This is a genomic window from Sphingobium lignivorans (assembly GCF_014203955.1).
Lineage (GTDB): Bacteria > Pseudomonadota > Alphaproteobacteria > Sphingomonadales > Sphingomonadaceae > Sphingobium > Sphingobium lignivorans.
In genome coordinates, this window is sequence record NZ_JACHKA010000001.1 from 3,880,001 (window position 1) to 3,937,671 (window position 57,671).

A 57,671-nucleotide genomic window follows, 5' to 3' on the forward strand; every position below is an offset into this window, starting at 1 on the left:
TCTCTTACCACCGAGGGAATGGCGTCCTGCTATGTTGGCGACCAAGCGAGGCGAGAACCGAAGGTCCGCACCGCGTCGGTGAAGGGGCATATATGGGCGGCTCTCCGACCCGTCAAACCCTTTTTGCAATTTTATTTCAGATAATGTTCGTTCCTTCCCGCTAGGGCCTCGAGGCATGACACAGGATCCCACCAGCAGAACTGCGCAGAACCCAGCGTTTCAGGATGCCGAGGCTACGCATGATGGTTTTGGGGACCGGGTCCGCAGCGCCCTCTTCTGGCGCTCGGGAGGACAGATCGTCACCCAGATCCTGAGCTGGACATCCACGCTGGCGGTGATCCGCATCCTCAATCCCGCCGATTACGGGCTCTTCGCCATGACGCAGGTCATGCTGAACTTCATGATGTTCCTCAATGGATACGGGCTGATCAGCGCGCTCGTGCAGTCCGAATCGGTCGATACCCGTAAGCTGCGGCAGGCTTTCGGGCTGATGATTCTCATGAATGGCGGGCTCGCCGCGGCACAGCTGCTCCTCGCCCCGCTCGCCGCCAGCTATTATCGCCAGCCCATGGTCGCGGACCTGCTGCGCGCCCAGGCCCTGATCTACCTCTCCACGCCGTTCATCTCCCTCCCCGAAGTGCTGATGGGCCGGAGCCTGGACTTCAAGCGCCCGGCCTTCGTCAACCTCATCGCCGGACTCATCGCGGCGGGCGTCGCCATCGGCGGCGCTCTGGCCGGATGGGGCGTGTGGACACTGGTCTGGGCGCCGATCGCGGGTTTCTGGTCCAAGGCGATCGGCTATCTCATCGCGACTCGCTTCTTCGTGCTGCCGATCTTCGACTTCCGGGGCACCGGGCCGCTGATCCTCTACGCACTCTCCCTGCTGGGTTCGCAGCTCTTCTTCCTGATCCAGAGCCAGGCGGACGTGTTCATTGGCGGGCGCGTACTCGATCCGCACGCCCTTGGCCTTTATGCCGAGGCGCTGTTCCTCACCCAGATCTTCGTCTCGAAGTTCATCCCGCCGCTCAACGACGTCGCCTTTCCGGCCTTCGCGCGGATGCAGGCCGACCGGCAGCGCGTGGCGCGCTCGTTCCGACAGGCGATCCGGCTGCTCATGCTGATTGCCTGTCCGCTCTATCTCGGCATGGCCGTGACGGCCGAGCCGCTGGTCGCGACCCTGTTCGGGCATAAATGGCTCGGCATGGTGCCCTTCGTGCAGGTGCTGGCCCTCGCGATGCCCTTCTATGCGCTGCAGGTCATGTTCCCGCCGGTGTGCAATGCCATGGGCCGCCCGGGACTCTCCGCCCGAATCGCCATGATCGGGGCGGTCATCATGCCGGTCGCCTTCCTGATCGGCATCCGGTTCGGGGCACTGGGGCTCGCCATGGCCTGGCTCTGCGCCTTCCCGTTGTTCGCGCTCGTCACCGCGCGGGTGGCCGGGCGGCTGATCGGCCTGTCATTCGCCGAGGTGGGCCGAGCAGTGGCGCCCGGCTTCATCTCGGCCGCCGCGATGGCCCTCATCGTTCTTGGCACCGACAGCCTGCTGCCCGGAATGGCGGCGCCGATCCGGCTGCTGGTGCTGGTCGCGATCGGCGCGGGCAGCTTCGTCGCGCTGCTGGCCCTGGTGTCACGCGAGACGATCGACGACCTCGCCGCGCTACTCCTTCGGCGCAGGCCGCCCACAACCTGAAGCCATCAGGCGCGCCTCCGAACGCCGGAGGGTGCGACTGGCCGGCAGCTCAGGCGCTCTGGATATAGCTGCGCATGGCCTCGACTTCCGATTCGATCCGGTCGATGCGCGACTTCACCAGATCGCCGATGCTCACAAAGCCGATCATCCGCCCGTCCCTGACGATGGGCAGATGGCGAATGCGGCGCCGCGTCATCAGGGACAGGGCAGACAGGATAGGGGTATCGGCGTCTATGGTGACCGGGGGCGTGGTCATGACCGCCTCCACCGGCTTGTCGAGCAGCGCCGCGCCCTCGCGCGCCAGGCCGTAAACGACATCCCGCTCCGAGAAGATGCCGAGCACGCGTCCGTCCTCGACAATGGGCACGCAGCCGATTCGCCGTTCCGCCAGAAGCGCGACGACCCGCGCCACGCTGTCAGTCCTGTTCACCTGGATGATCGTGTCCGGCGACTCGCCGACAAATGCGCTGACTGTCATCCTCACCTCTCCGGTTCGCCTGCGGACCGGCCCGGCCGACATCAACCATGGACCGGTCTGCGGTCGCTTCCATGACCCGGACTATGCGCTTCCCGGCGCGAGGCGTCAAAGGCGCTGTTGATCGCGCCGCCGCCTGACCTTAAGGGATGCGCCCATGACAAACCGGCCCGGCCTTGATGACCATCGCCAGGCGCAATTCGCCTGGGCACGCTTTCGCAGGATCATGTGGTGGATGGCGGCCTTCGGCCTTGCCGTCGGGCTCGTGGTGGCCGGATTGCTCTGGGTCTTCCGCGGGCCGCTTCCCCTGCTCTTCCTGGGCATGACAATAGCCGGAGTGTGGTCCACCATCATGATGGCTGCCCTGCTCATGGGCCTCATGTTCCTTTCGAGCGGAACCGGCCATGACGATCAGGTGGACGACCGCATCAGCCCCGAGATCCTCGACGAGGACTGAGGCCGCCGGACACGAAGACGGGCGCCCCAGCGATGCTGGCGCGCCCGTAAAAAGCATATCGCTTGAATGATTACTCGGCGGCTTCCGGCTGACGCGGGCGGCGGCCACGGCGGGGCTTGCGCACTTCCTCCTGCGCCTCGGCAGGAGCCTCGGCCTCCGCGTCTTCGCTCACCTCGACCCGCGCGATCGACGGGGGCAGACCCGGCAAGCCGATCTCGGCCTCCGCTTCGCCATCGCTTGCATCGTCATTCGCGACGCGGCGCGGCTTGCGCTCCTGGCTGCGCTCGCGCTGACGCTCCGGGGCACGCTCGCGATCCGGAGCGCGCTCGCGGCGCGGACGCTGCTCCTGCTGCGGAGGCGCGAATTCATCGCTCTCATCGCCGCCGGCATCGATCAGCTCGTCGCTCTCGTCGCCATTGTCCTGGTCGGACTCGTCATGACGGCGGAACCGCTGCTGCTGCTCTTCCTGTCGCGCGCGATTGTCGGCGAGAACCCGGAAATAATGGTCGGCGAACTGGAAATAATATTCCGCGTTGACCCGGTCCCCCGCCATCTGCGCATCCCGCGCGAGATTGCGGTACTTCTCGAGAAGCTGCGCCGCATTGCCGCGGGCGCGGCTGTCGATGCGGTTGCCGGAGTCACCATTGCCGCGATTGCCGCCGCCACTCTGGCGCGGATTGTTCCGGCCGCGACGACGACCGGCCTGACGATTGTTGATCAAAGGTTCGTCCCTATGTTCTCGACCAAAACTCCGGCGTTTCCGAACGCGTACCGAAGCGCTGTGCATCACATCGAAGGCGGAGCGGCATTTCAACCACTCGCGCCCCGCGCTTCGGCCAACGGCTCCACTCTAGAACGCCGCCAAAACTGTGGGAGCAGGCCGCTTGCCCAGACGCCGCGCGTGTGAGCGAGAGCAACCCTGTGACCGCCAGATAGACGGTCTGGCTCACCAAACCAAGAGAAATTCGCATGTAGTCGTTAAAAAGGAACTTTCAACGCTGGCTGGCCCGATCGGCCTTCACGACGAGCGCGCGGGTGTGGCCGGAAAGGTCGCGCACTGGCGCAACGGCGAAGCCGGCGGCGAGGAACAGGGCGGCCGCACTCTCCGCCTGATCGAAGCCGATCTCGAAGATCGCAACGCCACCGGGCGCGAGCAGCGAACCGAGCTGGTCGGCCAGCAGGCGATAGGCATCCAGCCCGTCGACCCCGGCGAACAGCGCGCCGGCCGGCTCATGCGCGTGCACTTCCCGGGGCAGGAGGGCATCCTGTGCGATATAGGGCGGATTGCACAGGATAAGATCGAAGCGGGCCGCAAGCCCTCCCCCCCAGTTGCCGAGCCGAAACTCCGCCCGGTCGGCCATGCCGCAGCGCGCGGCGTTCTCGCGCGCGACGTCGACGGCGGCAGGCGAGACATCGATGCCCAGCCCCCGCGCCTGCGGCCAGGCGTCCAGCGCCGCAAGCAGCAGCGCGCCCGAGCCGGTGCCGAGATCGAGAATCTGTTGCGGCGCCTCGGGCCCCTCGAACCGGGCAATCGCCGCCTCGATCAGCGTCTCGCTGTCCGGACGCGGCACCAGCACGTCGGGCGTCACGCGCAGGGACAAGGTCCAGAAGTCGCGCGTCCCGGTGATGTAGGCAATCGGTTCATGGTCGAGCCGCCGGGCAAGCAGCGCCTCGCCCTCCGGCGGTGCAACAAGGCGCGGCAAGGCAAGAAGCATCGCTTCGCGGCTCATCGCCAGCGCATGGGCGGCCAGCAGTTCGGCATCGAGACGCGGCGTGTCGCTCACCGGTGCGAGCCGCGCTGTCGCCATGCGCAGCCAGTCGGCGAGCTTCACCGGCTCGTCCGGCTCGACGGAACCAGCCATGCCGCCCCCCGCCGGTCAGGCTGCCGTGTCGAGCTGGGCGAGCCGCGCGGCTTCGTCCTGCGCGATCAGCGCGCTGATCATCTCGTCCAGTCCCGGCCCTTCGAGGATCTCGGGCAAGCGATGCAGCGTCAGGTTGATGCGGTGATCGGTGACGCGCCCTTGCGGGAAATTATAGGTGCGGATGCGCTCGGACCGGTCTCCCGATCCGACCATCGCCTTGCGCGCGCCGGCCTGCTCGCTCTGCGTGCGCTCCCGCTCGGCTTCATAGAGCCGCGCCCGCAGCACCTTCAGCGCCTTCGCCTTGTTCTTGTGCTGCGATTTCTCGTCCTGCTGCGTCACCACGATGCCGGTGGGCAGATGCGTGATGCGCACGGCCGAATCGGTGGTGTTCACATGCTGGCCGCCAGCGCCCGAAGACCGGTAGACATCGATGCGCAGGTCCGTCGCCTCGTTGATCTGCACGTCCACTTCCTCCGCCTCGGGAAGCACCGCGACTGTTGCCGCGCTGGTGTGGATGCGCCCGCCACTTTCCGTCACTGGCACGCGCTGCACGCGATGCACGCCGCTCTCGAACTTGAGGCGCGCGAATACGCCTGCGCCGCTGACACTGGCGATCACTTCCTTGAAGCCGCCCGCCTCGGAGGCGCTGGCCGAGATGATCTCTACCCGCCAGCCGCGGCTCTCCGCATAACGCTGGTACATGCGTAGCAAGTCGCCCGCGAACAGCGCAGCCTCATCCCCGCCAGTGCCGGCGCGGATCTCCAGCATGGCCGCGCGCTCGTCCGCCGCATCCCTGGGCAGCAGCGCGATGGCAAGGGCATGTTCGGCCTCGGGCAGGCGCCCACGGACCGCCTCGATCTCCTCCTGCGCCATCGCCTTCATTTCCGGATCGGCGAGCATCGCCTCCAGCTCGCTCTGCTCGGTGCGCAGTTGCGCCACTTCGCGCGCCGCCGTCACCACCGGCTCCAGCTCGGCATAATCCTTGGACAGGCGCACGAACTCCGCCGGATCAAGATCGGGCCGGGCCATCTGCGCCTGCACTTCCTCCTGCCGCCGGAGGATCGCGGCGATGCGATCGGGGGAGACGGTGGTCATGCCTGCCCCCTGAATGCGTCATGCTGAACTTGTTTCAGCATCCATGGCGCGGCAGTGATTTCCCCATGCAGCGCCGGAACCCGTGCACCTACATCCTCGCCAGCCAGAAACGCGGGACGCTGTATGTCGGCGTCACGTCCGAGCTCCCCGCGCGAATCTGGCAACATCGCTCCGGCGAAGTGCCGGGCTTTACCTCGCGCTATCGGGTTTACCGCCTCGTGCACGCCGAATTCTTCGGAGACATGGAGAGCGCCATCACTCGCGAGAAACAGCTGAAGCGCTGGCATCGGGCGTGGAAGATCAACCTGATCGAGGAGTCCAATCCGGACTGGACCGATTTTGCGGTGACCTGGGGGCTGGCGGCGCCGCTGCACCGTGGACCCTGAAACAAGTTCAGGGTGACGAGGGAATAGGAGCGAGGCAATGGCCATCAGTCGCTCACGGATACCCGGCCGCCCAGACCACCCAAGAGAAGGCCGTACGTCGCCGAATGGCCAACGCGCGGATCCTCGATCTCGCTGGTCTTGCGTTTCGCCTGTTCGCCGGTCTTGAGATCGCGCACGACGATCTCGCCGAGGGCCAGCTCATCGTCACCGACGATGATGGCGGCTTCGGCGCCGGAGGCATCGGCCCGTTGCAGCCGCTTCTTGAGGTTGCCGCGATAGGCCATGTCACAGGGAATGCCCTTGCGACGCAGCGACGCCATGAGCCCCGTGCAATATCGCTCGGCCTGTTCACCCATGGGTGCAAGAACGAAAGCCAGATGACCGCTAGAGGGCGCATCCAGCAGCATCCCCAGCCGCTCGATGCCTGCCGCCCAGCCGACGGCCGGCGTGCTCGGTCCGCCGAGCGTCTCGATCAGCCCGTCATAGCGTCCGCCGCCGAGCACCGTGCCCTGCGCGCCCAGCCGGTCGGTGACGAACTCGAACGCTGTGTGGCGATAATAATCCAGCCCGCGCACCAGCCGGGCATTGCGCGTCCAGGCGACGCCTGCGGCCTTCAGCCCGTCCGTCACTTTCCCGAAGAAGGCCTGCGCCTCATCGGTCAGATAGGCATCGATGTCCGGCGCGCCGGCCACGATCGCCTGATCGCCCGGATCCTTGCTGTCGAGAATGCGCAGCGGATTGCGATGCAGCCGGTCCTTGCTCTCCTCGCTGAGCTGATCGCGATGCCCCTCGAAATAGGCGACGAGCGCGCTGCGCCAGGCCTCGCGGCTCTGATAGTCGCCCAGCGTGTTGAGCGTGAGCGTCACGCCCTCGACGATGCCCAGTTCCTTGAGAAGCTGATCGGCAAAGACCAGCAGTTCCGCATCTGCCAGCGGCTCGGACGCGCCGATGATCTCGGCGTCGAGCTGGTGGAACTGGCGATAGCGGCCCTTCTGGGGGCGCTCGTAGCGGAACAGGGGCCCGTGCGTCGCGACCTTGAGCGGCGCATATTGCTGCCAGCCCTCGGTGACATAAGCGCGCGCGATGCCCGCCGTGAATTCCGGCCGCAGCGTCACCGAATCCCCGCCACGGTCCTCGAAGGTGTACATCTCCTTGGAGACCACGTCGGTCGTCTCGCCCAGCGAGCGGGAGAAGACCGCCGTCGCCTCGAACACCGGCACCTCGACGCGCCTGAAGCCGTAAAGCTTGCGGACGCGCTCGAACGTCTCGACGACATGCATGAAGCGGTCGGCGCTTTCGCCGAGCATGTCCTGGGTGCCGCGGATCGGCCGTGGTGTTGGGATCTTCGCCATGGGCAGCGCCTCTAGCCGGATTTGGCGAGCACTGGAATAGCGCGCTGGTTTGACCGGCATCAAACGCATCAGCGCCACATTCATGCAGACAGGCTGTTGTTGATATCTCAACATAGGAGAGCGATATGGCCCATTTCCCCGACACCCCCGGCATGACCGGCGTGCTGCGCCCCCTCCGGATCGAGGGCGACATTCTGGATCTGGAAGTCGAAGGGGAAATCCCTGCGCAACTGAACGGGACCTTCCACCGGGTGCATCCCGATGCGCAATTCCCGCCCCGGTTCGAGGATGACCAGTTCTTCAACGGGGACGGCATGGTGAGCCTGTTCCGCTTTCACGACGGCAAGATCGATTTCCGCCAGCGTTATGCGCAGACGGACAAGTGGAAAATGGAGCGCAAGGCCGGCAAGTCGCTGTTCGGCGCCTATCGCAATCCGCTGACGGACGATGCGAGTGTCCAGGGCATGATCCGGGGCACCGCCAACACCAATGTGATGGTCCATGCCGGCAAGCTCTACGCCATGAAGGAGGACAGCCCGTGCCTCATCATGGACCCGCTGACGCTGGAGACCGAAGGTTACACCAATTTCGACGGCAAGCTGAAGAACCAGACCTTCTCGGCCCATGCCAAGATCGACCCCGTCACCGGCAACTTCTGCAATTTCGGCTATGCGGCGACAGGCCTGCTCACCACCGATTGCAGCTATTTCGAGATCGATCCCGCCGGCAACCTGCTGTTCGAGACCGAGTTCCAGGTGCCTTATTACTGCATGATGCACGATTATGGCCTCACCGAGCATTATGCGATCTTCCACATCGTGCCGTGCACGTCGAACTGGGACCGGCTGAAGGCGGGTCTGCCGCATTTCGGCTTCGACACGACGCTCCCCGTCTGGCTCGGCGTGGTGCCGCGCGGACCGGGCGTCACCAACAAGGACGTGCGCTGGTTCAAGGCGCCAAAGACCATCTTCGCGAGCCATGTGATGAACGCCTTCGAGGAAGGGTCGAAGATCCACTTCGACACGCCGCAGGCAGAGAATAATGCCTTCCCCTTCTTCCCGGACATTCACGGCGCCCCGTTCGATCCGGTGGCGGCGCGGCCCTATCTGCATCGCTGGACGGTCGATCTCGGATCGAACAGCCAGGATTTCGCCGAAGTACGCCAGCTCACCAACTTGATCGACGAATTCCCCCGGCTGGACGAGCGCTATGTCGGCCAGCCCTATCGCCACGGCTGGGGTCTGGTCATGGACCCGGAGATGGAGATGGAATTCGCGCGCGGCCGGGCGTCCGGCTTCAAGATGAACCGCATCGGCCACTGGGATCACGCGACCGGCAAGGAGGACAGCTGGTGGTGCGGCCCGCAGTCGATCATCCAGGAGCCCTGCTTCGTGCCCCGCACGGCCGACTCCGCGGAAGGTGACGGCTACATCATCGCGCTCGTCGACAATCTCATCACCAATTACAGCGACCTGGTGGTGCTGGATGCCCTGAATCTCAAGGGCGGCCCGATCGGCCGCGCGAAACTGCCGATCCGCCTGCGCTCCGGCCTCCATGGTAACTGGGCGGACGCCAGCAAACTGCCCATCGCCGCCTGAGCCGGTGGTGACATCGCGTGATGCCCGCCTCACCGGGGCAGGCATCACGCCACGGGGCGACCCCTATTCGGCAGCCGCCATGAAGCGATCGTCGATCGACGCCTGCGCCGTCCAGCTCTTGACCTCGGGCAGCACCTTCTGCGCGAAGAGGAGGATGTTCTTGCGCGCCTCTTCCTGCGGCATGCCGCCGAAGTGAACATGCGGGAAGAAACCCTGCGGCTCGTAGATCTCCTTCAGCTCCCACATGCGATCGAGAATCATCTGTGGCGTGCCGGTCACCACCGACCGGCTGAAATTCTCGACATAAGGCTCGATCTCGTCTGGCTGGAGCGTCATCTTCTCGTAGCTCTCATAGCCCTTCATGGTCGCGAAGGTGCCGGGCTTGTCGAGACTGTAATTGCGGATCGCGGCGCGCATCGTGTTGGCCAGATAATGACGCCCCTGCACCTCCGCATAGTCGGCGCTTTCGTCGATATAATAATTGCCGCTCACCATCGGCGGGGGCGGTAGGGTGCCGGGACGCTCCTGCGCCCAGATTTCCGCATACATGTCCGGCGGCGCTTCCTTGCCGCGCTGGGGCAGCATCAGCACCATGTTGCCAAAACCGAGCCGGGCGGCGGTGTGCATGGAGGTTCCTGAAAGCGACCCGCAGAACTTGCGTCCCTCGAAGCTCCGGAGGGGCGCTGGCCGCAGCTCGCGACGCGGCTGGTCGATATGCTTGCCCTTGCCCTCGATGATGCCGGTCTCGATCGCCGGGATCACGAGATCGAGGATCTCCCTGTAGAGCTCGCGTGACTTGGTCTGGTCGACGCGCAGCCCTTCGAATTCGTGCGGCGCGAGGCCGTTGCCGAAGCCGAGCAGCGCCCGGCCGCGCGAGAGGATGTCGAGATTGATGATCTTCTCGGCAAGGCGCACCGGATCATGCCAGGGAACAATGATGACCTGCGTGCCCAGCTTCACCCGCTTCGTGCGCCCGGCAATATAAGTGAGGAGCTGGAGCGGATCGTTGGACATCGAATAATCCGAGAAATGATGCTCGGTGATCCATACCGAATCAAAACCCAGCTCTTCCGCGAGGACGAGATTCTCCACCTCCTCCTGAACGAACTGCTGGTCGGGATAGTCCCTGCCGCGCTGGTGCGCGAAGCCACTGGCCAGACCGATATGCATGTCCCAAGCCTCTCCTTATTCTCCTTCGCGGCCGCCGGCAGCACTCTTGCGGGCTTTTCCGTGCGGACCCGCGAGGATGTATCGCGTCCGGCCACCCCATGCGAGGCCTCCCGGGCATGCGTGGCGCTGCGCGAAATCGACGGGCCGCGCAGCGATTCGCCGGACGCCGCTCTCTCGCTGCCCGCCGCCGGCACTGGACGAGCGCCGGTTGTGCCGCCATGCTTGAGGAAATGCCCTCTCCGGAGTGACTTGATGCGCCGCCTTGCCCTTTCCCTGATCCTTCCCCTTGCCATGACCACCTCGCCCGGCCGGGCGCAGACTGCGCCCGAGACGGCGCGCAGTGCCCCGATGGCCCTGCCGAGCCCGCGCACCGTTCCGCAGGCGCGCGACATCGCGTGGACCGGCGGCACGATGCGGCTCGACGTGGACGCCAGCGACACGACGCAGCGAATCATCCGCGTGAAGCAGACGATCCCGATCGGCGCCGCCGGCCCGCTGACCTTGCTCTTCCCGCAATGGCTGCCGGGCAACCACGCACCGCGCGGGCAGATCGAGAAGCTCGCCGGCCTCACCTTCGAGGCGGACGGAACGGCGATCGACTGGGAGCGCGACCCGCTGGACGTCTATGCCTTCCATCTGTCGGTGCCCCCGGGCACGAAGGCCGTGACCGCCACGTTCCAGTTCCTCGCGCCCACCGCAGGCAATCAGGGCCGGATCGTGCTGACCGACCGGCTGATGAATCTCCAGTGGCAAAGCGTTTCGCTCTACCCGGCGGGCTTCTATACGCGCCGCCTGCCCATCCAGGCGAATGTCACGCTGCCGGACGGCTGGACCGCCGCGGGCGCGCTGAAAGGCACGCAGAGCGGCAATGTCGTTTCCTATGAGGAGACCGACTACGACACGCTCATCGACTCGCCCCTCTTCGCGGGCCAGCATGCACGTCGTGTCGAGCTGGGGCACGCCGTCGCCCTGAACATCTTCGCCGACAACCCGGATGAATTGCAGGCGAGCCCGACGCAGCTCGACCTGCATCGCAAACTGGTCGACGAAGCGGTGGCGCTGTTCGGCGCGCGCCACTTCGACCGTTACGAGTTCCTCTTCGCCATCTCCGATTCGCTCGGCGGCATTGGCCTCGAACACCACCGCTCCAGCGAGAACGGAGTGGGCCGCGGCTATTTCACCAAATGGACTGAGGCCCTGGGCAATCGCGACCTGCTGGCGCACGAGTTCGTTCATAGCTGGAACGGCAAGTTCCGCCGCCCCGAACTGCTCTGGACGCCCGACTTCGCCACGCCGATGCAGGACAATCTGCTGTGGCTGTACGAAGGGCAGACGCAGTTCTGGGGCTATGTCCTCTCGGCACGCGCCGGCCTGCTCAGCAAGGCCGAAACACTCGACGCGCTGGCTGCGATCGCCGCGCGGCTCGACAATGTGAAAGGCCGGCAGTGGCGCCCGCTGGAGGACACCACCCATGATCCCATCATCGCTGCCCGCCGACCCAAGGCATGGCCGAGCTGGCAGCGATCGGAGGAGTACTACAATGAAGGCCTGCTGATCTGGCTCGAAGCCGACGGCATCATCCGCAGCCAGACCAATGGCACCAGCGGCCTCGACGACTTCGCCAGCACCTTCTTCGGCATGAAGGACGGGGACTGGGGCGTGCTGACCTATGGGCGGCAGGATATCGTCACTGCCCTGGAGAGCATCGTCAGCCATGACTGGGACGGCTTCCTGCGCGAGCGGGTCGACCGCACCAGCAAGGAAGCGCCCAAGGGCGGCTTCGCCCTCGGCGGCTATCGCCTCGTTTATGGCCCGACGCCGAACAGCTCGATCCGTACTGCGGAAACCAAATCCAAATATGTGGACCAGAGCTATGGCCCGGGGCTGATCGCCACGGCGGACGGCAACGTCACGGCGGTGATCTGGGACAGCCCGGCATTCAAGGCCGGCATGGCCGTCGGCAACCGCATCATCGCGATCAATGGCGAGGAGTTTTCGACGGACCTGCTCCGCTCCGCGATCGGCGCCACGGCAGAAAAACGCACGCCCCTTTCATTCATTGTGAAGCAGGACCGACAATATCGCACGATCACGCTCGATTATTCGGGCGGTCTCCGCTATCCGCGCCTGGAAAAAACCGGAGAGGGTAAAACCAGTCTGGACCGGTTACTTGAATCAAGAACCGGCACGGCACCCGTCAGCTAACTCTTTTCAGCGAGTCCTGCATGAACATCGATCTCATTCCCGTCGGCGAAAATCCGCCCGAAAGCCTCAATGTCATCATCGAAGTGCCGACCGGCGGCGAACCGGTGAAATATGAGTTCGACAAGGCATCGGGCGCGCTGGTCGTCGACCGCATCCTCCACACGCCGATGCGCTATCCCGCCAATTACGGTTTCGTGCCCCACACGCTTTCGCCCGATGGCGATCCGCTGGACGCGCTCGTGGTCGCCCGGTCCCCCTTCATTCCCGGCTGCGTGGTGCGCGCGCGCGCGATCGCGGTGCTGAACCTCGAGGACGAGCATGGCGGCGACGAGAAGCTGCTCTGCGTTCCCGACGACAAGACCTTCCCCTATTATTCGAACGTGACCGAGAAGGAGCATCTGCCGGACATCGTGTTCAAGCAGATCGAGCACTTCTTCACACACTACAAGGATCTCGAGGCGGAGAAATGGGTCCGCGTCGGCACCTGGGGCGACGCGGCCGACGCGCGCCGGATCGTGGTCGAGGCGATCGAACGCTACCAGGAAAGCAAGAAGCCCCGCACCGCGGCCTGATCTGCCGGCCGGCGCGCCGCTCTTCCGGGCGCCGGCCCCGCAGCACGCCCGACCAGGCCGCTGAGCGGCCTGGCGTGGCCGCCGCTTCCGGGGGCGCATTTCGCTTCCGTTCCCCGTGCCCACTTCCTATATGCTCTTTATGACGGACCAGACGAGCAATCCCCCCAAGAGCAATGAATATGGCGCCGACAGCATCAAGGTGCTGAAGGGCCTGGATGCCGTGCGCAAGCGGCCGGGCATGTATATCGGCGACACCGATGACGGGTCGGGCCTGCACCACATGGTGTTTGAGGTCAGCGACAATGCCATCGACGAAGCGCTGGCGGGGCATTGCGACCTGGTGCTGATCGAGCTCAACGCGGACGGCAGCGTGTCCGTGGAGGATAATGGCCGCGGCATTCCCACCGACATCCATCGGGAAGAAGGAATTTCGGCCGCTGAAGTCATCATGACCCAACTCCACGCCGGCGGCAAATTCGAGAACACATCCGACGACAATGCCTACAAGGTCTCGGGCGGTCTCCACGGCGTGGGCGTATCGGTCGTGAATGCCCTTTCAGAATGGCTGGAACTGACCATCTGGCGCGACGGCAAGGAACACTGGATGCGCTTTCGCCACGGCGATGCCGAGGCGCCATTGATCGTGCGCGGCGACGCGCCGGTGGTGGGCGGCAAGGCCAAGAAAGGCACGCGCGTCACGTTCATGGCGTCCACGGAGACGTTCAAGAATGTCACCGAATATGATTTCGACAAGCTGGAGCATCGCTATCGCGAGCTCGCTTTCCTGAACTCGGGCGTCCGCATCCTGCTGCGCGACAAGCGCCACGCCGAGTTCAAGGAGCATGATCTCTATTATGAAGGCGGCATCGCCGCTTTCGTGAAATGGCTGGACCGCAACAAGCAATCGCTCATGCCCGAACCGATCGCCATTTCGGCCGATCGCGACGGGATCGGGATCGACGTGTCGCTGGAGTGGAACGACAGCTATTACGAGAACGTCCTGTGCTTCACGAACAACATCCCCCAGCGTGACGGCGGCACGCATCTCGCGGCCTTCCGCGCGGCGCTCACCCGCACGCTCAACAGCTATGGCGACAAGTCCGGCCTGCTCAAGAAGGAGAAGGTCAGCCTGACAGGCGAGGACATGCGCGAAGGGCTGACGGCCATCGTCTCGGTCAAGCTGCCCGATCCCAAATTCAGCAGCCAGACCAAGGATAAGCTGGTCTCCTCCGAAGTGCGCCAGCCGCTCGAAAGCCTGATGGCGGACAAGATGCAGGAATGGCTCGAGGAGAATCCGGGCCACGCCAAGTCGATCATCCAGAAGGTCGTCGATGCCGCAGCCGCGCGCGAAGCCGCCAAGCGCGCCCGCGAACTGACCCGCCGCAAGGGGGTAATGGACATCGCTTCCCTGCCCGGCAAGCTGGCCGACTGCCAGGAGCGCGATCCTTCCAAGTCCGAACTGTTCCTCGTCGAGGGTGACTCGGCCGGCGGCTCCGCCAAGCAGGGACGCGATCGTCATTTCCAGGCGATCCTGCCGTTGCGCGGCAAGATCCTGAACGTCGAGCGCGCTCGGTTCGACCGCATGCTGGGATCGAAGGAAATCGGTACCCTCATCCAGGCGATGGGCACCGGCATCCGCGACGACTTCAATCTCGAAAAGCTGCGCTACCACAAGATCGTCATCATGACGGACGCCGACGTGGACGGGGCGCATATCCGCACCCTGCTACTCACCTTCTTCTACCGGCAGATGCCGCAGATCATCGAGGCGGGCCACCTCTACATCGCCCAGCCGCCGCTCTACAAGGCGTCGCGCGGGCGGTCCGAGGTCTACCTCAAGGACGAAGCGGCGCTGGACCAGTATCTCGTGGACAATGGCGTCGACACGATGGTGCTTGAGACCAGCTCGGGGCAGCGCTCCGGCAAGGACCTGCGCGATCTTATCGATCATGCCCGGCGCATGCGGTCGCTGATGCGCTATGTGCCGCGGCGGTACGACAGCGCGATCATCGAAGCGCTGGCGCTCGCCGGCGCCCTTGCGCCATCCCTGGGGGCGGAGGACCGCACCGGCGCCGTCGCCCTCGCCGCCTCCTGGCTGGATGACGCGGATCCGGAAGGCAGCTGGATCGGCCGCTTGTCCGCGGAAGGCGGCTATCATCTCGAACGGCTGGTGCGCGGCGTCACCGATCATCACATCATCGAGGCCGCATTCCTGACCTCGGCGGAAGCGCGCAAGCTCGATACGCTCGCGCGCGAGCAGGCCGCGCTCTACGCGACAGCGAGCCGGCTGCTGACGGCCCGCTCGGCCGCGCAGCAGACCGACGCCGCGAGCGAGGACGAGGATGGCGAAGCGCAACCAGCCGTCGCTGCGCCCCTCACGTCCGGACGTGGCGTACTGGTCACGCGCCCTTCGGAACTGCTCGATGCCGTGCTGGCCTCGGGGCGCAAGGGCCTCTCGATCCAGCGATACAAGGGTCTTGGCGAAATGAACGCCGATCAGCTCTGGGAAACCACGCTGGACCCGAACAATCGCTCTATGCTGCGGGTCGAGATCGAACAGGCCGATATCGCCGACGAGATCTTCACGCGCCTGATGGGCGATGTCGTGGAGCCGCGCCGCGAGTTCATCCAGGACAATGCGCTGAACGTCGCCAATCTCGACGTTTGATGCGAGATCGGTAGCCGGCGGGCCGGTCCTGCTCAGTCGATCAGTACGGCGCCCGTGGACATCGGCTGCACGTCCCGCTGATAGATGCCGAGATAGCCTTCCGCTTTCTTCGGCCCCTTCGCTTCGGCGGCGCGGGCAGCCAGTGTCGCGGCATCCACCAGCAGGTCGATGCTGCGGGTAGCGACGTCGATGCGGATGCGATCGCCATCATGGACAAGGCCGATCGGCCCGCCCACCGCGGCCTCGGGCGCGACTTCGGCCACCGTCAGCCCCTTGAGGCACAGGCCGGAGAGTTGGCCATCCGTGATGAACGCGGTGTCCCGGGCGATGCCTGCGGCATCGATGGCGAACAGCACGATCGAGCCGCCGCCGCCCATGGCCGGGCCGCCCTTGAGACCCTGGCCGCGCAGGATGAGCACGTCGCCGGCGTTGATCTCCTTGTTCTCGATGGCATCGAGCGCGAGCGCCGTGCTGTCGAACACCCGGGCGGGCCCCTCGAAATATTCGGGACGCGCGCCATCGCGAATCCCGAGCTTCACCACCGCGCTCTCGGGCGCAAGCGACCCCTTCAGGATGGCGATGGACGGGCCTTCCGAAATCGGCCGGTCGAGCGGGCGGATGATCTCCGGCCCGATCACCTCGAAGGCCTCCAGATTTTCCGCCAATGTGCGGCCGGTGCAGGTCAGCGCGCCGGTATCGATGAGCGGCGCAAGCTGCTTGAGGATCGCTGCTGCGCCGCCAGCATCCTCGAATTCCTCGATGCGCACTTCCCCGTTGGGCCGGACGGCCGAGAGGACGGGCACCTTGCGGCCGACCTCGTCCCACATGGCAAAGATATCGACATCCACCTGCGCTTCCACCGCCACCGCCTGCAAATGCTTGATCGCATTGATCGAACCGGAGACGGCCAGAACCGTCGCGACGGCATTGCGAAAGGCGGCGGGTGTGAGGATCTGCCGGGGCGTGAGCCCTTCATTGACCATCTCGACGATGCGCGCGCCGGAGCGGCGAGCGGCATCCTGCATCTTCTCGCTGTTGGCCCGGACAGGCGCAGAGCCGGGCAGGGAAAGGCCCAGCGCTTCCACCACGCAATGCATGGTGTTCGCCGTGGCCATGCCCGCGCACACGCCGGGACCGCGCACGGCCTGCCGGATCATTTCCTGCTCGTCATGCGGGAAAGGCTTGCCGAAGCGCGTCGCGATGGAGCCTGACCAGAGATCCTCCAGATCGACATGCTCGTTCCCGATCATGCCGGAAGCCTGATAGCCGCCGATGACGAGGATGGTGGGAATGTTGAGCCGGCCCGCCGCCATCATGTGGCCCGGCGGCGTCTTGTCGCAGCTGGTAAGGCAGACCATGCCATCGAGCATGGCCGCCTCGACCTGCGCCTCGATGTCGTTGGTGACGAGATCCCGCGCCGAGAGAATGTAGCTGCCCTGCTTGCCCGCGCCCGTGATGAAATCCGAGGGTGCCGTCGTGCGCACCTCGAAAGGAACGCCGCCCGCAGCGCGTACGGCCTCCTTCACGATCTTCGCGATGCCATCCAGATGCGCATAGCAGACCGCCAGCTCGGAGGAGCTGTTCACCACCGCGATCTTGGGCTTGAGCATGTCCTCCTCGGACAGGCCGAGCGCATACCAATGGGAACGGCGCGAAGGCGAATCGGCGGCAAGACTGCGCAACTGGACCATCAGACAACTCCTCTCCTTGAAGCTGGACGATCATTAGCATGGTAGTTATTACAATTGTAGCGAATAACGCGGGTCTTGTTCCCACCTGATCGGCGGGGCAGACGGACGGAAGAGGAGAGCCTGACATGGACTATCGCTATCTCGGCCGAAGCGCCCTCAAGGTCTCGCCCTTGTGCCTGGGGACGATGATGTTCGGCGGCGCGACCGACGAACCGACATCGAGCAGGATCATCGACAAGGCCCGGGGACAGGGCGTCAACTTCATCGACACGGCCGACGGCTATAATGGCGGCGCCTCGGAAGAAGTCGTAGGCCGGGCGATCCGCAGCCATCGGCATCACTGGGTCCTCGCCACCAAGTTCGGCCATGTCTTCGGCACGGGACCCAACGAGGGCGGGCAATCGCGCAAGTGGATCGTTCAGGATGTCGAGGCAAGCCTGCGGCGCCTCGGCACGGACTATATCGACCTGCTCTACTTCCATAAGGCGGATGTGAACGCGCCGTTCGAGGAAGGGCTGCGCGCGATCGAGGATCTCATCGCGGCGGGCAAGCTGCGTTACTACGGCATCTCCAATTTCAAGGGCTGGCGCATCGCCGAGATCTGCCGCGCGGCGGACGCGCTGAACATGGACCGGCCCGTCGCCAGCCAGCCGCTCTACAACATGGTCGACCGGCTGAGCGAAGTGGAGCAACTCCCCGCAGCCGGCCACTACGGCGTCGGCGTGGTGCCTTACAGCCCGCTCGCGCGGGGCGTGCTGAGCGGCAAATATGCCAAGGACGCGCCGCCGCCCGCCGACTCCCGTGTCGCTCGTGGCGATCCGCGGATCAGGCAGACCGAATGGCGCCCCGAATCTCTCGACATCGCGCAGGCCGTGGCAGAGCGCGCGGCGGCGAAGGGAATCAGCACGATCAGCTTCGCGATCGCCTGGGTCCTGCGCAATCGCTTCGTCAGTTCCGCCATCGTCGGCCCCCGCACCGAAGCCCAGTGGGACAGCTATATCGACGCGCTCGCGGCGCAGATCGACGCGGATGACGAAGCCTTCGTCGATGCGCTCGTGCCGCCGGGCCATGCCTCGACACCGGGCTATACGGACCCTGCCTATCCGATCGAGGGCCGGCAGCTGCGCTGAGGATACGAAGCGCGCGGTCAGCCCCTCGCGCGGCAAGCATGTCCATTTTCATTTCCATCTGCGCAAATTAGCGTCTGCCTCCATCGCGACGCCATGAGGCGCGCGGAGGGAGAGGATGGACATGCTCAAGAGACTTGCGACCGCTGCCGCCCTGTGTGCGCTATCCATGGCAAGTGCGGGCGCTGCCAACGCGCAGACGCTCGAACAGCGCGTGCAGCGCATGGAGGACGAGTCCGCCATCCGCCGCATTCTCGTGCAATATGGCACGTATCTCGATGCCCGGGATTTCGCCGGATATGCAGGGCTCTTCGCGCCGGAGGGCGAGTGGATCGGCGGGCTGGGGCGCGCAAGGGGTCCAAAAGCGATCCAGGCCATGCTGGAGGAAAGACTGGGCAAGGCCGAGCCGGGCTGGATCAACAAGACCAGCTATCATCTCCTGTCCAACGCGCTGATCGAGATCGAAGGCGACAAGGCCCATGTCGTCTCCAAATATCTGTTCCTGACCAAGGCGCAGGATGCCGACCGGCCTGCCCCTCTGCTCGCCGGCCGCTATGAGGACGACCTCGTGCGCCTGAACGGGACGTGGAAGATCATGAAGCGCGTCACGAACGGCATCATTCCCTATCGCGACGGCAATGCGCCGCCCCCGCCTCCGCCGGCCGGCCTTGAAGACAAGGCCAGAACACGATGATCGTCCGCGTCTCGGCACTGGCGATCCTGCTCGCCACGCTCGGCATGCCGGCGGTCGCGCTGGCGGGCGATGCCCCCCGCACGGTGGAGGCGCGGTTGCAGCGGATAGAGGACGAACTCGCGATCCGGCGCGTGCTCGTCGACTATTCCGCAACGCAGGATGCGCGCGACTATGCCGGCTATGCCGCCCTGTTTGCGCGGGAAGGCGAGTGGGTGAACGGCAAGACAGTCCACAAGGGCCGCGAAGCGATCCACAAGATGCTGATCGACCTCTATGGCGCCCCGCCACCCGGCTACGTGAACACCGAAAGCTATCACATCTCCTCCAATCCGCAGATCGACATCGAGGGGGACCGGGCGCGCGCCCGCTCCCGCCACCTGCTCGTCCTGCGCGGGCCGGATGGTGCACCAACGCCAGCACTGGCCGGGATCTATGAAGACGAGTTCATCCGCGAGGACGGGGCATGGAAGATCCTGCGCCGCGTCGACACCCCCGTCATGCCGACGCCCGCCGAATGGATGGAATTCATCCGCAAGCGTCGACCGGCACAATGAGGGCGCTGCGCCTTCTTCTCGCCGCGATGCTGCTGATCGGCAGCGCGCTGCCAGCCGCGGCGCAACGCGACGAGACCGCCGATCGCGCTGCCATCCACGCCCTGCTCGTCGCTTATGGCCGCACGCTCGATGCCCGGGATTTCGAGGGGTTCGGCAAGCTGTTCGGCAAGGCTGGCGTCTATGTCGCCGGGAACGGCCGACAAGCCACCGGGCCCGAAGCCGCCGGGATGATGCGCAAGATCTTTGCCGCCAATGCGATGGGATTTCGGGAGCCGGCCTTTCACCTCTTCTTCAATGAAGTGGTGGTGTTTCAGGGGCCTGACCATGCCCGCGCCACATCCATGTCGCTCTACATGGTGCCCGACGACGCGGGCAGGCCCTCGGCCGCTCTCGCCGCGCGCTACGAAGACGAACTGGCGCGTGAGGACGGGCAATGGGTTTTCGCGCGACGCGTCGTCCAGGGCCTCCAGACCGGCACGGCAGCGCCGAATTAGCCCTACCGGAATTGCTCGCCCAAGCGGCTGCTCCGCGTGCGGGAGGGCCGGCTTCGTCGCATCCAAGACCCGGTTCCCCGTCCCGAAGCAAAAGTTTCTCACTCACTATTGTCAACTAAACTGGTTTTGTTATGTTTGCACCTCCGCATGATCATCGACCGTGCAACAGGAGGAACCATGCCGCACTCCCCACCCGAGGCTGAAGAACGACCCGAGCGGACGGACCAGCTTTCCGCCGGAATAGCGCTTGTCCGCCAGGCGCTCGACCGGCTCAAATTCGGTGCCGTCCATCTGACGGTGCACGAAGGCCGACTGGTCCAGATTGAGGTCACCGAGAAGACCCGGCTGAGCACCTGAGCTTATCGGGCCTGTCCTGGCCCTGCCCGTCCGCATGGGCTCGCCATCATCAAAATCGCTGAAATCATAGATGCCGACCGGACCACCGGAGGTGTCCCTTCATCAGACAAGGGGAACACCAATGGTCCACCGCTTCCTTCTCACCGCCAGTACGCTTGCCACGGCGCTCCTGGCCGGCACCGCTGCCCTGGCGCAGGACTCCACGCCACCTCAGGACGATCCGACGGTACCACAGGCCGAGAGCCGCTCCGGCGAGATCGTCGTCACCGCGCGGCGGCGCAGCGAGAACGTGCAGGATGTTCCCATCGCCATCTCGGTGCTGGCAGGCGAGGCCCTCGATGCCCAGGGGGCCTACAATATCAACCGCCTCACCCAGTTGCAGCCCACCTTGCAGTTCTTCTCCACCAATCCGCGCAACACCTTCATCAACATTCGCGGCATCGGCGCGCCATTCGGCCTCACGAACGACGGTTTCGAGCAGGGCGTCGGCATCTACATCGACCAGGTCTATTACAACCGCATCGCCGCGGCGACGCTGGACTTTGTCGACGTCGAGCAGATCGAGGTGCTGCGCGGCCCGCAAGGCACGCTCTACGGAAAGAACACGACCGCCGGCGCCATCAACATCACAACGCGCCCGCCCAGCTTCGATTTCGAAGGCAAGGCCGAGATCTCCGTAGGCAATCTCGGCTTCAAGCAAGCCAAGGCTTCGGTGTCCGGCCCGTTCAGCGATACGCTGGCGGCGCGCCTCAGCATCTCGAGCACGGATCGCCGGGGCACGATCTACAATGTGACGACCGACACATGGATCAACTCGCAGGATAATATCGGCATCCGGGGCGCGCTGCTGTGGAAACCGGGCGCGGACGTGCGCCTCACCCTGTCGGGCGACTGGAATCTTCAGGATCCGATCTGCTGCGGCCAGATCTATGCCCGTGTCGGCACGACACAGCGCGCGCTCAATCGGCAATATACCGCCCTGACCGCCCTGTTCCCGGGCTATCAGGTGCCGAGCACCAACCCCTTCGACCGCCTGACCGATCTCGACGCCGATCTTTCGGCGCGCAACGAGCATGGCGGCCTGTCGGCCCGGTTGGAATGGGATCTCGGACCCGGCACGCTGACGTCGGTCACCGCCTGGCGCTACTGGGACTGGGGGCCGAAGAATGACCGCGATTTCACGGGTCTCCCCGTCTATACGAAGGTCAACAACCCGACCAAGCAGAACCAGTACACGCAGGAACTGCGTTATGCCTACGCGGCGGACAAGCTGGACTTCGTGGTCGGCGCCTTCGCATTTTATCAGGAAATCCGCACCAGCGGCATCCAGGAGACCGGACCCGCGGCGAGTGCATGGCTGCTCGCACCGAGCAATGCCCTGTCGCGCAATCCGGCAGTGCTCAACGGCATCGTCGCGGAGAATGACATTCGCCTCGACAATCTCAGCCTCGCGACATTCGGCAAGGTCAACTGGAAGGTCACGGACCGCCTGACCATTTCTCCCGGTGTGCGCGTGAATTACGACCGGAAGGATGGCGTCTATGATTCGGTCGTGACCGGTACCGCGTCCGACGGCACGCGCCAGCTCATCACCAACGATACGACGCATCCTTATTACAACGATCCGTGGACGGCGGCGCAGCGCGGAACGCAGGCTTCGCAATTCTTCGAGCCGCGCTTCAGCGACTGGAACCTCTCCTACGACCTCAACCTGTCATATGAGCTGGCGCACGACGTGATGGCCTATGCCACCTATGCGCGATCGTTCAAGACGGGCGGCATCAACCTCAACGGCGTGCCGAGCCGGGGCGATGGCACGCCGGCGCTCGAGGTCGCCCAGATCAAGCCCGAGAAAGTCGATCATTTCGAGGCGGGCATCAAGACGCAGTTCTGGAACCGTCGCGGCACTTTCAACATCACTGGCTTCTGGACGGAGATCAAGGACTTCCAGGCCAGCGTCATCAGCAATGTGAGCGGCAGCAATGTGCTGCGCGGCTATCTTGCCAATGCCGAGAAGGTCCGCGTGCGCGGCATCGAGGCGGACTTCTCGGTCCGCCCGTCCGATCGCCTCAACGCCTATCTGAGCGGGGCCTTCACCGATCACGAGTTCAGGAAGTTCGTCGATGCGCCCTGCCCGCCCGAGCTGGCGGGCGGCGCGACCGGTACGCCGCCCGGACCGCCCGCAACCCCGGGCGCCAACAGCCCCGCCAATTGCGATGTCTCTGGGCAGTGGCTGCCCGGCATCTCCAAATGGGCATTCTCCTGGGGCGCCGAATACAACATCCCCGCCACTGTCCTCGGCCGCCAAGGCCAGGCCTATCTTGGCTATGACGCGAGCTATCGCTCCAAATTCTCGTCCAACGCCTCCCGGTCGATCTACACGGATATCGACGGCTATTCGGTGCACAATTTCCGCCTCGGATTCCGCACGGACGGCTTCGATCTCTTCGGCTGGGTGCGCAATGCATTCGACGAGGACTACTTTGAATCGCTGGCGGTCACGCCCGGCAACACCGGCCTGATCTCCGCGCAGCTTGCCGACCCGCGCACCTGGGGCGGCACGATACGCTTCTCGTTCTGACCAGATGAGCTCCGGATCATGCGGCAGCGACGCAGGTCGAAAGGTTGCGCATGCCGCGGAGTCATATTGAAAATCGGAGCCGCGCCGGGACTGGGCCGGCGCGGCTCCGTGCGACCCGTCAGCGCTGGACTCTCATGTGCGTCTTGACGAGAAACCGATCGACGACCGGCACCGAGCCAAGGATCGCGGACGGCCCCACCCCCTGGGCCGCCACCCGACCGCCATCCCCCCGGCAGCCAGACTTCGCGTTTGGCTCGACAGCCTCATTCCGCAGCATCATTTTCGCCTTTCCGGCAGGTTCCGCGCCCCCTCGCTTCACCTGGGAATATAAGGCAGGCCTTTTGTTGACAAAGCAACTCATTAATGACTTATTAATCCCATAAGCCATTCCTTATCAGGGAGGGTTGGTAAGCGGCAATGCGACGACAGGCTGGGGACTTCACCCTGCGTCAGCTCGACATCTTCGTGTCCGTCGCACGATCGGGCAGCTTTGCGCTCGCCGCCGACCAGCTCGGCATTTCCCAACCCGCCGTCAGCGATCATATGAGCACGCTCGAAAGGCATCTGGGCTACAAGCTGTTCGACCGGCGGCGCGGGACCACGCCGGTCCTGACCCGCGAGGGCTTCGAGATGCTGCAGCGGGCCGAAACATTGCTCTCCGCCAGCCAGCCCCTGCGCGGCAAGGCCGCGCCCCGCGACGCCGAGGAAAAGACGACGATCCGCCTCTCCCTCGGCGATCGCTCCCGTGATCTCTTTCTCCGGTCCCTGATGGCCCGCATTTATACGGAGCTCCCGAACATCGAGGTCCAGATCGTCCCCGCCGTGGCGCCGGGGCAGATCGCCGCGGCGCTGGAGAAACGGGACATCGACCTGCTTCTGTACACGATCGGCCGCCCGCCGCTGCGCCTGCCAAACATCCATGTGCTGGGCGACGTGCCCATCCTGCTGGTCGGCGCGCCCGAGACGCTCCATCTGCTGGAGACGGGGAGGCTGGCCGTGGAGGATCTTCAGTTCATCCTCCCCGATTTCGGCGGCGCGGCCGAACACTGGCTGGAGCGGCAACTCAATGCCGCCGGCATCCGCCCCCGCCGCGCGGTGCGCTATCTGGATTTTCCGGACGTCATCCAGACCATCGTCGAGGAGGGCCTGGGCGTCTCGATCCTCACGGAAGAACAGGTCGCGCCCGCCCTCGCGGAAGGTCGGCTTGTGCGCTTTGGCCCCGAGCTGGAGCCGATGCGGCGGATCATTGCACGGTCGCCGCGTGCGCCACGCGCGGTCGATGCGCTGGAACAGCTTCTGATTACCGAGATCAGTCGCCAGCTGCGCCACCGCTGACATGCGCCGGACGCGCAGCCGGCTCGGGATCGGCAGATGTTTCCATCCGCCGGAAAAATACTCTAGGCAGAGCATCCATGACAATCGGGCGCTGGCAGTTCTGGGTGGATCGCGGGGGCACTTTCACCGATGTGATCGCGCGCGCGCCGGATGGGCGCATCGTCACGGCCAAGCTGCTTTCCGAAAATCCGGAACACTATCGCGATGCTGCCGTCGCTGCGATGCGGCGGATCATGGGCGTGGCGCACGGACCGCTGCCGGCGGCCGACATCCGCGTGGGCACCACCGTCGCCACCAACGCGCTGCTGGAGCGTAAGGGCGAACCGACCGCGCTGGTCATCACGCGCGGTTTCGGCGATGCGCTCCGCATCGGCTACCAGGAGCGGCCCGAACTGTTCGCGCGGCATATCGTGCGGCCGGAGCCGGTCCATGCCGCCGTCATCGAAGTGACCGAGCGGGTGAGCGCGGCCGGCGAGGTGCTTCTCCCGCTCGACGAGGCAAAGGCGCGCGCGGACCTGCAGCGCGCTTATGACACGGGCCTGCGCGCCGTCGCCATCGTGCTGATGCACGGCTATCGCTACACGGCGCATGAAGCGAGGCTGGCGCGCATCGCGCGCGACATCGGCTTCACGCAGGTTTCGGTGAGCCATGACGTCGCGCCTCTCATCCGGCTGGTCGGGCGAGGCGACACGACACTGGTGGATGCCTATCTCTCCCCCGTGCTGCGCCGCTATGTCGAGGTGCTTCAGGGCGAGGCGGGCCCGGCCGTCGATGCGCTGTTCATGCAGTCCAATGGCGGCCTGACGGCGGCGAACGCCTTTCACGGCAAGGATGCGATCCTCTCGGGCCCCGCGGGCGGTATCGTCGGCATGGCCCGCACCGCGCGGGCGGCGGGGATCGATCACGTAATCGGCTTCGACATGGGCGGCACCTCCACCGACGTCTCCCACTTCGCGGGCCAGTATGAGCGGGACAGCGAGACGATGATCGCGGGCGCGCGCATCCGGGCGCCGATCATGCGCATCCATACCGTCGCGGCGGGCGGCGGATCGATCTGCGGGTTCGACGGCACGCGCTTCTTCGTGGGGCCGGAATCGGCCGGCGCGGTGCCCGGCCCGGCCTGCTACCGGCGCGGCGGCCCGCTGACCGTGACCGACTGCAATGTGATGCTCGGCAAGATCGTGCCGCATCATTTCCCGAGCGTGTTCGGCCCGTCGGGCGACCAACCGCTCGACGCCGCCGTGGTGCGCGACATGTTCGGCGCCCTCGTCGAGGAAGTGCACAGTGCGACCGGCCGCGTGCTCAGCCCGGAACAGGCCGCGGAGGGGTTCATCGCCATCGCCGTCGCGAACATGGCGAACGCGATCAAGGCCATCTCCGTCCAGCGCGGCCATGACGTGACGCGCTACACGCTCGCCTGCTTCGGCGGCGCGGGTGGGCAGCATGCCTGCCTCGTGGCCGATGCGCTCGGTATGGACCGGGTGATGATCCATCCGCTCGCGGGCGTGCTCTCGGCATATGGCATGGGGCTGGCCGACCGGCGCGAGGTGCGCGAGCGCACGGTGAGCCTTTCGCTGGACCGCACCACCGGCCCGGCGGATCTGGCCGCGTCCATCGCCGCGCTCGGCCATGCCGCGGAAGCAGCGCTGCGCGCGCAGGGTGTCGAGGGGCCCTTGCATCGAGAAGCGGCCGTGATGCTCCGTCTCGAGGGCACCGACAGCCTTATCGAAGTTCCGCACGGCCCGCTCGCGGACATGAAGGCAGCATTCGAGGCGGCCTATCGCGAGCGCTTCGGCTTCGTCGGTTCGGCACCGCTGGTTGCCGAGATGATCCGCGTTGAGGCGGTGCTCCCGGGCGACGCCGCAAGCACGCTCGACCTGCCGATGCCGGCGCAGTCCGCGCCGCCGCTCGAGACGGTGCGCACGTTCATGGCCGGCACGACGCATGATGCGCCGCTCTATGACCGGGCCCAGCTCGCCATCGGATTCAGGGTGGAGGGGCCCGCGATCATCATCGATACGGTCTCCACCACCATCGTCGAGCCGGGCTGGCGCGCGCAGGTCCATGACGAGGGATCATTGCTGCTTACCCGCTATCTGCCGCGCGTGCAGGAGAAGGCGGACGACAGGCAGGCCGACCCGGTGCGCCTGGAAATCATGGGCGGGCTGTTCATGGCGATTGCCGAGGAAATGGGCGCGGCCCTCCAGCACAGTGCCTCATCCGTCAACATTCGCGAGCGACTGGATTTTTCCTGCGCGCTGTTCGATGCGCAGGGCAATCTCGTCGCCAACGCGCCGCACATGCCAGTGCATCTGGGCTCGATGGGCGAAAGCGTGCGCACCATCCTGCGGCGGCGTGGGGACGGGCGCGACGGGCGCGGCATTCGCCCGGGCGATGCCTATGCGCTCAACGCGCCTTATGAGGGCGGCACCCATCTGCCCGACATTACCGTCATCATGCCGGTGTTCGTCGACGCTGCGGATGCCGCCCCGGCCTATTTCGTGGCGGCGCGCGGTCATCATGCGGACATTGGCGGCATCACCCCGGGATCGATGCCGCCCGGCAGCACCAGCGTCGAGGAAGAAGGTGTGCTGCTCGACAATGTGCTGATCGTGGCGGACGGGCGGTTCCTCGATGCTGAGATTTCCGCCCTGTTGGGGTCGGGCCGCTGGCCCTCCCGCAACATCGGGCAGAATCTGGCGGACCTGAAGGCGCAGGTCGCGGCCTGCGCGAAAGGCGCGGCCGAGTTGCGCCGCATCAGCGCCGAGCAGGGCGCGGATGTGGTCGCTGCTTATATGGGCCATTGCCAGGCGCAGGCCGAGGAAGCGGTTCGCCGCCTGATCGCGGGCCTTGGCGACGGGGATTTCCGCTATGCCATGGACAATGGCGCGCAGGTGACGGTCCGCGTCACCATCGACCGCGACGCGCGCGCCGTCACCATCGACTTCACTGGCACCAGCGCGCAGCTTCCCGGCAATTTCAACGCGCCGTTGCCGGTGGTGCGCGCCGCGGTGCTTTACGTGCTGCGCACCATGCTGGACGATCCCATTCCCATGAACGAGGGCTGCCTGCGGCCGGTGACGCTCATCGTTCCGGAAGGCTCGATGCTCCATCCGCGCCATCCTGCAGCCGTGGTGGCAGGCAATGTCGAGACCAGCCAGGTGGTGACGGATGCGCTGTTCGGGGCATTCGGCGCCATGGCGGCCGCGCAGGGCACCATGAACAACTTCACGTTCGGCAATGCCCGCCATCAATATTACGAAACCATCGCCGGCGGCTCGGGGGCCGGGCCGGATTTCGACGGTACCAGCGTCGTCCAGACGCACATGACCAACAGCCGCCTCACCGACCCCGAGATCCTGGAGACCCGTTTTCCGGTTCTGCTCGAGAGTTTTGCCATCCGCCGCGGTTCGGGCGGGGCCGGTGCGCATCGGGGCGGCGACGGGGCCGTGCGGCGAATCCGTTTCCGCGAAGCGATGACCGCGGGCATCCTGTCCAACCGTCGCGCTGTCCCGCCATTCGGGCTTGCCGGCGGGGAGCCCGGCGCGCCCGGCGCGAACCGGGTCGAGCGAGCAGACGGTCGTGTCGAATCGCTGCGGGCGACAGCGGCGGTGGAAATGGCACCGGGCGACGTCTTCGTCATCGAGACGCCCGGCGGCGGAGGCTACGGCAAGGCATGACCCGCTCACGCCGCCATGCGATCAATGGCTGGATGGAACGGCAAAAGCCATGACGGCCGGAACAGGGGGGCGCTGACATCATGTGGGTATTGCTCGGCATTGCGGTGATCGTCGTGGGCTTCATGCTCCGCTTCAATCCGCTACTCGTCATCATGGTCTCGGCGCTGGTGACGGGGCTGGCCGCCGGTCTCGATCCGATCGCCATCGTCTCCGCTTTCGGCAAGGCCTTCAACGAGACCCGCTATGTCAGCATCATCTGGATCGTGCTGCCGGTCATCGGCCTGCTCGAGGCCTATGGGCTGCAGGAGCGGGCCAAGGCGCTGATCGGCGGGCTGAGAGGCGCCACGGTCGGCAAGCTCCTCACCGGCTATCTGCTGCTGCGACAGGCAACGGCGGCGATCGGCCTCACCTCGGTTGCCGGACATCCCCAGACGGTGCGTCCGCTGGTTGCACCGATGGCGCAGGCCGCCGCCGAGGCGCAGGCGGGCGACCTGCCCGAGGAGATGCGCGAGGAAATCAAGGGCTGGTCCGCGGCGACGGACAATGTCGGCCTCTTCTTCGGCGAGGATATCTTCCTCGCCATCGGGTCGATCCTGCTCATCGTCGGCCTGCTCGACCAATATGGCATTCATGTCCAGCCGCTCCAGCTTTCGCTGTGGGCAATTCCCACTGCGATCAGTGCCTTCCTCATCCATGGTTTCCGGCTGTGGCGGCTCGACCGGCGCGTCAGTGCCCTTAAGGCCGAAGGGACGGAGACCCGGCCATGATCACGCTCGGCTGGGTCTATGTGCTCGCGGGCGGGGCCTTCGCGGCTTTCGCCGTGCTCGGCCTCTCCGACAATGCCAATCCGAAGCGGTTCGGCAATGCCGCCTTCTGGGGCCTGATGGCACTCAGCATGTGGGCTGGCGACTTCCTGGGTGACCTGGGCAACGGGCTGCTCGTGCTCGCGCTGGTTGCCATTGCCGGGATCGGCGCACTAGGCCGGAGCGGCGGCGGGGACGTGGCCCCCGCCCTGCGCGCGGAGCGCAGCCGCCGCTTCGGCAACGGGCTGTTCCTGATCGCCCTGGTCATTCCGGCGAGCGCCCTGCTCGGCACCGTCGCCCTACGCCATTTGCCGACGCTCATCGATGTGAAGCAGGTGACGCTCATCAGCCTCGCTCTGGGTGTGCTGCTGGCGCTCGCTTATGGCCATGCCCGCCTGCGCGCCGCGCCGATGCTACCGCTGCAGCAGGGCCGGCGGCTGATGGATCAGGTCGGCTGGGCGGCCATCCTGCCACAGATGCTCGCCAGCCTGGGCGCCGTGTTCGCGCTCGCCGGAGTGGGCGAGGCGGTGGGCGGCATCATCCAGCTTGCCATCCCCGAGGGCAGCCTGCTCGGCGCCGTGATCGCCTTCGGCCTCGGCATGGCGCTCTTCACCATCGTGATGGGCAATGCCTTCGCTGCCTTTCCGGTGATGATCGCCGCGATCGGCATGCCCCTGCTCATCACGCGCTACGGCGGCGACCCCACCATCATATCCGCTATCGGCATGCTCGCCGGCTTCTGCGGCACGCTGATGACGCCGATGGCCGCCAACTTCAATCTCGTGCCCGCGGCATTGCTGGAGCTGAAGGACGAATATGGCGTGATCCGTCGCCAGATCGGCACCGCCCTCCCATTGCTCGCTGTCAACATCGCGCTCATCTATCTACTGGCTTTCCGATGACAGATCTCACGCCCGACATCGCGTCCCGCTTCGCGCGGCTCACCCTTGGCCATCTGGGCCGGCAATATCCCTACAAGATGGATCTGGTGATGAACGGCCCGGCAGATGCGCGGCCGCCCATCACCCACAATCCCATCTTCCATGGCAGCTTCGACTGGCATAGCTGCGTGCATGGCTGGTGGCAGGTCATGCGCCTGATGCGGCTCTTCCCGGCCATGCTGGAGGCCGCCGAGATCCGGGCGCGGGCCGACGCCATGCTGGTGCCGGACAAGGTCGCAGGCGAGATCGCCTGGTTCGAGCGGCCCAATGGCGGCAATGCCTCCCGGCCCTATGGCTGGGCCTGGCTGCTCGCGCTGCACCATGAGCTGACGCAGCATGACGGACCCTGGGCGGATGCCATCGAGCCACTGGCCCACAATCTCGCCGGCCGTCTCGCCAATCATCTGCCCAAGCTCACTTATCCCATCCGCGTCGGCACGCATTTCAACTCCAGCTTCGCGCTCACGCTGGCGCATCGCTGGGCGGAAGAGCGCGACCCGTCACTGCGGACGCTGATCGAGCAGCGCGCACGGGACTGGTTCATGGAAGATCGCGATTGCCAGGCCTGGGAGCCGGGCGGTGACGAATTCCTTTCCTCTGCCCTCTGCGAAGCACTGCTGATGAGCCGCGTGCTGCCACGGGAAGAATTCGCACGCTGGTTCGGGGCATTCCTGCCCCGCGCCGCATCGGGGCAGCCCGCGACGCTTTTCACGCCCGCTCTCGTCTCGGATCGCAGCGACGGGAAGATTGCGCATCTCGACGGCCTCAACCTGTCCCGGGCATGGTGCTGGCGCGCCATCGGCGCCCGGCTCGCGCCCCATCCGCTGGAGGCTGTCATCGCGCCGGTGCTGCAGGCTCATCTCGATGCCAGCCTGCCGCATGTCGCGGGTGACTATATGGGAGAGCACTGGCTCGCGACCTATGCCCTGCTGGCGCTCGGCGGCGACTGAACGGCCCCAACCTCTCCATCGAGGCTGCATGCCTCCTTAACCATCCTGCTATAGGGTGAGGCGCCTAAACGCCCGGGGGGGATTCGGGCGGACGGGGAGCATCGAGCAGCATGACGCGCTGGCCGCGACGGGGAACCATTCCGGCACTTATACTGGCCCTTTCCGCCTGTGGCGGTGGCGGCAGCATCAATTCGACGCCGGCGCCGGCGCCTTCTCCCTTGCCGACGCCTGCCCCGACGACTGCGCCAACACCCGCACCTTCGCCAACGCCCACACCGGCCGCCAGCTTCGACACCGCGGAGTATCGGCAGTCCAGCGGGCCGTCCCATCATGGCGGGATAACGGCTTATGCCGCAGGTGCCTCGGGCGCAGGCGTCACGGTGGCAGTCCTGGACAGTGGCCTCTCCGATCCTGCCGGCGAGTTCACCGGTCGCATCAGCGCCGCCTCGCGGGGCTTTGGCAGCAACACGAGCTATGCGGACGTCGAGGGGCACGGCACCGCGGTCTCGGCCGTCCTCGCCGCCGGACGCAATGACCGGCACATCATGGGCATGGCCTGGGGCGCGACGCTCATGGCCTTGCGCACGGACGACCAAAGCAATTGCAGCGACAGCGGCTGCACGCACCCTACCAGCGCAATCGCCAGCGCCATCGATCACGCATGGCAAAACGGCGCCCGGGTCATCAACATCTCGCTCGGCGGGGGGACGGCCCCCGGCCAGCTGCTGCAGGCAGTGAGCCGCGCCACGGCGGCCGGCACTATCATCGTCGTTGCCGCCGGCAACAATCTCGAGGGCGAAGCGCCGCTGGTCTCGCCGGACGCCCTCGCGCAATCCTTCGCTGATCCCGCTTATGCTCGCGGACTGGTCATCATCGCTTCGTCCGTGAACGAGAATGACACGGTGAGCGGCTTCTCGGCAGGCGTTTTCGGCTTCGAAACGGTGAGCCTCGCCGCGCTGGGCAATCGCGTGCGCACCATCGATCATGAGGGCGTGGACTATCTCTATACCGGCACGTCGCTGGCCGCGCCGCAGATATCGGGTGCCGCGGCGCTGCTGGCACAGGCCTTCCCCAATCTCTCCGGCAGGCAGATCGTGGATCTGCTGCTCTCGACGGCACGGGACGTCGGCGCGCCCGGCGCGGACGCGCGCTATGGCAGGGGCATTCTCGACGTGGCGGCGGCGTTCGCGCCGCAGGGGCAGCTTCGCGTCGCCGGCACTGGCCTCGCCGTCACGCCCGGCGCGAACAGCGCGCTCTCCGCGCCCATGGGTGACGTGACCGGCGCAGCGCTCGGCACCGTCGCGCTCGATGCTCTGGCGCGCGCCTACCGGGTCGATCTCTCGCCGGGCTTCCTGCGGCGAGGGTCCATGCACTCACTCGGCGCCGCGCTCGACCAGCATGCGCGCCATGTCACAATGGGGAGCGAGGCGCTGGCCCTCTCGCTGAACGTGGCGCCGGTCATGGGAAGCCTGTCTTCCGCCGGATCATCGCTTCTGGATGTGGAGCGCGGGCGCCAATCCCGCCTTCTCTCCGGCGTCCTGGAAGCCCGCTTTTCCACCGACATGGCCATGACGCTCGGCTTGCGAACCGGCTTCTCCGCGCTTGCAACGCGCGCGCGGGGCGGCGCTGCACCCACGTTCCTCATGGCCGACCATGGCTTCGATGCGCAGCGCGGAGATTTGCGGCCGGCAGGCGCCATGATGCTCTCCCGCAGGCTGGGCGAAGGCTTCAGCCTGACAGGCGGCTTTGAGACCGGCCATGTCGGCGCGCCTGTGCATCGGCCCGGCGTGACCGACCCGGTGGCGACGCGCCCTGCTCCTTATCATGCCGTCAGCATGACGATCGGAATGGAGCGGAGCGCGGCCGCCCTTTCTGCTGGCCTGACTCTCATGGACGAACCGGCAAGCGCGCTTGGCGCCCGGTTCGATCCGCTACTCGGCGGCCAGTCCGCTCGCACGCTGTTCGCGAGGCTCGGCGGATCGATGCGAGTCGCGCCGCAACTGACCCTTTCGGCCAACTGGCAACATGGCTGGACGCATGCGGCCGCCGGCGGCCTGCTCACCCGGGGCGGCCAACTCGCCAGCGAAAGCTGGTCAATCGACCTTGCCCGCCGCAATCTCTTCGCGTCGGACGATTTACTGGGCATCCGCATCGCGCAGCCGCTGCGCGTCGTTGCCAGCCGTTTCGATCTCGCCCTGCCAGACCAGTGGGACTGGGAAACGCAGGTCGCCACCAGCCGCGTGGTGCCGCTCGACCTCGCGCCGGGTGGCCGGGAACGCAATCACGAGCTGAGCTATGCGCGATCCGTCGGCCCCGGCTGGCTGGGCGCCAATCTTTTCCTGCGGGAACAAGGCGGCAATATCGCCGCGATGCCGGACGACCTGGGGCTCGCGCTGCGCTGGTCCGCGCGCTTCTGAAAGCGGACTCAGAAGGGAATTTCGTCGTCGTCGAAGCCGTCGTTGAATGGGCTCGCGCCAGAGGCCGGGCGGGCCCCGCCGGACGAACGCGCGCCCGCGCCGCCGCCGAAACCGCCGCCCATGTCATCGCCGCCAGCGCCCCAGCCTTCGTTGCGCCGGCCGCCACCTTCGCCGCTGCCCCCGCCAGGGCCGCCGTCCAGCATGGTCATGACCGCGCCGGGGCCGGACAGGACGATCTCGGTCGTGTAGCGATCCTGTCCGTTCTGGTCCTGCCACTTGCGGGTCTGCAGCGAGCCTTCGATATAGACCTTCTTGCCCTTGCGCAGATACTTCTCGGCGATGCCGATGAGTCCGTCCGACCGGATCACGACATTGTGCCACTCGGTGCGCTCGCGCCGCTCGCCGCTCTGGCGATCGGTCCAGTTGTCCGACGTGGCAATGCGGATGTTGCAGATGCGCCCGCCGTTGGAGAAGCTCTTCACTTCCGGATCGGCGCCGAGATTTCCGACGAGAATGACCTTGTTGACGCTGCCTGCCATGAAGCTCTCCGAAAGCGGGATAGGGAATTGCCCCCGCTTATAGACGCGCCGCGCGGCTCGTCCAGTCCGCCGCTGGGGCCGATCGCCATTCAGCCGATCGCGGGTCCGCGTCGCGGGCGATCATGAGGCGGAAGGGTCGTTGGACCTGAACCCGGCCCGACCTAGAGGCCAAGCGCCACGGCAGTCCAGTAAGTGGCGCCCGCAGCCAGCCACGCCAGCGCGAACAGATAGGCGGTCATGAAGAGAGGCCAGCGCCAGCTATTGGTCTCCCGCTTCGTCACGGCGAGAGTCGAGATGCACTGCGGCGCGAAGACAAACCAGGCCAGGAACGCCAGCGCCGTCGGCAATGACCAGCGCCCCTGCAGCCGCTCGCCGAGGCTTTGCGCGAGTTGCTCCTCGTCGTCGCTTTCCTCGATAGCGTTGGCCGTGGCGAGGGCGGAGACCGCCACTTCGCGCGCCGCCATCGCGGGAATCAGGGCCAGCGAAATCTCGTGATTGAAGCCGATCGGCCGCAGCACCGGCTCGATCACGCTCGCGATGCGACCGGCCGCGCTATACTCAACCGGGCTGAGATCGCTCCCCGCCGGCGGCTTGGGGAAGGAGAGCAGCACCCACAAAGCGATCGTGGTTACGAAGATGATCGTCCCCGCTCGGCGCAGGAAAATCCACGCCCGCTGCCACAGACCGATGATGACGTCCCGCAGCAGCGGCATCTGATATTTGGGAAGCTCCATCAGGAAGCTGCCGCCCTGCCCCTTCACCACGCCCATGCGCAGCAGCGCAGCGACGATCATCGCGCCGACGATGCCCGACACATAGAGGATGAACAGCACCAGACCTTGCAGACCGATGCCGCCGGCCACGGCGCGGTCAGGTATGAAGGCGGCGATGATGAGCGTGTAGACCGGCAGGCGGGCCGAACAGGTCATCAGCGGCGCAATCAGGATCGTGGTCAGCCGGTCCTTGGGATCGCTGATCGTGCGCGTTGCCATGATGCCGGGAATGGCACAGGCAAAGCTCGAGAGCAGCGGAATGAAGGCGCGGCCGGAGAGACCCACTTTCGCCATGAGCCCATCCATCAGGAAGGCGGCGCGCGTCATGTAGCCGGTCGCTTCCAGCAGGATGATGAAGAAGAAGAGGATGAGGATCTGCGGCAGGAAGACGATCACCGACCCGACACCGTTGATCACGCCCTGGACCAGCAGATCGCGCAGGAAGCCATCCGGCAGCACGGCTTCCACCATCACCTGCAGGGCAGCGAAACTCTCCTCGATCCAGGCTACCGGTGCTTCCGACCAGCTGAAGACGGCCTGGAAGATGATGAACAGCAGCCCCAGCAGGATCAGCGGCCCCGCCACCGGATGCAGCACCAGCTTGTCGATCGCGCCGGTCACGCGCCGCGTGGGCGTCTCCGAGACAATCGCACGCCGGGCGATCCGCCGCGCCTCGCGGCGCAGTTCGTCCTCATCGCGCGGAGCCTGCTGCGCCTGAACCGGCTGCGGCGTCGCATGGGCAGGCAGCGCCTTGCCGATCTCATCGGACAGATGATCGAGCCCGCGGCGCCGGACAGCGACGGTGGGAACAACAGGGACGCCCAGATCTTCCGACAGACGGGCCGCATCCAGCTCCAGCCCGTCCCGCGTGGCGAGATCGACCATGTTGAGCGCGACGATGCACGGCGTGCCGAGAGCGATCAGCTCCAACGCGAACCGCAGATGATTGTCGAGATTGGCGGCATCGAGCACGATGACGAGCAGATCGGGCCGCCGCTCGCCCTGCTGGTAGCCGAATATGACGTTGCGCGTCACTTCCTCGTCGGGGCTCTTGGCGTCCAGACTGTAGCTGCCCGGCAGATCGACGATGTCCAACCCGCGCCCGTCGGCCAGAACCAGCCGCCCGGCCTTGCGCTCGACAGTGACGCCCGGATAGTTGCCCACTTTCTGGCGCGCGCCGGTGAGCGCGTTGAACAAGGCGCTCTTGCCGGCATTGGGATTGCCGACCAGCGCAATCAGTCCGCTATGATCCATCAGGCGGCCTCTTCCCCGTCCCCTGACGCGGCAAGTCCGACGGGGCCCGTCCTCACATGGATTGCATCGGCATGGGCCGCGCGCATCCCCACGATCATGCGTCCTACGCGACAGGCATGGGCGCCACGCCCGGTGAAGCCCGCGCGATGAAGCAGCTCGATGCTGGCGCCCTCGCACAGCCCCAGCTCCCGCAGGCGCTTGCCATCGAGCTCGGACATCGCTGTCCAGTCAACGCTGTCGACATAAGCGGGCTGATTGGGGGCAAGGGACGTGAGGCGCAAGACGAGGCTTTCTTCTATTTGATGCGAGTGATTATCAATAACATGCCCTTGGGGCAAGCCCATCGCGAGTGCGGCCGCACCGCCCCGGCTATCGACCCGCAGTCGAACCTTCTAGAGCCCGCGATATCGCAGCCGGCCAAGGAAACGAGACATGCTGAAGTGCCTGTCCCCGCGCGCGGACAGGCGCGCCTTGGCCTTTTCGAAGCGCATCACATTCTCGATGCGGCGCGCGAGAAACGCGCGCGTGTCGGCATGATCCTCGCTCTCGTCATTCACGAAGACAAGCGCGGTGGCCGCATAGACGGCGGCGAGCGTCGCGCGCTTGGTATAGTGATTGTAATCGACCGCCGTATCGCCTGCCGCGCGCCAAATGACGTCCGCCGCGCGCCAGCCGAGCCGCGTGGCTGCGGCGATGTTGGTCGGCATGGACAGGATGGCCTGCGCGCGTCGCAGCGCTTCCCGGTGCGGCGCCATAAAGGCGAGGCGCGCTTCCACAAGAGCCGTAATGCGGCCACGGATGCTCATTGCGGCAATCTCTTCCGCCGGGAGGCGCGCCAGCATTGCGGCGTCCACGGCGGCGAACCAGGCATCGATCATCACCATCGCGCCGCCATCGAAGGCCAGCGCCGCGATATCCCGGTCGACGCCGGCATTGTCGGCCGCCATCGCGACCGCAGCCTGTGTCCAGCCATCGAAGGCCGCGTTTGCAGCGACCAGCGGCGCGAGCCGCAGGCGCAACATGTCGAGCGTTTCTCCGTCCAGAAGGCCGGTGTCGGCGGGCTTGGTCGCGATCATCGGCTCCCCTTAGCCGATCCCGATGGCGCTGTGGAGCATTCCTTGGCGGAAAGGGCGAGAAAAGCTGCGCAAACCGCCCGGCCCGGCAGCGCGCCTCAGTCCCGGAAGCTGCTCGCGATCTCCAGCATGCGGATGGCTGCCTTTGCCGCTTCGCCGCCCTTGTCCTTCTGCGCCGGATCGGCGCGCACCAGCGCCTGCGCTTCGTTCTCGACGGTCAGGATGCCATTGCCGATGGCGATGCCGTCCATGGCCAGCGCCATGAGCCCGCGCGCGCTCTCGTTGGAGACGATCTCGAAATGATAGGTCTCGCCCCGGATGACGACGCCGATGGCCACGAAGCCATCATAGCGTCCGCTTTCCGCCGCCATGGCGACCGCGCCGGGCACTTCCAGCGCGCCGGGCACGGTGAGCACTTCCGCCCGGTGCCCCGCTTCCTCGATGGCGGCTTTCGCGCCGGCGATCAACAGATCGTTGAGATGCTCGTAGAAGCGCGCTTCGACGATGAGGAATCGGGCCATGGCTTGTCCTTTCGGGAACGGAGAGGGAAAATCATGAGAAAGCGGTGCGTGCGATGACACCGAGCGTGCCCGCCGTCACCAGCAGCCCACCGCAGATGCGCTGCCAGCCGAGCTTCTCCTTCAGCATCACGGAGCCAAGCACAAGCCCGACGATGAGGCTCGTCTCGCGAATCGCCGCCACCGCGCCGACCGGGGCGAGGCCGAGAGCGAACAATGCCGGCGCGAAGGAAATGACCGCCATGATGCCGGCGACCAGACCTGCCTTGCGGTCCCGGCTCATCAGCACCCGCCCTTCACGCCCATAGCGCGCGAACAGCAGCAGCGGGATCGGGAAGGCGCCAAGCAGGAAGAACCAGGCGACGAAGGTCAGCATGTCCGGCGCGATGCGCACGCCATGGGCGTCGACCAGCGTGTAGGTGGTGGTGAAGAGACCCGTGATCGCGGCGGCGATGAAGCCGGTGCGGGTGATCGCGCCCTTGCCGGCGAGGAAGAGGATGCCACCGCTCACCAGCGCCACGCCAACCAGCGCGATGCCGTCAAGCCGGTCACCCAGCAGCGCCATGCCCAGCAGGGCCGTGAAAATGGGCACGAAGCCGCGCGCGATCGGGTAGGCCGCCGTGAAGTCGCTCACCGCATAGGACCAGGACAGCACGACCTGATAAATCGCATGGACCGCCACGGCCGCGAGCAGCCAGGGCCAGAGCATGGCGGGCGGCAAGCCCATCCACAGGACGAGCGGCAGGGCGATCAGCAGTTCCACCACCCTGATCCACGCCAGCGTCGCCAGCTTGTTCACGCCCGACTTGAGCAGGGCATGCGCGAAGGCGGAGGTGAAAGCGGAGACGAGCGCGAGCAGCAGCCCCACCGCCGCGGTCGTCGCCATGCGTCAGACGCCGGAAATGGGGCGCTCCCCGACGACGGACAGGTCATAACCGTCGAGTGCGATGAGATTGTGATGGCTGTTGGTCAGCAGGATCATGTCATGCACACCCAGCTCGGCGAGAATCTGCGCGCCGACGCCATAGTCGCGCAGTTCATCCATGCTGCTCAAGCCCTCCGCGCCGGCAGAGCGGGCGCGCATGCTGCGACTGAACCGGTCCGTATCGGGACGATTGATGACGACGACGACGCCGGCGCCCTCCTCCGCGATGAGCTCCATCGAGCGGGCGAGCAGGCCAGCGCGCGCGCCCTCCTCGCCGAAGATGTCCGAGAACATGGAGACCTGATGCATGCGCACCAGCGTCGGATTTTCCGGCGAGATGTGCCCCTTGATGAGAGCGACCTGCTCGGACTGGGTGGCGCGGTTGAAGAAGGCGACGGAACGCCATTCGCCGCCCCAGCGACTGCGGAAGGTGGTTTCCGCCCGGCGCTCGATCATGTGATCGTTGCGGCGGCGATAAGCGATCAGGTCGCGGATCGTCCCGATCTTGAGGCGATGCTTCTGCGCGAAGGGGATGAGGTCGTCGAGACGCGCCATCGTCCCGTCATCCTTCATGATCTCGCAGATCACGCCCGAGGGATTGAGCCCGGCGAGTCGCGCGACATCCACCGCCGCCTCGGTATGGCCGGTGCGCACCAGCACGCCGCCGTCCCGGGCGATCAGCGGGAAGACATGGCCCGGGGTCACGATATCGGCCGGCCCCTTGGCCGAGTCGATGGCCACGGCCACGGTGCGCGCGCGGTCGGCCGCGGAAATGCCGGTGGTGACGCCTTCGCGCGCCTCGATGGAGACAGTGAAGGCAGTCTCGTGACGCGTGCCATTGCTCGCGCTCATCAGGTTGAGGCCAAGCTGCTCCACCCGCTGGCGGGTCAGCGCGAGGCAGATGAGCCCGCGGCCGTGCGTCGCCATGAAGTTGATTGCGTCCGGCGTCGCCATCTGGGCGGGAATGACGAGATCGCCCTCATTCTCGCGATCCTCGTCATCGACGAGGATGAACATGCGCCCGTTGCGCGCCTCGTTGATGATTTCCTCGGCGCTGGCGAGGGCCGTGCCATGCTCGCGCGCGAAGAGATAGGATTCGAGCTTGCCGAGCGTCTCGGCGGTGGGGTTCCAGTCCGCTTCGTCCAGCCGGCGCAGGCTGTTGGCGTGGAGCCCGGCGGCCCGGGCCAGCCCGGAGCGGGAGAGAATGCCGTCACGCACCAGCTTGCGGACGCTTTCGATCAGTTCGCTGCTCATGTGGCCCCGCTATCACATCAGCATGTGATATGCAAAGCGGCGATTGCACATTCCCTTCGCGATGCCCGCAACGGGCAGCCGGCGGGTCTGTTCAGGTACGGCCCATCGTGCATATGGGCTCGAAGCAGCCGATAATAAGGCGCCGCGCATCGAAGGGGATGTCCTCGACGGCGTCCAGGACGCCGTCCGCGTGCATCCGAGCCTCGGCCTGTTCGAGGCTTTGCTTGTCGGGCCAGACCTGCCAGGCAAACACGATCTTCTCACCCTCCCGCGCCGCGACCGCGCGCCGGAAGTCGGTTTCCTTGCCTTCGGGCACATAGTCCTCCCAGCATTCGACGATCTCGAGACAGCCATAGCGGCTAAAGATCTGCGCGCTGTTCTCGGCCCATCGGCGATACGCGTCCATCCGGGCTTCCGGAACGGGAATGACGAGACCCGCGACGTACATGGCTCAGCTCCTTCGCATGAAAGGATGTTCGCCGGCCCGTATATCAGCCACTCATGAGGGGCGGCAATGATGCCCTCATCGGATCAGGCTGCCGCATGATCCTTCATGCGCGAGAGATAGCGGGCCAGCACGTCGATCTCCAGATTGACCGTCCGGCCGGGCGCGAGGCGGCCCAGCGTGGTCACGGCGAAAGTGTGCGGGATGAGATTGAGGCCGAAGGTCGTGCCATCCGGGCCGTCCTGCACATCGTTCACGGTGAGCGACACGCCATCGACCGCGATCGAGCCCTTGGCCGCGATGTAGGGCGCCAGCTCGGCCGGCACCCCTATCGTGACACGATGCGAGTCACCTTCCGGTGTGATGGCCGTCACTTCACCGATGCCGTCGACATGGCCAGTGACGATATGGCCGCCCAATTCGTCGCCGACCTTCAGGGCGCGTTCCAGATTGAGCCTGTGCCCTTCCGCCCAGGCACCCGGCGCGGTGCGCGACACCGTCTCGCCGGAAAGATCGACCGCGAACCAGTCCGGCCCCTTGTCGACCACGGTCAGGCAGACGCCCGAACAGGCGATGGATGCGCCGATCGCCACGCCGCTCATGTCGTAATCGCAGCCGATGACGAGTCGCAGGTCGCCCCGTTGCTCGGCGGACCGGATGGTTCCGATGTCGGTGATGATGCCAGTGAACATGCGTCCGCTCTATCCGGCCCGCATCCGCTCGTAAACCTCCAGCCGGTCCGGCGCGAGGGTGCGTTCGTCGGTCAGCCGCCAGCGCTCGTGCGCGTCGGCGAGGTCGATGAGGCCGATGTCCGCCAGACTGGCCATGCCTCGGCCGATCAGGATCGGGGCGCGATAGAGCAGCAGCCGGTCGACCAGATCCTCGGTGAGAAATGCCGCCGCCGTCTGCGCGCCACCCTCGATGAGCAGGTGATCGCCCGGCAGGCTCGCAATGTCCGAGGGGCGCTCGACGGCAAGCCAGCCCTCCGGCGCCGCGCCGCTCCGGCTCAGCACGCAGCGGACCGGGGAGCGATCGGCAAGACCGGGGAGCCGGACGTCCAGGCGCGGCCGGTCATGCGCCAGCGTGCCCCTGCCGATCAGGATCAGCTCGTGCCGCGCCCGCTCGACATGGGCGTGGGCCCGTGCGGCCTCGCCGGTGATCCACTGGCTGCTGCCATCGGGCAGGGCAATGCAACCGTCGAGCGACGTCGCGAGCTTGAGCGTGACGAACGGGCGCCGGGAGCGCTGGCGGGTCAGGAAGCCGGCCATGGCGGCGCGCGCCTGGGCCTCCAGCATGCCGACGGTCACCGCGATCCCGGCGGCGCGCAGCCGCGCCACGCCTTCGCCATTGGTGCGCGGGTCCGGATCGGTGAGCGCGACGACGACACGCGCCACGCCCGAACCGACCAGCAGACTGGCGCAGCAGGGACCGCGCACCGAATCATGCGCGCAGGGCTCAAGACTCACATAAGCGGTGCCGCCGCGCGCCCGGTCGCCGGCCTGCGCCAACGCCATGGCTTCGGCATGAGGACGGCCGCCAGGCTGCGTCCAGCCCCGCCCCGCCACGCGACCGGCAGCGTCGAGCACGATACAGCCGACATTGGGATTGGGCGCGGTACGTCCACGACCCCGCGCCGATAGAGCGATGGTCGCCGAGAGCAGAACCGTGTCGCCAGCCAAGGTCAGCGCGTCGCCGTGTCCGTCGCGCCAGCCTCGTGCGCCAGCGCTGCTTCCAGCCGCTTGTGAAGCAGCTTGTTCATGGCGGCGATGGTTTCCTTGCGCTGGGCCCGGTTGCGGATTTCGTCTTCGCGCCACTCGATGCCGAGACTGTCGGCCACGCTCTGGAATTCGCGCTGCTTGCGCTCCAGCGCCGCCTCATATTTGGCGAGATCCTCGATCTGGCGGCGGATGATGTCGCTGTCCTTCCGGTCGCTCATCCAGCTTTCGACATAGATGATCTCGCGCTCCTTGGGGGGGATGCGCGAATCGACGAGAAAACCCCACAGGAGGAAGCCGGTCAGCGTGATCGACAGGGCAAGGATGCTCCAGCGATGCGGCCGCTCGCGCGAGAACATCTCGCGCAGGTCAGCGAACGCGCTGGTCGGGGAAACCGGGCGGGGAAGAATGGCCATGGCATCAACATAGGCGTCTGCCGCCCGGTTGGGAAGCCGCGGGACCGACGATCGCGCCGCCGGCCCCGCATGTCGCTCAGTTCTCGAGCCTGAAATGCACCGTCATGGTCTGGACGGACTGGACCGCGACGCCATCGCGCGTGGCGGGCACGAAGCGCCAGAACCGCAGGGCCTGCCGCCGCGTCTCCTCGAAGAAGACCGGATTGGACGCCGAGACCATCTCCACATCCGTTACCCGGCCGCGCGGATCGATCGTCACGCGCACGGTCACGCTGCCCTCCAGCCCGTCGCGCCGCAGTGCCGCCGGATAAGCGGGACGGAAGGCGTCGGCAAAGCGCGGGTCAGGCCGCGCCTTGTGAAGCACCGGTTCGGCCGGCGACTCGATCGGCGCGATCGGCTCCGCCGGCGTGGTGGGCAATCTGAACTCGGAGAGGGCAATCTGGGGCCCGGTATCGAGCGGCACCAGCGGCTCCACGCGAATCGGGTCCGGCTGGACGGGATGAGCGATCACAGGCTGCACCACATTGCGGGGGCTCTCGGTCTTCTGGGGCTCCGGCACGGGAGCCGGCAGTGGATCGAGCGGCACATGCCTGATCCGGATCGGCGGGTCGGCCGGAATGACCTGCACAGCGACCGGCAGCGCGATCAACAGGGCGAACAGGCCCCCATTGAGCGCAAGCGCGGCGGCCATGGCTGCCGGCGAACGGCGGCTGCCATAAGTGGAACGGGGCACTGACATGTCTGACATGGCACCTCTCCTGCACTTTCTGTAATGTTATAATGTTACCATTTTGCGAGGGCAGATGCCAGTCCGAAACGAGCGTGGAGGGCCAGGAGGATGGGAGCGATGAAAATGCTATGGGGCCAGTTCCGGCCCCGTCCATGGAAACCGCCGGACAGGCTGATTCGCGAAGCGCCGGCGAGACTCAAGCCGCTGAGAGAGGAGGGAGAGCGACGGACGGCGCAAGCGCTCCATGACGGCCCGGCGATGCCGGTCCAACAAGGCACGGTGCCCTGAAAGTTGACAAAGATGACGACACGTCCGGGTCATCTTCCCCTTCCATGAACTTTCGATGTGGCGGACAGCGGAGCCCGTCTCGGCAAGCCTGTGCGGCCGGCCGGATGATGGAACGCCAATCATGAGAAAGAACCGTGCCTTCCTGCGCCTGTTTCAAGAGCAAGCGTTCGGCGGGCCTGCCATGGCAGACGGCGTGTAGGACAGGGGAAAAGCGAATCCGATCAGGCGATGGAGGGCAAGCACGCCCCGCGCACACTCGCCCGAGACGACCAGCGTCCTTCGGCGTCGCTGGCGCCCCCGGCTCCCGCAGGCAGGGCGGAACCTGCGGCAGCAAGGCTGTCGCGCCCGGCCCGACCACTTTCGAACAAGGAGCCTCAGGAGCTCCGGCCAATGAGTGCATTCGCTCGCGTCGCCCGGAAGAGCAGCGCCGCAAACCGCGTCATGGCGCGCGGCCTGGGGGTTCGAATATCCTCGGGCGGATGCGCCGGATCAGTCGGCCGCGACTTGCGCCGCCGCTGCCCGCAAGCGATCGAGCGCGCGCGCCTTGCCGATGATCGGCAGCAGCGCCGCCATGTCCGGCCCATGATCCATGCCGGTGAGCGCGAGTCGCAGCGGCAGGAACAGCGCCTTGCCCTTGCGGCCGGTCGCCTCCTTGAGCGCGCCCGTGAGCGCGCGCCAGGGATCGTCGCTGAAGTCCGCCTGCGCCAGCATGTCCGCAGCCTGAGCGAGAAAAGCGCGATCCTCTTCGCCCAGAGCGGCGACGGCGATGTCGCCTTCGAGCACCGGCAGCCAGTCCGCCGCCTGCGCGAGCGTCTCCAGATTGGGGCGAATCACTGGCCAGACCGCCGGCGTGACGGCTGCGGGCAGACGGTCTGCCACCGCCTCATAAGGAAGCAGGTGGACGATCCGCGTGTTCAGCCCGGACAATTCCTCTTCCGAGAAGCGCGCGGGCGCCCGGCCGAAGCGCGCGAAATCGAAATGTTCGATCAGCGGCGCCATGTCGGCAACCGGTTCCACCGGATCGCTCGTGCCCAGTCGCGCCAGCAAGGCATTGATCGCCATCGGCTCGATGCCGGCATCGCGAAAATCGCTCACGCCGATCGCGCCCAGCCGCTTGGAGAGCTTGCCTTCGGCTCCGGTCAGCAGCGCCATGTGCGCGAACTGGGGCGTTTCGCCGCCAAGCGCCGCGAACATCTGGATCTGCGTCGCGGTGTTGGAGACATGGTCCTCGCCGCGCAGCACATGGGAAATGCCCATGTCGATGTCATCGATCACCGACGGCAGCATATAGAGCCAGCTGCCATCGGCGCGGCGGATGACGGGATCGGAGAGCAGCTGCGGGTCGAAATGCTGGGGGCCCCGGACCAGATCGGTCCATTCGATGGCCGCCTCATGGTCCAGCCGGAAGCGCCAGTGCGGCCTCTCGCCCGCCGCTTCCCGCGCGGCGATCTCCTCCGGCGTCAGCGCCAGCGCCGCACGATCGTAAACCGGGGGAAGGCCCCGCCCGAGGAGGATCTTGCGACGGATCTCCAGCTCCTGCGCGGTCTCGAAGCAGGGATAGACCCGGCCGGCCGCGCGCAGCGCCTGGAATTTTTCCTCATAAAGAGCGAAGCGCGCGGACTGGCGCACCTCGCCATCCATATCGAGGCCGAGCCAGGCGAGATCGGCGCGGATGCTTTCGACGAAGCGCTCCTCGCTGCGCGCCGTGTCGGTATCGTCGATCCGCAGCAGGCACTTGCCGCCCATCTTGCGGGCCCACAGCCAGTTGTGCAGCGCCGCGCGGATATTGCCGACATGCAGCTTGCCGGTCGGCGACGGCGCGAAGCGGGTAATGACGGTCATGCTCTCAGTGCCCCGTCCGGAACGCATTGGTGATCGGGTAGCGCCGGTCGCGGCCGAAGTTCCGCCCGCCCAGCTTGACGCCCGGGGGAGACTGGCGGCGCTTGTACTCCGCGACATAAAGCAGGCGCTCGATCCGGGTGACCGTCTCGCGCTCGAACCCCATGGCGACGAGCTGGTCGACCGATTTCTCCTGCTCGACCAGACCATAGAGGATCGGATCGAGAACCTCATAAGGCGGCAGGCTGTCCGAATCCTTCTGGTCCTCGCGCAGCTCGGCGGTCGGCGGCTTGGTGATGACCCGCTCGGGCATCACCGGCCCATCCGGCCCCAGCGCGAGGCCCGGCCTTGCCGCGTTGCGCCAGCGCGAGAGATCGAACACCGTGGTCTTGTAGGCGTCCTTGAGCACCGAATAGCCGCCCGCCATGTCCCCATAAATGGTGGCATAGCCCACGCTCATCTCGCTCTTGTTGCCCGTGGTCAGCAGCATGTGGCCGAACTTGTTCGAGAGCGCCATCAGCGTGACGCCGCGAATGCGCGACTGGATATTCTCCTCGGTGAGATCGGCGGCGCGCCCTTCGAAGACCTGCGCCAGCATGTCGTCGAAGGCTTCCACGGCCGGCGCGATTGGGACGGTATCCAGCCGGCAGCCGAGCAACCGCGCACATTCGGCGGCATCATCGAGACTGTCCTGGCTGGTGAAGCGCGAGGGCATCATGACGCACCACACGCGCTCGGCGCCCAGCGCATCCACGGCGACGGCTGCGCTCAGCGCGCTGTCGATGCCGCCCGAGAGACCAAGCACCACGCCGGGGAAGCGGTTGCGGTTCACATAATCGCGCAAGCCCACGACCATGGCATGATAGATGTCGGCCGGATGCTCGTCGAGCGCATGGACCTCGCCGGGCTTGCAGAACCATTTGCCGTCCGTTTCATCGCGCACCCAGTCGGTGACGACGAGCGCTTCCTCCCAGTCGGGTAGCATGTGCGCGATGTCGCCGTCCGCATTGAGGACGAAGGAGGCGCCATCGAACACCAGCTCGTCCTGCCCGCCGACGCGATTGAGATAGAGGATCGGCAGGCCGGTTTCCTCGACTCGCCGGGCACAGACGCCCTTGATACGGAAATCATCCTTGGCGACCTCATAGGGACTGCCGTTGACGGTGATGAGGATTTCGGCCCCTTTCTCCGCCAGATGACCGGTCACGAAGGGGAACCAGATATCCTCGCAGACCGGCAGACCGAGCCTGACGCCGCGAAACATGACGGGGTCGGGCAGCGGACCGGGCGCGAAGAGCCGCTTCTCGTCGAACGTGCCATAGTTGGGCAGCTCGCGCTTCTGCCGGATGGCGACGATCTCGCCCCCGTCCAGCAGCGCCACGCAATTGAACAGCAACCCCTGGTTGGCAATCACCGTGCCGACGAGCATGGCAGGTCCACCGTCCGCCGTCGCCTCGGCCAGCCGGCGCAGCTCGATTTCCGCGCGCGCGGCAAGCGCGGGCTTGAGGACCAGATCCTCCGGCGGATAGCCGATGAGCTGAAGCTCGGGATAGACGACCAGATCAGCCTGCTGTTCCCGGGCTTTTTGACGGCAGGCGAGCATCGCGTCGGCATTGCCGGCGAGATCGCCCATCGTCTGGTTGAGCTGGGCCATGGCAATACGGAGACGATCGGTCATGGCGCGGCTCTAGACCATTTTGAGTGCAGGGCAAATCGCCAGGAACCTGTCGTCAAAGCGTCACAAGCCGCTTTTCACGGCCCCTCTGCGCCGCTAGAGGAGCCGCGACCTCCATTCCCGACACAAGGCACCGCCATGAAGATCATCTCCGGCAACGGCAATCTGCCGCTCGCTCAGGCTATCGCGGACTATGTCGAGCTGCCGCTGACCAATGCGAGCGTGCGGCGCTTCGCCGACGAGGAGATCTTCGTCGAGATTCACGAGAATGTGCGCGGCGAGGATGTCTTCGTCATCCAGTCGACCAGCTATCCCGCCAACGACAATCTCATGGAACTGCTCATCATGATCGACGCGCTCAAGCGCGCGTCGGCCAAGCGGATCACGGCGGTCGTCCCCTATTTCGGCTATGCGCGGCAGGACCGGAAGCCCGGGCCACGCACGCCGATCTCCGCCAAGCTGGTGGCCAATCTCATCACCACGGCGGGCGCCAACCGCGTGCTCTCGGTCGATCTCCATGCCGGACAGATCCAGGGTTTCTTCGACATTCCCACAGACAATCTGTTCGGTGCGCCGGTCATGTCCGCCGATATCCAGGCGCGGTTCCCGAACGACAATCTCATGGTCGTCTCGCCCGACGTGGGCGGTGTGGTCCGGGCCCGGGCGCTGGCCAAGCGGCTGGACAACGCACCGCTCGCCATCGTCGACAAGCGTCGCGAGCGCGCGGGCGAATCGGAAGTCATGAACATCATCGGCGATGTGAAGGGGCGCTTCTGCATCCTGATCGACGATATCGTCGATTCCGCCGGCACGCTGTGCAATGCCGCCGGGGCACTCAAGGCGGCCGGCGCGACCGATGTCGTCGCTTATGTGACGCATGGCGTCCTGTCCGGCGGCGCGGTGGCGCGGGTCGAGGGATCGCAGCTGCATGAGCTGGTCATCACCGATTCGATCCAGGCGACCGACGCGGTCCGCTCTTCCTCGCGCATCCGCCAGCTTCCCATTGCACCGCTGCTCGGTGAAGCGATCCGCCGGATCGCGGACGAGAGTTCGGTCAGCTCGCTGTTCGACTGAGGTTCGCTGCTGCCTTGTTCTCTCAGAGCCCGGCGTCGATCCGGCGCAGCCGCAAGGTGGCGCCGATGAAGCCCAGAGAGCAGATCAGCAAGGCCCAGCGCGCCGCCTCGGGCGCCGAACGCAGCAACATGGCAGCCGCCAGCGCTCCGCACACGACGGCGATCCTCCCCGCGACCATTCCATAGCCGGACATCGACTTGCCTCCGCCTCTCTCAGCGCCTGCCTTCCATGCGCCGGTCCTTATGAAAGGCCGCGCTGAATGGCCAATGACAATCGCCGTCATCAGCGGCCGGTGCTGTGCGATTTCGGGGCGGGACAGACGGTTTTCGGGACGAGTGTGTCGGCCAATCCACAGAGCAGCGCGAGCGAGCGCCTCGCAGGGCGATGAAAGCGCGGCGCCCTGCCCCCGCCACGCCGAAGGCTGGCCTTGCGCGCAAGGCGCTGCCATGAGGGCAGGATGAGTCTGGCCGCCTTGCCTGCCCGGGCCGATGCGCCCTTCGTCCTGCTGGACGATGCCAGCCCGCAAGGGTCCGGCTTCGCCACGCTCTTTCGCGATCCGCTGAAGGTCGTGACAGCGCAGCGCCTAGAGGATGTGCTCCCCGCGCTTTTGGACATCGAGGCCGCGACCCGCGCAGGGCTGCATGCGGCGGGTTATCTTTCCTATGCGGCCGGCCATGCCTTCGAACCGCGCCTCGCAGGCCATGCGCCGCGCGAGGGGGACAGCGGGCCGCTGCTCTGGTTCGGCCTGTTCGACGCGCTGCAACAGGTGCCGCGTGACGCCGTGCCGGACCTGCTGCCTTCCCCGAATGAAACGACGATCGGGCCGGTGGAGCCGCTCGTCTCGCGCGCCGACTATGGCGAAGCGATCGCCCGGGTGCTGGACTATATCCGCGCGGGCGACATCTATCAGGCGAACCTCACTTTCCTGGCCGCCGTGTCGATCGACGGCGATCCGCTCGCTGCCTATGCGGCCATCCGACCCCATGCCGCGGCGGGCTATGGCGCGATCATCCGGCATGACGGGCGGCACGTGCTTTCCTTCTCGCCGGAGAGCTTCTTCGCGCTCGAGAAGGGACGGATCGAAACGCGGCCCATGAAAGGCACGGCCCGGCGGCTGGCGGACCCGGCCGAGGATGCCGCCGCGATCGCCCATCTCGCCAGCGACCCCAAGCAGCGGGCCGAGAATCTCATGATCGTCGACCTGCTGCGCAACGACCTTTCCCGCGTCACCACCGCAGGCAGCGTGCGCGTACCCGCCCTGTTTCGCGTCGAAACCTATCCGACCATCCATCAGATGATCTCCGTGGTGGAAGGGCAACTGCGCGAGGATGTCAGCCCGGTCGATGCGCTGCGGGCCCTGTTCCCCTGCGGCTCCATCACCGGCGCGCCCAAGCTGCGCGCCATGGAAGTGATCCGGGAAGTGGAACGCTTCGGGCGCGGACTCTACACCGGCAGCATTGGCCATGTCGCTCCGGACGGCAGCGCCCGCTTCAATGTCGCGATCCGCACCATTTCTCTGGAACCGGGCACAAACCGGGGCATATTGGGGCTCGGCTCGGGCGTGGTTGCGGACAGCGCGCCGGATGCCGAATGGCAGGAGTGCCTTGACAAGGCGCGCTTCGTGACGGCGCGGCCGGGAGAGGAGCAGGCGTGAGCGAGACGACAGGGGCCTTCGACCTCATCGAGACGATGGCGTTCGATCCTGCGAGCGGTCTGCCGATGCTCGAGCGCCATATCAGCCGGATGCAGGCCAGCGCCGACAAGCTGGGCTTCCGCTTCGACCGCCACGCGCTGCGCAACGAGCTGCAGGCCGCGACCTTCAGCTTCGTGGAGGCCATGCGCGTGCGCGTCCTCCTGTCGCGGGCTGGGAATATGGCCGTTGAGGTGCGGCCGCATGCGCCCTGGCCGCAAGCGATCATGCAGGTGAGCATCGTGCCCCGGCTGCTGGGCGGCGACGATCTACGCATTCACCACAAGACCACTGACCGGCGCCATTATGAAGAAGCCCTGCGGCGCGGCGGCACATTCGAGGTACTGCTTCTGGACGAGGCCGGCTATCTCACCGAAGGCTGCTTCTCGACCATCTTCGTGGAGCGCGGCGACCGTCTGCTCACCCCGCCCCTCTCGCGAGGGCTGCTGCCCGGCGTGCTGCGCCAGAATCTCCTCGACATGGGCGAGGCCGAGGAAGCGGATCTCAAGCCCCGCGATCTGGAAGGCGGATTCTTCATCGGCAATGCGTCCCGCGGAATGGTGGCCGCAAGCGTGGTTGCGCGCCGAGGCTGAGGACATTATGGACCGCGCCGTCCGGGCTCTCCGGACAGACAGCGCACCGCTTCCTCCCCTCGCCAGGAGTCAACTCCATGCCACGGACTTCCGCCGCCCTCGGCCGCATCCAGCCCAGCGCCACGCTCGCCATGACTGACCGCGTCATCGCCCTGAAGCGGGAGGGCAAGGACATCATCGGTCTTTCGGCGGGAGAACCGGATTTCGACACGCCGGATTTCGTCAAGGAAGCAGGCATCGCCGCGATCCGCTCGGGCCAGACGAAATACACCAATGTCGACGGCACGGCCGAACTCAAGGAAGCCATTGCCGCCAAGTTCCGGCGCGACAATGATCTGAGCTACGAGACCGGCCAGATCAGCGTGAACTCGGGCGGCAAGCACACGCTGTTCAATGCGCTGCTGGCGACTGTCGAGGCGGGCGACGAAGTCATCATTCCCGCGCCCTACTGGGTGAGCTACCCGGACATCGTGAACTTCGCCGGCGGGACGCCGGTCATCGTCTCGGCCGGCGCGGACCAGCTCTACAAGATCCTGCCCGAGCAGCTCGAAGCGGCGATCACGCCGAAGACGCGCTGGGTGCTGCTGAACTCGCCTTCCAACCCGACGGGCGCGGCCTATTCGGGCGAGGAACTGCTGGCGCTCGGCGAAGTGCTGCGCAGGCATCCCCATGTGCTGATCCTGACCGACGACATGTATGAGCATGTCTGGTATGCGCCCACGCCGTTCAAGACGATCGCGCAGGTATGCCCCGATCTCTATGAGCGCACGCTCACGGTGAACGGCGTGTCGAAGGCCTATTCCATGACCGGCTGGCGGATCGGCTATGCCGGCGGCCCGCAGTGGATCATCAAGGCGATGGCCAAGCTGCAGTCCCAGTCGACCTCCAACCCCTGCTCGATCAGCCAGGCGGCGGCAGCCGCGGCGCTCAATGGCGACCAGAGCTTTCTGGCCGGACGGAACGAAGCCTTCCGCAAGCGGCGCGACCTTGTCGTCGCCATGCTCAACGATGCGCCCGGCCTCAATTGCCCGACGCCGGAAGGGGCTTTCTATGTCTATCCCGACGCCTCCGGCTGCATCGGCAAGACCACGCCCGACGGCCGGAAGATCGCGACGGACGAGGATCTGATCACCTATTTCCTCGAGGCGAAGGGTGTCGCGGCCGTTCATGGCGGGGCCTTCGGCCTCGCGCCGGCATTCCGGGTGAGCTACGCGACGTCGGAAGAGATTCTGAAAGCCGCCTGTACCCGGATCCAGGAGGCCTGCGCCGCGCTCGGCTGAACCGTCGCCCGGCCGCCCTCAAACCGTTACCGGCTCGTTAACCAGGGCCCGGTGAGCGCCGTTAACCATTTTCAGCGATTCTCTTCCTCACCAGAAGAGGTCGCAGAAGATGGGATCGACGCAAACGGATGAAGCCGCGCCCAGTGCAGGGCGCCGGACAAGATGGCTCAACGGGTTGCACGCGTCGATCCTGTCTCTCCTGACCATGGCCCTGCCGGCGCATGCCGCGCCTGCGGACACCCGCATCGCGGATCGTTCGGCGCAATTCAGGCTCGCGCCTGAAGGATATGTCGAGGGTCCGGAACTGGCGCAGGCGGCAGCACAGGCCAGCATTCTCCCGATGGACGTCCCCGCGCCGCGAGGCCGCGCGCCTCAGCCTGCAGCCGACAATGGCGTGGGTGCGCTATCCGGCCTGCTCGCGCTCGGCCCCGAACTGCGGCTCCTCCTCAATGACCGGATCAGCACCGCGATCGCCGAGCGGGTGATGCTGGGTCTGCGCTTCGCCCGGCATTTCTGAACGCCCCCGAAAAGAGAGGCCCCGGCCTCAGCGGGGCGCCATCTCACCGTGCCCGAATGCCGCCCGCCAGGCGATGTGCCTTGAAACGGGGCCCTGCCGCTCCCAGTTCCATCATGGAAACGACATCCGATGTCGGGGAGAAAGCCATGCGTTCCCTGCTCGCCGCGATCCTGCTTGCCGGGCAGGGCCTTGCCCTTGCCGCCTTCTCCGCTTCCGCACCGGCGGCAGCCGCGGAGCGCCCGCGCCTTGCCCCGGTCCCCGCGCTCGACGAACCGGAAACCGGAAGGAACGCCACGGCCTATTTCGCCGGTGGGTGCTTCTGGGGGGTCGAGGGCGTCTTCTCCCATGTGAAGGGCGTGAAGCGCGTCCTGTCCGGCTATGGCGGCGGGCCGCCGGAGATGCGCGTGACCTATGACCGCGTGGGGACGGGGCGCACCGGCTATGCCGAGGCCGTGCGCGTCATCTATGATCCCGCCGAAGTGAGCTACGGCACGCTGCTGCGCATCTTCTTCTCGGTGATCGCCGATCCCACGACGCTTGACCGGCAAGGTCCGGACCATGGCACGCAATATCGATCGGCCCTGTTTCCGCAAAGCGAGGCGCAGGCCAGAACGGCGCAGGCCTATATCGCCCAGCTGGACGAATCAGGCCTGTGGGACGCGCCGGTCGTCACGCGCACCGAAGCCGTGCGGCGCTTCCAGCCGGCCGAGACCTATCATCAGGATTTCATGCGCAAGAATCCCGACCACCCCTATATCCGGCGCTGGGACGCGCCCAAGCTGGCAGCATTCAAGGCCTTGTTGCCGGCTCTCTACAAGCCGGCGGCCTCACCCTGAGCGGAGGACGTGAAGGCAGGCAGGCGCTTGTGGCGTCCGATCTCGACGACGCGCGGCCATATCATGTCCAAGGCCGCGCCCCAGCCGATGGTGTCACGGTGCGCCAGATTGGCGGCGCGCACCTCCGCAGATGATTTCGTCATCTGCCGGCGCATCGCCTCGATCAATGAGTCGGCATTCCCGGCCTCGTAGAGTTCGTTCTGCGGCTGCGGCACGATCTCCCGGTTGGCGCCGAGGTCCGCCGCGAGGATGCCGGTGCCGAAGGTGAGGGCCAGGGGGACAAGCCCCGAATTGAGGTGATGGCCGAGCCGGGGAATGATGATCGTATCGGCCGCTTCCAATATGCCGACCAGCGTCGAGTCGTCGACCTGCCCGCCCAGCCGGCTGATCCTGCGATCGCGCAACCAGAGGCGGTGAGCAACCTTGCCGGCAGTCCGTCGCACGGGGTCCAGACCGCTCCACGACGGGCCTGACGCGAGCAGCAGCCGCGCCGAGGGATCACGCAGGCGAGACCAGGCGGCACGAACGAGGTTCATCTCCGCAGGCAGGCGCATCGCGCCGCAGACCGCGAAGACATGCTCGTCCGGCTTCACGCCGAATTGCGCGCGGGCAGCCTCCCGGCCGCGCATCAGCGGGAGCAGGTGATCGTAGGTGTTGAGCGGCTGGACGATCTGCCGGGCCTGCGGGATGGCCGGATACTGCTCTGCATATCGCTCGCGCGAATAGCCCGAGAAATGGCAAAGCAGATCGACCCGCTCATAGAAGGCATTGAAATAGATCGACTCCGGGCCATCCAGCCGTTCCGCGCGGTGCGGCACCAGATTGTGGACCGTCGCCACGATCACCGCGCGCTGCTTCCACCAGTCGAGCAGCTCCAGCACCTTGTCCGTGCGCGCCTTGTCGCGCGCGCTCCAGCCGGCCAGTTCCTCGGGCCAGTGAACGTGAACAACATCGAACCGGCCGAAGGCGGGATCGAGATTGGGTACGCCCGCGGTCACGTCGAGGCCGCGCGCGTGGTAAGCATGGGTGAGCGCCGGACTGAAGGTCTGGTCGTTCGAGGCCATGAGCACGCGAGTCATGGGCGGTCCCTCCATGGGGAAGCCGGACCGGCAGCGGCGACGACCCGCATCATCGCGACCTCAGCGGCTGGGGTCGGCGCAGCCGCGCAAGCGCCTGGCCCAGAAGGTCCCGCACTTCCTTCTCGGGCCCTTGCGGATAGCCCTGCAGACGCCAGAAGAGCCAGTGCGACCCGAGATAGAGAATGGCGCCCGTCGCGGCGAGTATGATGACCTCGGATATCAGGTACAGCGGACCGGGATGGGCAGCCGTGAAGGCCAGGCGTCGACAGGCCGTCACGCCGACGATCATGACGGCAATGGCACCCAGCGTGCGCAGATTGCTGCCGAACTGGGTCCTGAGGCCCAGCCCCGACAGCCGGCGGACCAGTTCCATGTTCATGATGGTGGAAACCGTCCCGCTGACCATGCGCGCCACGACAAGGCCCGGCAGGCCGCCGAAGAACAGGCCGGTCAGGATGATGGGCAGCCGCACGAAGAAGACCCAGAGGTCGCGGTGAAACAGGTTCTTTGTCGCCCCGAGCGACATCGCGAGCGGCTGCACGACGGAACCGAAGGTCTGGAAGGCGAAGATCGAGGAAAGCGCCTGGATGATGGGCACCGCCGGCAGCCATTTGTCACCCATCGCGACTCTCACCAGCGGTTCGGCCACCAGCGCGAAACCCACGCCGACGGGCAGCGCCATCGCGGTGATGAGGCCTTGCGCGCGCTGATAGGCCGCCCGCAGGCGTGCCGGATCATCGGATATGCGGCTGAACGCAGGGAACAGCGTGAGCCGAAGAGGATTGGTCGCTTCCCGGGTCGGCATCTGCGCGAGATTGTCGCCCACCGAATAATATCCCAGCTCGGACCGCCCCAGCAGCTTGCCGATCAACAGTTGATCGAAACGCCAGTTGATCGTGTTGACGGTCTGGCCAAGCGTCAGCCAGAACGAGAAGGACCATAGTTCCCGCGCATGACGCAAGCCGAAGCGCGGCAGGAACGGCATGATCATGTAGGATATCGCCAGCCCGACCAGCTGCCCGGCCATTCCCCCGAGAATCAGGGCCCAGTAGTTGCGATAATAGACCGCGACACCGATCGAGACGATGACCGTCGCCAGCCGCATGCCCACGTTGAGCAGAAAATCCTGCCAGAAGATCAGTTGTCGCTGCAGCATGACCCGGCGCGGATTGCTCAGGCCACCGAGGAAGACCCCGAACGCGATCGCATAGATCACCCATTCCAGCCGCGCATCCTCGTAAAGCAGGGCAAGGGGATGAGCAGCCAGGGCGAGCATGGCGGCAATGACAAGGCCCCGGAGGAAACCCAGCGTCCAGGCGGTATTCAGATGGTCGTCATCAGGCGCGCGATGATGAACGAGCGCCTGCGCCAGGGACATTTCCGTGACGGCCATGATGATCGCCTGGATCGTGGTACCGATCGCCACGAGGCCGAAATCATCGGGTGTCAGCAACCGGGCAAGGACGATCGTGCTCGCCCAGCCGAGCGCATTGACGATCGCGCGGGCACCGGAAAGCCACAGGCTGCCCTTGATGATCTGCCCGGCAACGCTCGACACGATTCAATTCCCTTTTACCTGTTGCCATGCATCAGAGCGTGAACGCCGTTTGCCTGCCGCATTGCGAAAAGAAAGTCGATGTGGAATGCAAGTCGTCGTCGCGTTGACGGATTCCCGCCTAAGGGCCTCATCGTGAAGTTTTTGTATCTTTCCGCGAGATATCGTTCCCTGCGCGCGGCAATTTGAAGGATTGTTGATGAAACGGGTGATCGTCTCGGGAATGCCGCGAAGCGGCACAAGCTGGACCGCCAAGGCCCTCTCCTTCGCACCGGGCTTCACTTACTATCGCGAACCGGACAACTCGGATCATGTGCCCGGCGCACCGGGCCCGGACTATTGGAACCTCTATCTGAAGGCGGGGGACGACCACCCTCTCTACCAGGCGCACATGGACCGTGCGCTGAGCGGGCAGGTGGCGACGAGCTTCACGATGAAGGAGGATCAGGGACCGCTGATCGAGCGGCTGCCCCCGCGCCTGCGCGGCCTCGGGGATCGCTGGCCCGCGCTCTACATGCGCAAGCCCCACGTCCTGGTGAAGCTGATTCGCGCCAATCTCACCCTCGACTGGCTGGCCGCACGCTATCCCGAAGCCCGGATCGTGAGCCTCGTGCGTCATCCGGTCGGCCAGTTCGCCAGCTATCAGAAACTCGGCTGGGACGTGGACCCCACGAGCCTGCTGAACGACGATCGACTTGTTTCCGAGCATCTCGCGCCCTTCACCGATCTCATCCGCTCGGCCGGCACTTTCTGGGAACGGGCGGGCGCGCTATGGGGCGCCACCATGCGCGTTTCCTACCGACAGGCGGCGCAAGGGGCGGGTTATCATGTCGTTCCCTTCGAATGGCTTTGCGCGGATGGCCCGGCGCGGCTCGAGGCGCTGTCGGATCGGCTCGGCATGGCGTGGACGCCGGCGGCCAGCCAGTTCGCGGAGCCGGAACGCGGCGCCGAAGAAGGCTCAGCCTATTCGCTCCGGCGCGACTCCCGCTCCCAGATCGATAAATGGCGCAAGTTCGTTGCACCAGAGGACATCGAAGCGTGCCGGGCCTTTGCCGAACCTTTCGGCGTTCCGGTGTATGACGGCTTCGATCCATGGAAGGCCGAGCCGATATGGAGCGGAACGCCCCGCTGAGAAGACAGACAATCATGGCGACACCGGACAGTGGGACAGAGCCGGTGTCGCGGAGGGAGAAACATGGCCATTTCGCCGTTCGTCACGGTCATCATCTGCACGCGCAACCGCGCGGAATCGCTGGCGCGCACGCTGGATTCGCTCGTCACTGCGGCGGCGCGCATGAGCGAGTCCTGGGAACTTCTCGTGGTGGACAATGGCAGCACCGATGCGACGCCCGAGGTCATCGAGCGCTTCGCCGGCCGCTTGCCGATCAGGCGCGTGTGGCAACCGGTCGCCGGCCTGTCCAACGCGCGCAATGCCGGCGTGGCGGAATCGAAAGGGGATTATGTTCTCTGGACCGACGACGATGTCCTTGTCGATGAGAACTGGCTCGCCGCCTGGTCCCGCGCCTTCCGCGAACGCCCCGGCGACGCGGTGTTCGGCGGGCGTACGGAGCCGGTGTTTGAAGAGCCGCGCGAGCCCTGGTTCACGGAGAACCGCAAGGTGCTGCGGGGATTGCTGGCTATCCGGGACCGCCCCGAATGGACGGAGGTCACGCCCTCCCGTCTTCCCTGGGGGCTCAATTATGCCGTGCGCGGCGCCGAGCAACGCGCGCAGCCTTATGATCCCGAACTGGGAGTCGCGCCCGGCCGCCGCCGCGGCGGCGAGGAAGTGGCAGTCATCAAGGCCATTCTGGCGCAGGGCGGCACGGGAAGCTGGGTCTGGGACGCGACCGTGCTTCACATCATTCCGGCCGAGCGCCAGACCGAAAGCTATATCCGCACCTTCTACGAGGCCGTGGGGTTCGACAATCCCATTCGCGGCGTGCGCACGGGGCTCCCTGCTCGCGCGCGCGCCGTGCTCTCGACGCTCCGGGTGCTGGCCGAATCGGGCCTGGCCTATCGGCGCACCCGCAAGCATGACCGGCGCGAAGCCGTGCAATGGCTGGTGCTCAATGCACGCGCATCGGGCAGCCTGCGCCGTCACCTCGGCTATCGTTCGATCTAGCGATGGATGCCACCGCACAGAGCCCGCAGCCGGGCAAGCCCGCCGTCTCGGTGGTCCTGCCGCTGTACAACAAGCGGGCCACGATCGAGCGGGCGGTGCGATCCGTGCTTGGCCAGAGCGTCGCGGACATCGAGGTCATTGTCGTCGATGACGGCAGCACGGACGCATCGATGGACGTGGTCCGCGCGATCGACGACAGTCGCATCCGGTGCCTCACCCAGCGCAATCAGGGTCCGGGCGTCGCCAGGAACACCGGCGCGGCGGCCGCGCGGGCGCCGCTGATCGCCTTCCTCGACAGCGATGACGAATGGCGCAGAGATTTCCTCG

At 66.1% G+C, this 57,671-nt stretch carries 52 protein-coding genes (1 of these 52 cut by a window edge); 28 read left to right on the plus strand and 24 right to left on the minus strand.

The features are described from left to right. Nucleotides 1-175 precede the first annotated feature (175 nt). Nucleotides 176-1,690: a lipopolysaccharide biosynthesis protein gene (locus tag HNP60_RS18100; RefSeq protein WP_184156303.1), complete on the plus strand. Its 1,515-nt coding sequence runs from the start codon at nt 176-178 to the stop codon at nt 1,688-1,690. A 49-nt stretch (nt 1,691-1,739) separates the two neighbouring features. Here HNP60_RS18100 and HNP60_RS18105 read toward each other — a convergent pair whose 3' ends face one another. Then, complete coding sequence (locus HNP60_RS18105) at nt 1,740-2,168, minus strand: CBS domain-containing protein (protein ID WP_184156305.1); 429 nt, start codon at nt 2,166-2,168, stop codon at nt 1,740-1,742. Nucleotides 2,169-2,322: 154 nt separating this feature from the next. Between HNP60_RS18105 and HNP60_RS18110 the strand changes: the two genes are divergently transcribed. Continuing rightward, nucleotides 2,323-2,622, plus strand: a complete 300-nt coding sequence (locus HNP60_RS18110) for a hypothetical protein (protein ID WP_184156307.1) — start codon at nt 2,323-2,325, stop codon at nt 2,620-2,622. Nucleotides 2,623-2,692: 70 nt separating this feature from the next. Here the strand turns inward: HNP60_RS18110 and HNP60_RS18115 are convergent, their stop codons facing one another. The 3 genes from HNP60_RS18115 to prfA all read right to left on the minus strand — a co-directional run bounded on the left by HNP60_RS18115 (nt 2,693) and on the right by prfA (nt 5,579). After that, entirely contained in the window at nt 2,693-3,343 is a 651-nt protein-coding gene (locus HNP60_RS18115) for a DUF4167 domain-containing protein (protein ID WP_184052329.1), read from the minus strand. A 271-nt stretch (nt 3,344-3,614) separates the two neighbouring features. Then, a complete protein-coding gene (gene prmC / locus HNP60_RS18120; protein WP_184156309.1) occupies nt 3,615-4,484 on the minus strand; it encodes a peptide chain release factor N(5)-glutamine methyltransferase in 870 nt (289 codons plus the stop codon). A 15-nt stretch (nt 4,485-4,499) separates the two neighbouring features. Continuing rightward, nucleotides 4,500-5,579, minus strand: a complete 1,080-nt coding sequence (prfA, locus tag HNP60_RS18125; RefSeq protein ID WP_184052325.1) for a peptide chain release factor 1 — start codon at nt 5,577-5,579, stop codon at nt 4,500-4,502. Nucleotides 5,580-5,599: 20 nt separating this feature from the next. Between prfA and HNP60_RS18130 the strand changes: the two genes are divergently transcribed. Continuing rightward, nucleotides 5,600-5,965, plus strand: a complete 366-nt coding sequence (locus HNP60_RS18130; RefSeq protein ID WP_184156311.1) for a GIY-YIG nuclease family protein — start codon at nt 5,600-5,602, stop codon at nt 5,963-5,965. Between the two features lie 44 nt (nt 5,966-6,009). On the opposite strand, the gene hisS is transcribed toward HNP60_RS18130, so the two are convergent. Then, a complete protein-coding gene (gene hisS, locus HNP60_RS18135; protein ID WP_184156313.1) occupies nt 6,010-7,317 on the minus strand; it encodes a histidine--tRNA ligase in 1,308 nt (435 codons plus the stop codon). Nucleotides 7,318-7,442: 125 nt separating this feature from the next. Here hisS and HNP60_RS18140 point away from each other — a divergent pair, with 125 nt between their 5' ends. After that, nucleotides 7,443-8,915 (plus strand): lignostilbene-alpha,beta-dioxygenase III, encoded by a 1,473-nt coding sequence (locus HNP60_RS18140; RefSeq protein ID WP_184156315.1) that lies wholly within the window; start codon nt 7,443-7,445, stop codon nt 8,913-8,915. A 63-nt stretch (nt 8,916-8,978) separates the two neighbouring features. Here HNP60_RS18140 and HNP60_RS18145 read toward each other — a convergent pair whose 3' ends face one another. Next, on the minus strand, nt 8,979-10,085 hold the full coding sequence (locus tag HNP60_RS18145) for an LLM class flavin-dependent oxidoreductase (protein ID WP_184156317.1): 1,107 nt from the start codon (nt 10,083-10,085) through the stop codon (nt 8,979-8,981). Nucleotides 10,086-10,337: 252 nt separating this feature from the next. On the opposite strand from HNP60_RS18145, the gene HNP60_RS18150 reads away from it, so the two are divergent. The 3 genes from HNP60_RS18150 to gyrB all read left to right on the plus strand — a co-directional run bounded on the left by HNP60_RS18150 (nt 10,338) and on the right by gyrB (nt 15,530). Next, the gene (locus HNP60_RS18150; protein WP_184156319.1) at nt 10,338-12,290 is read left to right on the plus strand and encodes a M61 family metallopeptidase; all 1,953 of its coding nucleotides are present in this window, start codon (nt 10,338-10,340) and stop codon (nt 12,288-12,290) included. 20 nt (nt 12,291-12,310) lie between these two features. Beyond that, nucleotides 12,311-12,862, plus strand: coding sequence for an inorganic diphosphatase (gene ppa, locus HNP60_RS18155; RefSeq protein ID WP_014077981.1), 552 nt, complete (start codon nt 12,311-12,313; stop codon nt 12,860-12,862). A 130-nt stretch (nt 12,863-12,992) separates the two neighbouring features. Beyond that, nucleotides 12,993-15,530: a DNA topoisomerase (ATP-hydrolyzing) subunit B gene (gene gyrB, locus HNP60_RS18160; RefSeq protein WP_420825232.1), complete on the plus strand. Its 2,538-nt coding sequence runs from the start codon at nt 12,993-12,995 to the stop codon at nt 15,528-15,530. A 32-nt stretch (nt 15,531-15,562) separates the two neighbouring features. On the opposite strand, the gene HNP60_RS18165 is transcribed toward gyrB, so the two are convergent. Beyond that, nucleotides 15,563-17,221: a dihydroxy-acid dehydratase gene (locus HNP60_RS18165; RefSeq protein WP_184156323.1), complete on the minus strand. Its 1,659-nt coding sequence runs from the start codon at nt 17,219-17,221 to the stop codon at nt 15,563-15,565. 125 nt (nt 17,222-17,346) lie between these two features. On the opposite strand from HNP60_RS18165, the gene HNP60_RS18170 reads away from it, so the two are divergent. The 12 genes from HNP60_RS18170 (at nt 17,347) to HNP60_RS18225 (ending at nt 33,154) form a co-directional block, all read left to right on the plus strand. Then, entirely contained in the window at nt 17,347-18,351 is a 1,005-nt protein-coding gene (locus tag HNP60_RS18170; RefSeq protein ID WP_184156325.1) for an aldo/keto reductase, read from the plus strand. A gap of 121 nt (nt 18,352-18,472) precedes the next feature. Further along, a complete protein-coding gene (locus HNP60_RS18175; protein WP_158512740.1) occupies nt 18,473-19,042 on the plus strand; it encodes a nuclear transport factor 2 family protein in 570 nt (189 codons plus the stop codon). Next, complete coding sequence (locus HNP60_RS18180; protein ID WP_184156327.1) at nt 19,039-19,596, plus strand: nuclear transport factor 2 family protein; 558 nt, start codon at nt 19,039-19,041, stop codon at nt 19,594-19,596. Before HNP60_RS18175 ends, HNP60_RS18180 begins: the two co-directional genes overlap by 4 nt. Then, nucleotides 19,593-20,090, plus strand: coding sequence for a nuclear transport factor 2 family protein (locus HNP60_RS18185; RefSeq protein WP_184156329.1), 498 nt, complete (start codon nt 19,593-19,595; stop codon nt 20,088-20,090). Before HNP60_RS18180 ends, HNP60_RS18185 begins: the two co-directional genes overlap by 4 nt. Before the next feature lie 177 nt (nt 20,091-20,267). Next, complete coding sequence (locus HNP60_RS18190; RefSeq protein WP_184156331.1) at nt 20,268-20,447, plus strand: YezD family protein; 180 nt, start codon at nt 20,268-20,270, stop codon at nt 20,445-20,447. A gap of 121 nt (nt 20,448-20,568) precedes the next feature. Beyond that, complete coding sequence (locus tag HNP60_RS18195; RefSeq protein WP_184156333.1) at nt 20,569-23,028, plus strand: TonB-dependent receptor; 2,460 nt, start codon at nt 20,569-20,571, stop codon at nt 23,026-23,028. Between the two features lie 417 nt (nt 23,029-23,445). Continuing rightward, nucleotides 23,446-24,363 carry a LysR family transcriptional regulator gene (locus HNP60_RS18200; protein ID WP_184156334.1) on the plus strand — a complete coding sequence of 306 codons (918 nt, stop codon included), beginning with the start codon at nt 23,446-23,448 and terminating at the stop codon, nt 24,361-24,363. 77 nt (nt 24,364-24,440) lie between these two features. After that, on the plus strand, nt 24,441-28,043 hold the full coding sequence (locus tag HNP60_RS18205) for a hydantoinase B/oxoprolinase family protein (protein WP_184156336.1): 3,603 nt from the start codon (nt 24,441-24,443) through the stop codon (nt 28,041-28,043). 80 nt (nt 28,044-28,123) lie between these two features. Beyond that, nucleotides 28,124-28,810: a DUF969 domain-containing protein gene (locus HNP60_RS18210; RefSeq protein WP_184156338.1), complete on the plus strand. Its 687-nt coding sequence runs from the start codon at nt 28,124-28,126 to the stop codon at nt 28,808-28,810. Beyond that, entirely contained in the window at nt 28,807-29,748 is a 942-nt protein-coding gene (locus tag HNP60_RS18215; protein ID WP_184156340.1) for a DUF979 domain-containing protein, read from the plus strand. Before HNP60_RS18210 ends, HNP60_RS18215 begins: the two co-directional genes overlap by 4 nt. Then, nucleotides 29,745-30,737: a DUF2891 domain-containing protein gene (locus HNP60_RS18220; protein WP_184156342.1), complete on the plus strand. Its 993-nt coding sequence runs from the start codon at nt 29,745-29,747 to the stop codon at nt 30,735-30,737. The genes HNP60_RS18215 and HNP60_RS18220 overlap by 4 nt, the downstream gene beginning before the upstream one ends. A gap of 110 nt (nt 30,738-30,847) precedes the next feature. Next, nucleotides 30,848-33,154: a S8 family peptidase gene (locus HNP60_RS18225; protein ID WP_260394970.1), complete on the plus strand. Its 2,307-nt coding sequence runs from the start codon at nt 30,848-30,850 to the stop codon at nt 33,152-33,154. 8 nt (nt 33,155-33,162) lie between these two features. Here the strand turns inward: HNP60_RS18225 and ssb are convergent, their stop codons facing one another. The 14 genes from ssb to HNP60_RS18295 form a co-directional block, all read right to left on the minus strand. Further along, nucleotides 33,163-33,693 carry a single-stranded DNA-binding protein gene (ssb, locus tag HNP60_RS18230; protein ID WP_184156346.1) on the minus strand — a complete coding sequence of 177 codons (531 nt, stop codon included), beginning with the start codon at nt 33,691-33,693 and terminating at the stop codon, nt 33,163-33,165. A 161-nt stretch (nt 33,694-33,854) separates the two neighbouring features. Then, on the minus strand, nt 33,855-35,720 hold the full coding sequence (gene feoB / locus HNP60_RS18235; protein WP_184156348.1) for a ferrous iron transporter B: 1,866 nt from the start codon (nt 35,718-35,720) through the stop codon (nt 33,855-33,857). Continuing rightward, nucleotides 35,720-36,001, minus strand: coding sequence for a FeoA family protein (locus tag HNP60_RS18240; protein WP_184156350.1), 282 nt, complete (start codon nt 35,999-36,001; stop codon nt 35,720-35,722). The genes feoB and HNP60_RS18240 overlap by 1 nt, the downstream gene beginning before the upstream one ends. A 111-nt stretch (nt 36,002-36,112) precedes the next feature. Continuing rightward, the gene (locus HNP60_RS18245; protein ID WP_184156352.1) at nt 36,113-36,796 is read right to left on the minus strand and encodes a COQ9 family protein; all 684 of its coding nucleotides are present in this window, start codon (nt 36,794-36,796) and stop codon (nt 36,113-36,115) included. Between the two features lie 95 nt (nt 36,797-36,891). Beyond that, a complete protein-coding gene (ribH, locus tag HNP60_RS18250; RefSeq protein WP_014078001.1) occupies nt 36,892-37,314 on the minus strand; it encodes a 6,7-dimethyl-8-ribityllumazine synthase in 423 nt (140 codons plus the stop codon). Between the two features lie 31 nt (nt 37,315-37,345). After that, nucleotides 37,346-38,197 carry a DMT family transporter gene (locus tag HNP60_RS18255; protein ID WP_184156354.1) on the minus strand — a complete coding sequence of 284 codons (852 nt, stop codon included), beginning with the start codon at nt 38,195-38,197 and terminating at the stop codon, nt 37,346-37,348. Nucleotides 38,198-38,200: 3 nt separating this feature from the next. Continuing rightward, nucleotides 38,201-39,490 (minus strand): 3,4-dihydroxy-2-butanone-4-phosphate synthase, encoded by a 1,290-nt coding sequence (ribB, locus tag HNP60_RS18260; protein WP_014078003.1) that lies wholly within the window; start codon nt 39,488-39,490, stop codon nt 38,201-38,203. 91 nt (nt 39,491-39,581) lie between these two features. Then, entirely contained in the window at nt 39,582-39,938 is a 357-nt protein-coding gene (locus tag HNP60_RS18265; RefSeq protein ID WP_041392215.1) for a DUF1428 domain-containing protein, read from the minus strand. Between the two features lie 83 nt (nt 39,939-40,021). Continuing rightward, entirely contained in the window at nt 40,022-40,627 is a 606-nt protein-coding gene (locus HNP60_RS18270; RefSeq protein ID WP_184156355.1) for a riboflavin synthase, read from the minus strand. Between the two features lie 9 nt (nt 40,628-40,636). Then, nucleotides 40,637-41,614: a bifunctional diaminohydroxyphosphoribosylaminopyrimidine deaminase/5-amino-6-(5-phosphoribosylamino)uracil reductase RibD gene (ribD, locus tag HNP60_RS18275; protein WP_184156357.1), complete on the minus strand. Its 978-nt coding sequence runs from the start codon at nt 41,612-41,614 to the stop codon at nt 40,637-40,639. A 2-nt stretch (nt 41,615-41,616) separates the two neighbouring features. After that, entirely contained in the window at nt 41,617-42,066 is a 450-nt protein-coding gene (locus HNP60_RS18280; protein ID WP_184052273.1) for a hypothetical protein, read from the minus strand. A 76-nt stretch (nt 42,067-42,142) separates the two neighbouring features. After that, a complete protein-coding gene (locus HNP60_RS18285) occupies nt 42,143-42,814 on the minus strand; it encodes an energy transducer TonB (RefSeq protein ID WP_184156359.1) in 672 nt (223 codons plus the stop codon). Between the two features lie 759 nt (nt 42,815-43,573). Next, nucleotides 43,574-44,926 (minus strand): glutamate--tRNA ligase, encoded by a 1,353-nt coding sequence (gene gltX, locus HNP60_RS18290; protein ID WP_184156361.1) that lies wholly within the window; start codon nt 44,924-44,926, stop codon nt 43,574-43,576. Between the two features lie 4 nt (nt 44,927-44,930). Next, nucleotides 44,931-46,601 carry an NAD+ synthase gene (locus tag HNP60_RS18295; RefSeq protein WP_184156362.1) on the minus strand — a complete coding sequence of 557 codons (1,671 nt, stop codon included), beginning with the start codon at nt 46,599-46,601 and terminating at the stop codon, nt 44,931-44,933. A gap of 135 nt (nt 46,602-46,736) precedes the next feature. On the opposite strand from HNP60_RS18295, the gene HNP60_RS18300 reads away from it, so the two are divergent. Then, nucleotides 46,737-47,672, plus strand: a complete 936-nt coding sequence (locus HNP60_RS18300; protein ID WP_014078011.1) for a ribose-phosphate pyrophosphokinase — start codon at nt 46,737-46,739, stop codon at nt 47,670-47,672. Between the two features lie 22 nt (nt 47,673-47,694). On the opposite strand, the gene HNP60_RS18305 is transcribed toward HNP60_RS18300, so the two are convergent. Continuing rightward, nucleotides 47,695-47,865, minus strand: a complete 171-nt coding sequence (locus HNP60_RS18305; RefSeq protein ID WP_014078012.1) for a hypothetical protein — start codon at nt 47,863-47,865, stop codon at nt 47,695-47,697. Between the two features lie 264 nt (nt 47,866-48,129). Between HNP60_RS18305 and pabB the strand changes: the two genes are divergently transcribed. The 5 genes from pabB (at nt 48,130) to msrA (ending at nt 52,588) form a co-directional block, all read left to right on the plus strand. Next, nucleotides 48,130-49,326, plus strand: a complete 1,197-nt coding sequence (gene pabB, locus HNP60_RS18310) for an aminodeoxychorismate synthase component I (protein WP_184156364.1) — start codon at nt 48,130-48,132, stop codon at nt 49,324-49,326. Further along, nucleotides 49,323-49,955, plus strand: a complete 633-nt coding sequence (locus tag HNP60_RS18315) for an aminotransferase class IV (protein WP_184156366.1) — start codon at nt 49,323-49,325, stop codon at nt 49,953-49,955. The genes pabB and HNP60_RS18315 overlap by 4 nt, the downstream gene beginning before the upstream one ends. 77 nt (nt 49,956-50,032) lie before the next feature. Continuing rightward, nucleotides 50,033-51,235 (plus strand): pyridoxal phosphate-dependent aminotransferase, encoded by a 1,203-nt coding sequence (locus HNP60_RS18320; protein ID WP_014078016.1) that lies wholly within the window; start codon nt 50,033-50,035, stop codon nt 51,233-51,235. Between the two features lie 205 nt (nt 51,236-51,440). Further along, nucleotides 51,441-51,752: a hypothetical protein gene (locus HNP60_RS18325; RefSeq protein ID WP_184156368.1), complete on the plus strand. Its 312-nt coding sequence runs from the start codon at nt 51,441-51,443 to the stop codon at nt 51,750-51,752. Nucleotides 51,753-51,922: 170 nt separating this feature from the next. Next, nucleotides 51,923-52,588 (plus strand): peptide-methionine (S)-S-oxide reductase MsrA, encoded by a 666-nt coding sequence (gene msrA, locus HNP60_RS18330; RefSeq protein WP_420825254.1) that lies wholly within the window; start codon nt 51,923-51,925, stop codon nt 52,586-52,588. Here the strand turns inward: msrA and HNP60_RS18335 are convergent. Both HNP60_RS18335 and HNP60_RS18340 read right to left on the minus strand, forming a co-directional pair. Beyond that, complete coding sequence (locus HNP60_RS18335; RefSeq protein WP_184156371.1) at nt 52,564-53,667, minus strand: glycosyltransferase family protein; 1,104 nt, start codon at nt 53,665-53,667, stop codon at nt 52,564-52,566. The genes msrA and HNP60_RS18335 overlap by 25 nt on opposite strands. 49 nt (nt 53,668-53,716) lie before the next feature. Beyond that, complete coding sequence (locus HNP60_RS18340; RefSeq protein ID WP_184156373.1) at nt 53,717-55,225, minus strand: oligosaccharide flippase family protein; 1,509 nt, start codon at nt 55,223-55,225, stop codon at nt 53,717-53,719. Nucleotides 55,226-55,421: 196 nt separating this feature from the next. Here HNP60_RS18340 and HNP60_RS18345 point away from each other — a divergent pair, with 196 nt between their 5' ends. The 3 genes from HNP60_RS18345 to HNP60_RS18355 form a co-directional block, all read left to right on the plus strand. Then, the gene (locus HNP60_RS18345) at nt 55,422-56,354 is read left to right on the plus strand and encodes a sulfotransferase (RefSeq protein WP_184156375.1); all 933 of its coding nucleotides are present in this window, start codon (nt 55,422-55,424) and stop codon (nt 56,352-56,354) included. Between the two features lie 63 nt (nt 56,355-56,417). Then, nucleotides 56,418-57,344 carry a glycosyltransferase family 2 protein gene (locus tag HNP60_RS18350; RefSeq protein WP_184156377.1) on the plus strand — a complete coding sequence of 309 codons (927 nt, stop codon included), beginning with the start codon at nt 56,418-56,420 and terminating at the stop codon, nt 57,342-57,344. Between the two features lie 2 nt (nt 57,345-57,346). Then, on the plus strand, nt 57,347-57,671 hold the 5' portion of the coding sequence (locus HNP60_RS18355) for a glycosyltransferase family 2 protein (RefSeq protein WP_184156379.1). 629 nt of this gene lie beyond the right edge of the window; the window shows 325 of its 954 coding nt (coding positions 1-325); its start codon is at nt 57,347-57,349; the stop codon falls past the right edge of the window.

Coding starts and splice junctions, on each gene's coding strand:
- HNP60_RS18100 (WP_184156303.1), top strand. CDS start 176: ATGACACAGGATCCCACCAGCAGAACTGCGCAGAACCCAGCGTTTCAG.
- HNP60_RS18105 (WP_184156305.1), bottom strand. CDS start 2,168: ATGACAGTCAGCGCATTTGTCGGCGAGTCGCCGGACACGATCATCCAG.
- HNP60_RS18110 (WP_184156307.1), top strand. CDS start 2,323: ATGACAAACCGGCCCGGCCTTGATGACCATCGCCAGGCGCAATTCGCC.
- prmC (WP_184156309.1), bottom strand. CDS start 4,484: ATGGCTGGTTCCGTCGAGCCGGACGAGCCGGTGAAGCTCGCCGACTGG.
- prfA (WP_184052325.1), bottom strand. CDS start 5,579: ATGACCACCGTCTCCCCCGATCGCATCGCCGCGATCCTCCGGCGGCAG.
- HNP60_RS18130 (WP_184156311.1), top strand. CDS start 5,600: ATGCTGAACTTGTTTCAGCATCCATGGCGCGGCAGTGATTTCCCCATG.
- hisS (WP_184156313.1), bottom strand. CDS start 7,317: ATGGCGAAGATCCCAACACCACGGCCGATCCGCGGCACCCAGGACATG.
- HNP60_RS18140 (WP_184156315.1), top strand. CDS start 7,443: ATGGCCCATTTCCCCGACACCCCCGGCATGACCGGCGTGCTGCGCCCC.
- HNP60_RS18145 (WP_184156317.1), bottom strand. CDS start 10,085: ATGCATATCGGTCTGGCCAGTGGCTTCGCGCACCAGCGCGGCAGGGAC.
- HNP60_RS18150 (WP_184156319.1), top strand. CDS start 10,338: ATGCGCCGCCTTGCCCTTTCCCTGATCCTTCCCCTTGCCATGACCACC.
- ppa (WP_014077981.1), top strand. CDS start 12,311: ATGAACATCGATCTCATTCCCGTCGGCGAAAATCCGCCCGAAAGCCTC.
- gyrB (WP_420825232.1), top strand. CDS start 12,993: ATGCTCTTTATGACGGACCAGACGAGCAATCCCCCCAAGAGCAATGAA.
- HNP60_RS18165 (WP_184156323.1), bottom strand. CDS start 17,221: ATGGTCCAGTTGCGCAGTCTTGCCGCCGATTCGCCTTCGCGCCGTTCC.
- HNP60_RS18170 (WP_184156325.1), top strand. CDS start 17,347: ATGGACTATCGCTATCTCGGCCGAAGCGCCCTCAAGGTCTCGCCCTTG.
- HNP60_RS18175 (WP_158512740.1), top strand. CDS start 18,473: ATGCTCAAGAGACTTGCGACCGCTGCCGCCCTGTGTGCGCTATCCATG.
- HNP60_RS18180 (WP_184156327.1), top strand. CDS start 19,039: ATGATCGTCCGCGTCTCGGCACTGGCGATCCTGCTCGCCACGCTCGGC.
- HNP60_RS18185 (WP_184156329.1), top strand. CDS start 19,593: ATGAGGGCGCTGCGCCTTCTTCTCGCCGCGATGCTGCTGATCGGCAGC.
- HNP60_RS18190 (WP_184156331.1), top strand. CDS start 20,268: ATGCCGCACTCCCCACCCGAGGCTGAAGAACGACCCGAGCGGACGGAC.
- HNP60_RS18195 (WP_184156333.1), top strand. CDS start 20,569: ATGGTCCACCGCTTCCTTCTCACCGCCAGTACGCTTGCCACGGCGCTC.
- HNP60_RS18200 (WP_184156334.1), top strand. CDS start 23,446: ATGCGACGACAGGCTGGGGACTTCACCCTGCGTCAGCTCGACATCTTC.
- HNP60_RS18205 (WP_184156336.1), top strand. CDS start 24,441: ATGACAATCGGGCGCTGGCAGTTCTGGGTGGATCGCGGGGGCACTTTC.
- HNP60_RS18210 (WP_184156338.1), top strand. CDS start 28,124: ATGTGGGTATTGCTCGGCATTGCGGTGATCGTCGTGGGCTTCATGCTC.
- HNP60_RS18215 (WP_184156340.1), top strand. CDS start 28,807: ATGATCACGCTCGGCTGGGTCTATGTGCTCGCGGGCGGGGCCTTCGCG.
- HNP60_RS18220 (WP_184156342.1), top strand. CDS start 29,745: ATGACAGATCTCACGCCCGACATCGCGTCCCGCTTCGCGCGGCTCACC.
- HNP60_RS18225 (WP_260394970.1), top strand. CDS start 30,848: ATGACGCGCTGGCCGCGACGGGGAACCATTCCGGCACTTATACTGGCC.
- ssb (WP_184156346.1), bottom strand. CDS start 33,693: ATGGCAGGCAGCGTCAACAAGGTCATTCTCGTCGGAAATCTCGGCGCC.
- feoB (WP_184156348.1), bottom strand. CDS start 35,720: ATGGATCATAGCGGACTGATTGCGCTGGTCGGCAATCCCAATGCCGGC.
- HNP60_RS18245 (WP_184156352.1), bottom strand. CDS start 36,796: ATGATCGCGACCAAGCCCGCCGACACCGGCCTTCTGGACGGAGAAACG.
- ribH (WP_014078001.1), bottom strand. CDS start 37,314: ATGGCCCGATTCCTCATCGTCGAAGCGCGCTTCTACGAGCATCTCAAC.
- HNP60_RS18255 (WP_184156354.1), bottom strand. CDS start 38,197: ATGGCGACGACCGCGGCGGTGGGGCTGCTGCTCGCGCTCGTCTCCGCT.
- ribB (WP_014078003.1), bottom strand. CDS start 39,490: ATGAGCAGCGAACTGATCGAAAGCGTCCGCAAGCTGGTGCGTGACGGC.
- HNP60_RS18265 (WP_041392215.1), bottom strand. CDS start 39,938: ATGTACGTCGCGGGTCTCGTCATTCCCGTTCCGGAAGCCCGGATGGAC.
- HNP60_RS18270 (WP_184156355.1), bottom strand. CDS start 40,627: ATGTTCACTGGCATCATCACCGACATCGGAACCATCCGGTCCGCCGAG.
- HNP60_RS18280 (WP_184052273.1), bottom strand. CDS start 42,066: ATGGCCATTCTTCCCCGCCCGGTTTCCCCGACCAGCGCGTTCGCTGAC.
- HNP60_RS18285 (WP_184156359.1), bottom strand. CDS start 42,814: ATGTCAGACATGTCAGTGCCCCGTTCCACTTATGGCAGCCGCCGTTCG.
- gltX (WP_184156361.1), bottom strand. CDS start 44,926: ATGACCGTCATTACCCGCTTCGCGCCGTCGCCGACCGGCAAGCTGCAT.
- HNP60_RS18295 (WP_184156362.1), bottom strand. CDS start 46,601: ATGACCGATCGTCTCCGTATTGCCATGGCCCAGCTCAACCAGACGATG.
- HNP60_RS18300 (WP_014078011.1), top strand. CDS start 46,737: ATGAAGATCATCTCCGGCAACGGCAATCTGCCGCTCGCTCAGGCTATC.
- HNP60_RS18305 (WP_014078012.1), bottom strand. CDS start 47,865: ATGTCCGGCTATGGAATGGTCGCGGGGAGGATCGCCGTCGTGTGCGGA.
- pabB (WP_184156364.1), top strand. CDS start 48,130: ATGAGTCTGGCCGCCTTGCCTGCCCGGGCCGATGCGCCCTTCGTCCTG.
- HNP60_RS18320 (WP_014078016.1), top strand. CDS start 50,033: ATGCCACGGACTTCCGCCGCCCTCGGCCGCATCCAGCCCAGCGCCACG.
- HNP60_RS18325 (WP_184156368.1), top strand. CDS start 51,441: ATGGCCCTGCCGGCGCATGCCGCGCCTGCGGACACCCGCATCGCGGAT.
- HNP60_RS18335 (WP_184156371.1), bottom strand. CDS start 53,667: ATGACTCGCGTGCTCATGGCCTCGAACGACCAGACCTTCAGTCCGGCG.
- HNP60_RS18345 (WP_184156375.1), top strand. CDS start 55,422: ATGAAACGGGTGATCGTCTCGGGAATGCCGCGAAGCGGCACAAGCTGG.
- HNP60_RS18350 (WP_184156377.1), top strand. CDS start 56,418: ATGGCCATTTCGCCGTTCGTCACGGTCATCATCTGCACGCGCAACCGC.